This is a genomic window from Nocardioides oleivorans, assembly GCF_004137255.1.
Taxonomy (GTDB): Bacteria; Actinomycetota; Actinomycetes; order Propionibacteriales; family Nocardioidaceae; genus Nocardioides; species Nocardioides oleivorans.
On record NZ_SDWT01000002.1, the window covers coordinates 339823 to 397493 of the forward strand.

General features: G+C 72.1%; 49 protein-coding genes (2 of these 49 only partly in view). 17 read left to right on the forward strand and 32 right to left on the reverse strand.

From position 1 onward, the window contains the following. Positions 1 to 74: the 3' end of an ABC transporter ATP-binding protein gene (locus tag EUA93_RS17340; RefSeq protein ID WP_129401555.1), read on the forward strand. Its footprint begins 700 nt before the window's first position; only the last 74 of its 774 coding nucleotides appear in the window; its start codon lies off the left edge, out of view; its stop codon occupies positions 72 to 74. Between the two features lie 12 nt (positions 75 to 86). Here the strand turns inward: EUA93_RS17340 and EUA93_RS17345 are convergent, their stop codons facing one another. The 6 genes from EUA93_RS17345 to EUA93_RS17370 all read right to left on the reverse strand — a co-directional run bounded on the left by EUA93_RS17345 (position 87) and on the right by EUA93_RS17370 (position 5293). Further along, entirely contained in the window at positions 87 to 689 is a 603-nt protein-coding gene (locus EUA93_RS17345; RefSeq protein WP_129401556.1) for a TetR/AcrR family transcriptional regulator, read from the reverse strand. A gap of 19 nt (positions 690 to 708) precedes the next feature. After that, on the reverse strand, positions 709 to 2001 hold the full coding sequence (locus EUA93_RS17350) for an SGNH/GDSL hydrolase family protein (RefSeq protein WP_207208815.1): 1293 nt from the start codon (positions 1999 to 2001) through the stop codon (positions 709 to 711). A gap of 72 nt (positions 2002 to 2073) precedes the next feature. Then, a complete protein-coding gene (locus tag EUA93_RS17355) occupies positions 2074 to 2544 on the reverse strand; it encodes a BLUF domain-containing protein (RefSeq protein WP_165355208.1) in 471 nt (156 codons plus the stop codon). A 140-nt stretch (positions 2545 to 2684) separates the two neighbouring features. Beyond that, positions 2685 to 4172, reverse strand: a complete 1488-nt coding sequence (locus EUA93_RS17360) for an RNA polymerase sigma factor (RefSeq protein WP_129401558.1) — start codon at positions 4170 to 4172, stop codon at positions 2685 to 2687. Positions 4173 to 4288: 116 nt separating this feature from the next. Next, complete coding sequence (locus tag EUA93_RS17365) at positions 4289 to 4870, reverse strand: HhH-GPD-type base excision DNA repair protein (protein ID WP_129401559.1); 582 nt, start codon at positions 4868 to 4870, stop codon at positions 4289 to 4291. Positions 4871 to 4891: 21 nt separating this feature from the next. Next, the gene (locus tag EUA93_RS17370) at positions 4892 to 5293 is read right to left on the reverse strand and encodes a universal stress protein (protein ID WP_129401560.1); all 402 of its coding nucleotides are present in this window, start codon (positions 5291 to 5293) and stop codon (positions 4892 to 4894) included. 126 nt (positions 5294 to 5419) lie between these two features. Here EUA93_RS17370 and EUA93_RS17375 point away from each other — a divergent pair, with 126 nt between their 5' ends. Further along, positions 5420 to 5893: a hypothetical protein gene (locus tag EUA93_RS17375; RefSeq protein ID WP_242497482.1), complete on the forward strand. Its 474-nt coding sequence runs from the start codon at positions 5420 to 5422 to the stop codon at positions 5891 to 5893. 21 nt (positions 5894 to 5914) lie between these two features. On the opposite strand, the gene EUA93_RS17380 is transcribed toward EUA93_RS17375, so the two are convergent. Continuing rightward, positions 5915 to 7378, reverse strand: a complete 1464-nt coding sequence (locus tag EUA93_RS17380; protein WP_129401561.1) for a glutamate-cysteine ligase family protein — start codon at positions 7376 to 7378, stop codon at positions 5915 to 5917. A 72-nt stretch (positions 7379 to 7450) separates the two neighbouring features. Continuing rightward, positions 7451 to 8422, reverse strand: a complete 972-nt coding sequence (locus tag EUA93_RS17385; protein ID WP_165355209.1) for a DUF4192 domain-containing protein — start codon at positions 8420 to 8422, stop codon at positions 7451 to 7453. A gap of 163 nt (positions 8423 to 8585) precedes the next feature. On the opposite strand from EUA93_RS17385, the gene EUA93_RS17390 reads away from it, so the two are divergent. Continuing rightward, entirely contained in the window at positions 8586 to 9890 is a 1305-nt protein-coding gene (locus EUA93_RS17390; RefSeq protein WP_129401563.1) for a DNA polymerase IV, read from the forward strand. Here EUA93_RS17390 and EUA93_RS17395 read toward each other — a convergent pair whose 3' ends face one another. The 3 genes from EUA93_RS17395 to EUA93_RS17405 form a co-directional block, all read right to left on the reverse strand. Then, the gene (locus EUA93_RS17395; RefSeq protein WP_129401564.1) at positions 9891 to 10736 is read right to left on the reverse strand and encodes a 5-oxoprolinase subunit C family protein; all 846 of its coding nucleotides are present in this window, start codon (positions 10734 to 10736) and stop codon (positions 9891 to 9893) included. After that, a complete protein-coding gene (locus EUA93_RS17400) occupies positions 10733 to 11335 on the reverse strand; it encodes a 5-oxoprolinase subunit B family protein (RefSeq protein ID WP_207208816.1) in 603 nt (200 codons plus the stop codon). The genes EUA93_RS17395 and EUA93_RS17400 overlap by 4 nt, the downstream gene beginning before the upstream one ends. A gap of 377 nt (positions 11336 to 11712) precedes the next feature. Then, complete coding sequence (locus EUA93_RS17405) at positions 11713 to 12429, reverse strand: LamB/YcsF family protein (RefSeq protein ID WP_129401566.1); 717 nt, start codon at positions 12427 to 12429, stop codon at positions 11713 to 11715. Between the two features lie 186 nt (positions 12430 to 12615). Here EUA93_RS17405 and EUA93_RS17410 point away from each other — a divergent pair, with 186 nt between their 5' ends. After that, the gene (locus tag EUA93_RS17410) at positions 12616 to 13578 is read left to right on the forward strand and encodes a sigma-70 family RNA polymerase sigma factor (protein WP_129401567.1); all 963 of its coding nucleotides are present in this window, start codon (positions 12616 to 12618) and stop codon (positions 13576 to 13578) included. Positions 13579 to 13681: 103 nt separating this feature from the next. Here the strand turns inward: EUA93_RS17410 and EUA93_RS17415 are convergent, their stop codons facing one another. From EUA93_RS17415 to EUA93_RS17425, 3 genes are read right to left on the reverse strand one after another with little or no spacing between them, the layout of a single operon-like run. After that, a complete protein-coding gene (locus EUA93_RS17415; protein WP_207208817.1) occupies positions 13682 to 15004 on the reverse strand; it encodes a glycoside hydrolase family 3 protein in 1323 nt (440 codons plus the stop codon). Between the two features lie 40 nt (positions 15005 to 15044). After that, the gene (gene coaE / locus EUA93_RS17420; protein ID WP_207208851.1) at positions 15045 to 15635 is read right to left on the reverse strand and encodes a dephospho-CoA kinase; all 591 of its coding nucleotides are present in this window, start codon (positions 15633 to 15635) and stop codon (positions 15045 to 15047) included. Beyond that, positions 15635 to 16069 (reverse strand): MarR family winged helix-turn-helix transcriptional regulator, encoded by a 435-nt coding sequence (locus EUA93_RS17425; protein WP_207208818.1) that lies wholly within the window; start codon positions 16067 to 16069, stop codon positions 15635 to 15637. The genes coaE and EUA93_RS17425 overlap by 1 nt, the downstream gene beginning before the upstream one ends. Before the next feature lie 100 nt (positions 16070 to 16169). On the opposite strand from EUA93_RS17425, the gene EUA93_RS17430 reads away from it, so the two are divergent. After that, complete coding sequence (locus EUA93_RS17430) at positions 16170 to 18041, forward strand: ABC transporter ATP-binding protein (protein ID WP_129401570.1); 1872 nt, start codon at positions 16170 to 16172, stop codon at positions 18039 to 18041. 1 nt (position 18042) lies between these two features. Here the strand turns inward: EUA93_RS17430 and EUA93_RS17435 are convergent, their stop codons facing one another. Both EUA93_RS17435 and EUA93_RS17440 read right to left on the reverse strand, forming a co-directional pair. Continuing rightward, a complete protein-coding gene (locus tag EUA93_RS17435; protein WP_129401571.1) occupies positions 18043 to 19320 on the reverse strand; it encodes an aspartate aminotransferase type Ic in 1278 nt (425 codons plus the stop codon). Between the two features lie 31 nt (positions 19321 to 19351). Then, entirely contained in the window at positions 19352 to 20305 is a 954-nt protein-coding gene (locus EUA93_RS17440; RefSeq protein WP_129401572.1) for a GlxA family transcriptional regulator, read from the reverse strand. 93 nt (positions 20306 to 20398) lie between these two features. Here EUA93_RS17440 and EUA93_RS21660 point away from each other — a divergent pair, with 93 nt between their 5' ends. Next, positions 20399 to 20557, forward strand: coding sequence for a hypothetical protein (locus tag EUA93_RS21660; RefSeq protein ID WP_165355210.1), 159 nt, complete (start codon positions 20399 to 20401; stop codon positions 20555 to 20557). Between the two features lie 23 nt (positions 20558 to 20580). Here the strand turns inward: EUA93_RS21660 and EUA93_RS17445 are convergent, their stop codons facing one another. Both EUA93_RS17445 and rpsA read right to left on the reverse strand, forming a co-directional pair. Beyond that, a complete protein-coding gene (locus EUA93_RS17445; protein WP_129401573.1) occupies positions 20581 to 22536 on the reverse strand; it encodes a CASTOR/POLLUX-related putative ion channel in 1956 nt (651 codons plus the stop codon). Between the two features lie 173 nt (positions 22537 to 22709). Continuing rightward, a complete protein-coding gene (gene rpsA / locus EUA93_RS17450; protein ID WP_129401574.1) occupies positions 22710 to 24191 on the reverse strand; it encodes a 30S ribosomal protein S1 in 1482 nt (493 codons plus the stop codon). 376 nt (positions 24192 to 24567) lie between these two features. On the opposite strand from rpsA, the gene EUA93_RS22260 reads away from it, so the two are divergent. Next, positions 24568 to 28764, forward strand: a complete 4197-nt coding sequence (locus EUA93_RS22260) for an Ig-like domain-containing protein (protein ID WP_129401575.1) — start codon at positions 24568 to 24570, stop codon at positions 28762 to 28764. On the opposite strand, the gene EUA93_RS17460 is transcribed toward EUA93_RS22260, so the two are convergent. Next, positions 28761 to 29657: a phosphotransferase family protein gene (locus EUA93_RS17460; RefSeq protein WP_129401576.1), complete on the reverse strand. Its 897-nt coding sequence runs from the start codon at positions 29655 to 29657 to the stop codon at positions 28761 to 28763. The genes EUA93_RS22260 and EUA93_RS17460 overlap by 4 nt on opposite strands. Positions 29658 to 29813: 156 nt before the next feature. Between EUA93_RS17460 and EUA93_RS17465 the strand changes: the two genes are divergently transcribed. Together EUA93_RS17465 and EUA93_RS17470 are read left to right on the forward strand one after the other, a co-directional pair. Then, complete coding sequence (locus tag EUA93_RS17465; protein WP_129401577.1) at positions 29814 to 31775, forward strand: Ig-like domain-containing protein; 1962 nt, start codon at positions 29814 to 29816, stop codon at positions 31773 to 31775. 105 nt (positions 31776 to 31880) lie between these two features. After that, a complete protein-coding gene (locus EUA93_RS17470; RefSeq protein ID WP_129401578.1) occupies positions 31881 to 32699 on the forward strand; it encodes a class I SAM-dependent methyltransferase in 819 nt (272 codons plus the stop codon). Here EUA93_RS17470 and EUA93_RS17475 read toward each other — a convergent pair. Genes EUA93_RS17475 through pgfA form a run of 4 tightly spaced genes read right to left on the reverse strand, consistent with a single transcriptional unit; the run spans position 32637 to position 37928 of the window. Beyond that, positions 32637 to 34874, reverse strand: coding sequence for a transglutaminaseTgpA domain-containing protein (locus tag EUA93_RS17475; protein WP_129401579.1), 2238 nt, complete (start codon positions 34872 to 34874; stop codon positions 32637 to 32639). The two genes, EUA93_RS17470 and EUA93_RS17475, sit on opposite strands and share 63 nt — an antisense overlap. After that, positions 34871 to 36073 (reverse strand): DUF58 domain-containing protein, encoded by a 1203-nt coding sequence (locus tag EUA93_RS17480; RefSeq protein WP_129401580.1) that lies wholly within the window; start codon positions 36071 to 36073, stop codon positions 34871 to 34873. The genes EUA93_RS17475 and EUA93_RS17480 overlap by 4 nt, the downstream gene beginning before the upstream one ends. Next, the gene (locus tag EUA93_RS17485; RefSeq protein ID WP_129401581.1) at positions 36070 to 37047 is read right to left on the reverse strand and encodes an AAA family ATPase; all 978 of its coding nucleotides are present in this window, start codon (positions 37045 to 37047) and stop codon (positions 36070 to 36072) included. The genes EUA93_RS17480 and EUA93_RS17485 overlap by 4 nt, the downstream gene beginning before the upstream one ends. After that, complete coding sequence (pgfA, locus tag EUA93_RS17490) at positions 37044 to 37928, reverse strand: cell envelope lipid trafficking protein PgfA (protein WP_165355211.1); 885 nt, start codon at positions 37926 to 37928, stop codon at positions 37044 to 37046. Before pgfA ends, EUA93_RS17485 begins: the two co-directional genes overlap by 4 nt. Before the next feature lie 130 nt (positions 37929 to 38058). On the opposite strand from pgfA, the gene EUA93_RS17495 reads away from it, so the two are divergent. Continuing rightward, positions 38059 to 39267, forward strand: coding sequence for an acyltransferase family protein (locus tag EUA93_RS17495; protein ID WP_129401583.1), 1209 nt, complete (start codon positions 38059 to 38061; stop codon positions 39265 to 39267). Positions 39268 to 39285: 18 nt separating this feature from the next. Here EUA93_RS17495 and EUA93_RS17500 read toward each other — a convergent pair whose 3' ends face one another. Together EUA93_RS17500 and EUA93_RS17505 are read right to left on the reverse strand one after the other, a co-directional pair. After that, positions 39286 to 40959, reverse strand: coding sequence for a hypothetical protein (locus EUA93_RS17500; RefSeq protein ID WP_129401584.1), 1674 nt, complete (start codon positions 40957 to 40959; stop codon positions 39286 to 39288). Positions 40960 to 40985: 26 nt separating this feature from the next. Continuing rightward, a complete protein-coding gene (locus EUA93_RS17505) occupies positions 40986 to 41837 on the reverse strand; it encodes a 2OG-Fe(II) oxygenase (protein WP_165355212.1) in 852 nt (283 codons plus the stop codon). A gap of 180 nt (positions 41838 to 42017) precedes the next feature. Between EUA93_RS17505 and EUA93_RS17510 the strand changes: the two genes are divergently transcribed. The 3 genes from EUA93_RS17510 to EUA93_RS17520 are packed head-to-tail and all read left to right on the forward strand — an operon-like array spanning position 42018 to position 46619. Beyond that, on the forward strand, positions 42018 to 43490 hold the full coding sequence (locus tag EUA93_RS17510; protein WP_129401586.1) for a bifunctional glycosyltransferase/class I SAM-dependent methyltransferase: 1473 nt from the start codon (positions 42018 to 42020) through the stop codon (positions 43488 to 43490). Then, complete coding sequence (locus tag EUA93_RS17515) at positions 43487 to 45502, forward strand: DUF2339 domain-containing protein (protein ID WP_129401587.1); 2016 nt, start codon at positions 43487 to 43489, stop codon at positions 45500 to 45502. The genes EUA93_RS17510 and EUA93_RS17515 overlap by 4 nt, the downstream gene beginning before the upstream one ends. A gap of 4 nt (positions 45503 to 45506) precedes the next feature. Continuing rightward, complete coding sequence (locus EUA93_RS17520; protein ID WP_129401588.1) at positions 45507 to 46619, forward strand: glycosyltransferase family 4 protein; 1113 nt, start codon at positions 45507 to 45509, stop codon at positions 46617 to 46619. Here the strand turns inward: EUA93_RS17520 and EUA93_RS17525 are convergent. Together EUA93_RS17525 and EUA93_RS17530 are read right to left on the reverse strand one after the other, a co-directional pair. Next, the gene (locus tag EUA93_RS17525) at positions 46607 to 46786 is read right to left on the reverse strand and encodes a hypothetical protein (protein ID WP_129401589.1); all 180 of its coding nucleotides are present in this window, start codon (positions 46784 to 46786) and stop codon (positions 46607 to 46609) included. The genes EUA93_RS17520 and EUA93_RS17525 overlap by 13 nt on opposite strands. A 37-nt stretch (positions 46787 to 46823) precedes the next feature. Then, positions 46824 to 48575: an MmpA family trehalose lipid delivery protein gene (locus tag EUA93_RS17530; protein WP_129401590.1), complete on the reverse strand. Its 1752-nt coding sequence runs from the start codon at positions 48573 to 48575 to the stop codon at positions 46824 to 46826. A gap of 23 nt (positions 48576 to 48598) precedes the next feature. Here EUA93_RS17530 and EUA93_RS17535 point away from each other — a divergent pair, with 23 nt between their 5' ends. The 3 genes from EUA93_RS17535 to EUA93_RS17545 are packed head-to-tail and all read left to right on the forward strand — an operon-like array spanning position 48599 to position 51869. After that, positions 48599 to 49306, forward strand: coding sequence for an O-methyltransferase (locus tag EUA93_RS17535; protein WP_207208819.1), 708 nt, complete (start codon positions 48599 to 48601; stop codon positions 49304 to 49306). Positions 49307 to 49350: 44 nt separating this feature from the next. After that, on the forward strand, positions 49351 to 50595 hold the full coding sequence (locus EUA93_RS17540) for an oligosaccharide flippase family protein (RefSeq protein WP_242497483.1): 1245 nt from the start codon (positions 49351 to 49353) through the stop codon (positions 50593 to 50595). After that, a complete protein-coding gene (locus tag EUA93_RS17545) occupies positions 50592 to 51869 on the forward strand; it encodes a lipopolysaccharide biosynthesis protein (protein ID WP_129401591.1) in 1278 nt (425 codons plus the stop codon). The genes EUA93_RS17540 and EUA93_RS17545 overlap by 4 nt, the downstream gene beginning before the upstream one ends. Here EUA93_RS17545 and polA read toward each other — a convergent pair. After that, entirely contained in the window at positions 51828 to 54530 is a 2703-nt protein-coding gene (gene polA / locus EUA93_RS17550; protein WP_129401592.1) for a DNA polymerase I, read from the reverse strand. The two genes, EUA93_RS17545 and polA, sit on opposite strands and share 42 nt — an antisense overlap. 41 nt (positions 54531 to 54571) lie before the next feature. Between polA and EUA93_RS17555 the strand changes: the two genes are divergently transcribed. After that, positions 54572 to 55012 carry a hotdog fold thioesterase gene (locus EUA93_RS17555; RefSeq protein WP_129401593.1) on the forward strand — a complete coding sequence of 147 codons (441 nt, stop codon included), beginning with the start codon at positions 54572 to 54574 and terminating at the stop codon, positions 55010 to 55012. Between the two features lie 21 nt (positions 55013 to 55033). On the opposite strand, the gene EUA93_RS17560 is transcribed toward EUA93_RS17555, so the two are convergent. From EUA93_RS17560 to EUA93_RS17575, 4 genes are all read right to left on the reverse strand, one after another. Next, the gene (locus tag EUA93_RS17560) at positions 55034 to 55588 is read right to left on the reverse strand and encodes a GNAT family N-acetyltransferase (protein ID WP_165355213.1); all 555 of its coding nucleotides are present in this window, start codon (positions 55586 to 55588) and stop codon (positions 55034 to 55036) included. Between the two features lie 119 nt (positions 55589 to 55707). Then, positions 55708 to 56406 carry an ABC transporter ATP-binding protein gene (locus EUA93_RS17565; protein WP_242497484.1) on the reverse strand — a complete coding sequence of 233 codons (699 nt, stop codon included), beginning with the start codon at positions 56404 to 56406 and terminating at the stop codon, positions 55708 to 55710. A 1-nt stretch (position 56407) separates the two neighbouring features. Then, the gene (locus EUA93_RS17570; RefSeq protein WP_129401596.1) at positions 56408 to 57355 is read right to left on the reverse strand and encodes an ABC transporter ATP-binding protein; all 948 of its coding nucleotides are present in this window, start codon (positions 57353 to 57355) and stop codon (positions 56408 to 56410) included. Further along, positions 57348 to 57671, reverse strand: partial view of a branched-chain amino acid ABC transporter permease gene (locus tag EUA93_RS17575; RefSeq protein ID WP_129401597.1) — the 3' portion only. 816 nt of this gene lie beyond the right edge of the window; 324 of the gene's 1140 nt are visible here — the last part of the coding sequence; its start codon lies off the right edge, out of view; it ends in the stop codon at positions 57348 to 57350. The genes EUA93_RS17570 and EUA93_RS17575 overlap by 8 nt, the downstream gene beginning before the upstream one ends.

Genomic DNA, 57671 nt, shown 5'->3' on the forward strand with positions numbered 1-57671 from the left:
GCGACGTCTTCGGGCTCGACTGCCTGGTCGTGCCCGACCCGGTCGCCGGCACGCCGCTCGTCGTCCCGCTCTGACCGCCCGACTGCTCAGGCCAGCCGGGTGGCGAGGTAGGCCCCCAGCATGACCTCGACCTCGGCGAGCGTCGCCTGCCGTGCCGGATCACCGGCCGGGTGCCGGGCGAGCGTGTGGCGCACCGTCTCGATGCAGAGGTCGACGGCGCGGCGCAGGTCGTCGTCCGGAGTGCGTACGCCGGCCCGGCGCAGCGCGTCGGCGAACAGCACGATCAGGTGCTCGCGCACGGCGTGCGCCGGGGAGTCGCGCCGCTCGGGCGCGAGCTCCTCGGTGAGCCGGTAGTAGCCGGGGTGCCGCTCCTGGAGGTCGGCGGCCCGCCGCACGAGCTCGGCGAGCACGCCGTCCAGGTCGGCCACCGACGTGACGGCGCCCAGCGCGTCGGCGTACGCCGGGGTCACCGCGTCGAGGTAGCGCACCGCGAGCGCGTCGGCGATCGCCTCCTTGTCACCGAAGAACCGGTAGAGGGCGCCGACCGACAGCCCGGCGCGCGCCGCGATGCGGGTGGTGCTCGCCCCGGCCAGGCCCCGCTCGCCGATCTCGTGGTCGGCGGCGAGCAGGATCCGGTCGACCGTCTCCTGGGAGCGCACCTGCTGCGGGTCGCGCCGGGCGAGGCTCACGTCAGGGTCCGGTGTCGGCTCATGACGTGCTGATCGTCCCGTCCGGCCCGCGCGTGCACCGCACCGTGGGCGCGCCGGCGGCCCACGCCCCGGAGAGGCACCGACCGAGGGCCTGGTGGCCCGCCGTGTTCGGGTGCCACGACTCCTGGCACGTCTGGTAGTAGTCCGAGCAGGTGTCGGTGACGCGCTTGATGTCGAACTTGTCGTAGGGCCCGAAGCTCGTCACGTGCACCCCGCTCGGGCCGTCCATCACGCGCAGCGGCGTGGCGAGCGCGTTGGCGGGACTGCCCGGGCTCTCGCAGAGCCGGGCACCGTCGAAGGCGTGCTGCACGTCGAGGTAGGTGATCTGCGCATCGGGACGCTCGGCCTGCAGCGTGGCGGCCGCACCGCCGACGATGGTCCCGAGGTTCTCGCTGAACCGGTGGGCCGGGGCGAGCGAGTCGATGTCGGCGGGGCAGCCTGCGGCGTAGCGCTCGTCGACGAGCGCGCGGTACTTGTCGCGGGTGTCGCGGCGGCCGTCCTCCTCCACGTACTGCTCCGCGTAGGCCTCGGGCAGCGGGTTGGTGTAGTCCTGCAGCACGATCCGGTGCTCGCCGTCGGCGTCGACCTCGTCGAGGACGTCGAGCACCTGGCGCACGGCGGCGGTCGTCTCGGCGCGCGCGGCGTCGATCTGCGCGCCCGTGGCGAAGTCTGCGTCGGAGCAGGCCTGCTCGTTGAGCTCGGCGCCGGTCACCCAGTTGATGAAGTGGATCCAGACCTCCCACCAGCCGGTGTAGCCGTCGGCGACGAAGCGGCCGGCGCACTCCGCGGCCACGCCGCCGAAGGTGAACTGGCTGTTGTTGGACCCGAGCCCGAGCAGGACCAGGTCGACGTCGGAGGTCTGCGCGACCGCACGGAGCTGGTCGATCTGCGCGGCGACCGTACGCCCGGCCGGGCGCGCGCTCGAGGCGTTGGCCATGTCGGCCGGCTGGGCGCCGGAGCAGGCGAGGTTGACGCGCTGCGTGATGCCCGGCAGGTCGGCCACCTGGATCGAGGCGTTCGCCGAGCGGTGGCAGAAGTAGGGGTTGCTGTTGTCGGCGGCCCATCCCGGGAAGCCCTGCGACACCCCCGACTGGTCGGTGACCGGGACGTAGCCGCCGGCCCCCTCGCCACTGATGAAGCTGTCACCCATCGCCACGGCGGTCGGCGGCAGCGGATCGGCCTGCGCCGGTGCGGCGAGGGTGAGGGCCGCAGTCGCGGCCGTGGTGAGCAGCAGGGTGCCAGCGAGTGCCGCCGGCGTGCGCATGGGTCGTCCGAACCTGGTTCCGAGCATGTGAGGAGCCTCCCGAGAAGGAAACGCGAAGGATTCTTCGCGTCTCGATCCTGCGCCCGCCCGGGCCCGGCGTCAAGGACGGACGTCGGAGATGTGCGAGCGGAAGACCCGGTGGAAGGTCAGCGCGGCCGACCTGCGCTCGGACGCCCGCTCGATGTCGCCGGTGCGGAGGTAGTCGGTGAAGCCCGGGATCCGGGAAGCCTCCTCGGTCGAGGCCGACCGGAAGCCCATCGACCAGCCCGCGAACAGGCGCTCGTCGACCTCCTCGCGTCGCACGACGAGCACGCCGGTGTGGCGAGGGTCGTCCAGCACCCGTGCCATCACCCCGTCGACCGCCTCCTGCGAGCCCTCGAGCGTCTGGATGAAGTTGCCGCCGGCGTGGAGCAGCATCCCGGTCACGCCGCGCGTCTCGTTGGTCGCACGGGCCGCGACCAGGAGGTCCTCGAGCTCGGCGTCGGACCAGGGGTCGACGGCCGAGCTCAGGTAGGTGACGGAGATCAGCGCTTCATCGGCGTCGGTCGATCCGGTCGGTGGGCAGCTCACCACGGGAGGGTACGAAGCACGGCCCCACACCACGCCCACCGGGGAGCCACGGCCGTCGTACGCCTCCTCGACGCACGAACCACCCGGCGCCTGGTGGCTCTCCGGGTGGTTCGTGGTGGTGCGGGTCGATCGAGGCGCGATCAGTCCAGGTAGTCGCGCAGGACCTGCGAGCGGCTCGGGTGGCGCAGCTTCGACATCGTCTTCGACTCGATCTGCCGGATGCGCTCGCGCGTGACGCCGTAGACCTTGCCGATCTCGTCGAGCGTCTTCGGCTGGCCGTCGGTCAGGCCGAAGCGCATCGAGACGACGCCCGCCTCGCGCTCGGAGAGCGTGTCGAGGACCGCGTGCAGCTGCTCCTGGAGCAGGGTGAACGAGACGGCGTCGGCCGGGACGATCGCCTCGGAGTCCTCGATCAGGTCACCGAACTCCGAGTCGCCGTCCTCACCGAGGGGCGTGTGGAGCGAGATCGGCTCGCGGCCGTACTTCTGGACCTCGATGACCTTCTCCGGGGTCATGTCGAGCTCCTTGGCCAGCTCCTCCGGCGTGGGCTCGCGGCCCAGGTCCTGGAGCATCTGGCGCTGGACGCGGGCGAGCTTGTTGATGACCTCGACCATGTGGACCGGGATGCGGATCGTGCGCGCCTGGTCGGCCATGGCGCGGGTGATGGCCTGCCGGATCCACCACGTCGCGTAGGTCGAGAACTTGTAGCCCTTGGTGTAGTCGAACTTCTCGACCGCACGGATGAGGCCGAGGTTGCCCTCCTGGATCAGGTCGAGGAAGAGCATGCCGCGGCCGGTGTAGCGCTTGGCCAGCGAGACGACGAGACGGAGGTTGGCCTCGAGGAGGTGGTTCTTGGCGCGACGGCCGTCCTCCGCGATCCACTCGTACTCCTCGAGCATCTTCGGGCTGATCCGGCCACCCTTGGCGAGCTTCTCCTCGGAGAAGAGGCCGGCCTCGATCCGCTTGGCGAGCTCGACCTCCATCTCGGCGTTGAGGAGCGGGACCTTGCCGATCTGCTTCAGGTAGTCCTTGACGGGGTCGGCGGTGGCGCCGGCCACCATGACCTGCTGCTCGGGCTCGTCGGTCTCGTCGGCCGCGGAGACGGTGAAGGCCTGCTTCTCGTCCTCCTTGATGGTCGGGTCGGCCGCGACGTCCTTCTCGAACTCGTCGTCCGGGATGTCGGGCAGGACCTTCTTGCCGTCCGGGCCGACGGCCGGGGCAGCGACCTCGCCGAGGTCGACGGGCGCCTCGGCGGCCTTCGCAGCGGCCGCCTTCTTGGCAGGAGCGGCCTTCTTCGCGGCCGCCTTCTTGGCCGGAGCCTCGGTGGACGCGGCCGCCTTCTTGGCCGGGGCCTTCTTGGCAGCCGACGACGTCGTGGTGCGCTTCGTCGTCGCAGCGACGGCGCGCAGCGCCGTGGCGTCGATCTGCACCGAGATGCCGAGCTCGCTCAGGTGGCCGAGGAGCGCCTTCAGGTGCTTCGGCTCGACACCGGCCTCGTCACTGGCACGACGTACGTCCTCGGGGGACACGGTGCCGGTGGGGGTGGCGCTGGCGACCAGGGCGGTGATGGAGGGGTGCGTGAGCACCTCTGCGGGGAGCAACTTGCGTGCGTGTGAGGACACGAACACCTCTCGTCAAGCAACTTCGGGCGCGGCAAGGCCCGGTGTCGTCAAGAGCCGCACCGTCATTCTGCCACGGTGTCCCCCACGTCTCGACATCCGGTGGGGGAAGTACCCCGTGTCGACTACGCCGGGTCCGTCGGCGCCGAGGCCTTGGCCGCGGCCTTCTTCGCCTTCTTGAAGTCGCGCACCTTCTGCAGCGAGTCGGCGTCGACGACGTCGGCCACCGAGCGGTGCCCCTCGAGGGCGTAGTCGCCGACGACCGCCTCCCAGCCGTCGGGACGTACGTCGAGCCGCTTGGCCAGCAGGGCCACGAAGATCTGGGCCTTCTGCTTGCCGAACCCCGGCAGCGCCATCACGCGCTTGAGCAGGTCCTTGCCGTCGGCGGCCTCGGTCCACAGCCGCGAGGCGTCACCGCCGTAGGTCTCCTCGACGATCCGGGCGACCTCCTGCACGCGGGTGGCCATCGAGCCCGGGAACCGGTGGATGGCCGGCGGCGTGGACGCCATGGCGGCGAACTCCTCGGGGTCCGCCGACGCGATCGCACCGGGCTCGAACGTCCCCATCCGGTCGAGCACCTTCGCCGGCCCACGGAACGCGTGCTCCATGGGGTACTGCTGGTCGAGCATCATGCCGATCAGCAGTGCGAAGGCGGAGTCGTCGAGGACCTTGTCGGCGGCCGGGTCGCCGGTGATCTGGAAGCCCATGGGGACATCCTCCCCGATGGCCTACTGGGCCTTGACCGCGAGGACCGGGCAGGGGGCGTCGAGGAGGACGCGCTGGGCGTTGCTGCCGAGGATGAGCTTGCCGACGGGCGAGCGACGGCGCAGGCCGATGACGAGGAGCTCGGCGTTGTTGGCCTCGGCGATGCTGATCAGGTCCTCGGCGGGCTCGAAGCCGCGCACGAGCTGGCGGATGTCGTGCTCGACCCCGGACTCCGCGAGCGTCGTGCGGATCGTCGCCATCTCGTCCTCGGCCGCGCGCGCGGCCGGGCCATCGAACTCCTGTCCACCGCGGTGGGAGTTGACCACCACGAGCTTGCTGCCCCGCAGCTTCGCCTCGTTGATGCCGGCGGCGAGGGCGGCTTCGCCCTCGGGCTTGGGGACGTATCCGACGACGACGGTGCCCATGGTGTCTCCTCTCGTGGCCGCAGGCGGATCGCCGCGCAGCCTGCTGGAACCGTAACGGAAACGCGCGGGCTTGGGCAGCCTGTGGAGACGCGTGCCGGACGGCGTGGCCTGCGGCAGGGTGGTCGGGTGCCTGCGCCCGCGACGACCCGGACGTCGCTTCACCCTGCCCTGCAGGCACCCATCGACCGGCACACCCACGTGGTGCTGCGCCACGCGGTGCTCGACCTCCTCGAGACCGACTCCCGGCGCTGCTTCCCGAGCGTGCTGCACGCGGGGGTCCCCGGACGCTGCACCTGGCACGTCGACGAGTCGGCGGCCCCGGGCGCCGAGGCCGGTGCCGACCCCGGCGCAGGGATGCGCGCCGACGTCGTCCTGGCCCTGCTCCGACGTGCGTCCGTGCTGACGCCGAGGCCCTGCCTCTGGCTCACCCGTCCGGGCGAGCTGACCCCCCACGACACCGACCTCCGGTGGCTCGGCCCGTCGGCCTGGGCCGCCTCGGCCCTCGGCATGCCGGTCGGCCTCGTGGTGGTGACCAGGCGGGGCTGGTTCGACCCGGTCAGCGGCGTACGACGCGAGTGGCGCCGGCTGCGGCGCCGCTGAGCCCCGGGTCCGACGTGCCGGTCAGTCCCAGAGGTGGACGGGCTCGTTGCTGTGCATCCGCTCGCGGTAGTCGAGGAGCGTCCTGCGCAGGGCGTCGAAGCGGTCCGCTCCCCCGCGCTGGCGCACGCGCTCGACGAACCAGGCCGCGCCGCTGGTCTCCTGCAGGCAGCGCTGCTCGATGATGCCGAGGTAGCGGTCGCTCTCCTCCGCCGGCACCCCCCACGAGTCGAGGCCCGCGCGGGCCATCGGCAGGAGGCGGCGTACGACGAGCTCGGTGGCACGCACCTGGCCGATGCCGGGCCAGTAGACCTGGGCGTCGACCCCCGTCTGCGCGGCGACGTGGAAGTTCTCCTCGGCCGCGGAGAACGACATCTGCGACCACAGCGGACGCTCGCTCTCGGCGAGGTAGCGGACCAGGCCGAACCACAGCGCGGCGTTGGCGATCGTGTCGGCGACCGTGGGGCCGGCGGCGAGCAGCCGGTTCTCGACGCGGAGGTGGGGCACGCCCTGGGAGATGTCGTAGACGGGCCGGTTCCACCGGTAGACGGTGCCGTTGTGCAGGCGGAGCTCGTGGAGCTCGGGGGTGCCGCCGGACTCGAGCACCTCGAGCGGGTCCTCGTCGTCGGTGACGGGCAGCAGCGCCGGGAAGTAGCGGACGTTCTCCTCGAAGAGGTCGAACACCGAGGTGATCCACCGCTCGCCGAACCACACGCGCGGTCGGACCCCCTGCGCCTTGAGCTCCTCGCTGCGGGTGTCGGTCGCCTGCTCGAACAGCGGGATCCGGGTCTCGCGCCACAGCTCCTTGCCGAGCAGGTAGGGCGAGTTGGCCGAGACCGCGACCTGGATGCCGGCGATCGCCTGCGCGGCGTTCCAGTAGGCGGCGAACTGGTCGGGCGAGGTCTGGACGTGGAACTGGGTGCTGGTGCAGGCGGCCTCGGGGACGATCGAGTCGGCGGTGGTGGTGAGCCGCTCCCGCCCGGAGATCGAGATCGTGATGTCCTCGCCGCGGGCGGCCAGGATCTGCTCCGACAGGAGCTTGTAGCGCGGGTTCGCGCTCAGCGAGTCGAGGGTCATGTGCCCCTCGGCCAGCGTGGGCAGGATGCCGATCATCACCTGGTGGGCGCCGACCTTGGCGGCCTTGTCCTCGGCGTCGTTGAGCGAGCGCCGCAGGCTGTCCTCGAAGGTCGAGAGCCCCCCTTCGCGCAGCCTGGCCGGGGCGAGGTTGATCTCGATGTTGAACTGGCCGAGCTCGGTCTGGAAGTCGGGGTCGGCGATGGCCTCGAGCACCTCGGCGTTCTTCAGCGCCGGGTCGCCGACCTCGTCGATGAGGTTGAGCTCCATCTCCAGGCCCGTCATCGGGTCGTCGGTGTCGAAGACCGCCTCGCGCAGCATCCGCGCGAAGACGTCGAGGTTGCGGCGCACCTTCTCGCGGTGGTGCGTCCGGTCGGCCCGGCTGAACTCCTGCTGCGCGACCTCTTCTCCCATGTCGGCACCCTAGCCACGTCGACGTTCGGCGCGGAACATCCCCGAGGGGGCGTCTCACGCGCCGCACCGACCTCATGCCGCCGGGTCACCGCTCGCCGTGAGCCGGGGGCGCAGCACCTCCCACTGCGCGGGGCTCGTCGCCGAGTCGAGCAGCTGGGCGACCAGCCCTCCCAGCGAGTGGGTCGGCTCGACCTCGTGGCACCGGTCCACCGCGCACCACGCCAGGGCGCCGTCCCCGGCCAGCCAGGCGCAGAAGCCGAGCACCGCCGCCGCGCCGGCGACGTGCGTCGCCGGCAGCCTGCGCACCGCGTCGGACCACAGCTCGACCGCCGCCCTGGCCTGCTCCCTGCCGAGCCACACCCAGGCCTCGTCGCGCAGCTGCCCCGTGCGCAGGGAGACGGAGACCGCGGCGAGCTCGGCGCCGGAGAAGCGCGTGCCGAGCTCGAGGTGGCGGCGGACCAGGGCGCACAGCGCGCCCGCAGGAAGCTCCGCGGCACCGTCGAGCGTCGGTGCCAGCAGGGACGCCGCCCGGTCGTCGGTCGCGATCGTGGCGCGGAGCGCCTCCCGGCTGGGGTGCGTGACCCGACCCTCGAGCACGCCCTGCGCGGTGAACCGGTGGGAGTCGAGCGAGAACGGCACCCCTTGGTAGGCCGCCAGCGGTGCACCGGGGAGGACGGCGTACCAGTGCTGGTCGTGGACGCGGAGCACCTCGTGCACCCGGATCCCCGCCGCCGTGAACTCCTCGTGGATCGACCAGGCCGCCTCGTCGGCGACCGTGGTGTCGTCGTCGTAGACCAGCACCACCACCTCGCTGACCTGGTTGAGCCGGGCGGGACGCAGCAGCGCCTCGACGAGGTCGTCGACGTCGTCGGGGTCGTGCGGGAGGGTGACGCGGGCATTCATCGGGCCGGGTGCGCCGACGCTGACCATCACCACCGACCGCTCGGGCACGAAGCCGAGGGCGAGGGGCACGAAGGCCGCGAGGTCGTCGGGGGTGCGGGCGCTGAGCCGCGCGCTGGTCAGGGTGCGTTCGATGTCGTCCATGACCGGGACGCTTCCCGCGCCCACCCACGTCCCACGCCTCCGGGTCGACGACCCTGTGGACGAGGGTGGTCCGGCGGCACCTGTGGACGGAAAGTGGCCCACGATCCGTCGTGCGCCGGTGGGGCGTTCCGCGGTTGTCGGTGCCTCCTGATTGAGTGGGTCGGTGCGCACCACCGCGTCGATCCTGCACCTGGACCTGGACGCCTTCTTCGCCGCCGTCGAGCAGCGCGACAAGCCGTCGCTGCGCGGCAAGCCGGTCATCGTCGGCGGCACGGGCGGCCGGGGCGTGGTGTCGACGGCGTCCTACGAGGCACGCAAGTACGGCGTGGGCTCGGCGATGTCGGGTCGCGAGGCACGGGCCCGGTGCCCGCACGCGGCCTTCCTCAGCGGGAGGTTCCACGCCTACCGCGCGACCAGCAAGGCGGTCATGCAGGTGCTGCGCGACCTGTCGCCCCTGGTCGAGCCGCTGTCGCTCGACGAGGCGTTCGTCGACCTCGCCGCCGCCGGGCTGCCGGACCTCGACGTCGCCACCGTGACCGAGGTCGGCGAGCAGCTGCGTGCGCGTGTGCACGACGTCACCGGCGGCCTCACCGCCACGGTCGGGATCGCCTCGTCCAAGTTCCTCGCGAAGGTCGCCAGCGAGCTCGACAAGCCCGACGGCATGACGGTCGTGCCGCCCGGCACCGAGCTCGACCTGCTGCGCCCGATGAACGTCACCGTCATCCCCGGAGTGGGCCCGGCCACCACCGAGCGGCTGCGTCGCGCGGGCATCCACACGATCGCCGACCTCGAGCTGGTCAGCGAGGACGAGCTCGTCCGGCTGCTCGGCCAGGCCCACGGCTCCGGCCTCTGGCAGCTCGCCCGCGCGCAGGACCACCGACCGGTCCTCGCCGAGCGCGAGACCAAGTCGGTCAGCGTCGAGGGCACCTACGACAACGACCTCACCGACCGGCGCCTGATGGAGGGGCTGCTCACCCGGCAGGCGCGGGAGGTCGGCGCGCGGATGCGCAAGAACGGCTACTCCGGCCGCACCGTCACGATCAAGGTGCGCCTCTACGACTTCACCACCCTCAGCCGGTCGAGCACCCTGCCCAGCCCGACCGACGACGGCGGCACGATCGGCCGGGTGGCCCGGTCGCTCCTCGGCGACCTCGACACCACGGGCGGCGTGCGTCTCCTCGGGGTCGGCGTCTCGGGGCTCGCCGACTGGGTGCAGGAGGACCTGTTCGGCGACGAGCCGGACGCCGACGAGGCCGACGAGGTCGTGCTCCCCGAGCCCCCACGCCGCACCTGGCCGCCCGGTGCCGACGTCGTCCACGACGAGATGGGCGCCGGCTGGGTGTGGGGCTCGGGATCCGGCGTGGTCACCGTCCGCTTCGAGACCGCCGACACCCCGCCCGGACCGGTCCGCAGCTATCGCGCCGACGATCCGGCGCTCCACCGCTACGAGCCCCCCGCCGAGGACTGACTAGACGACGCGCAGCTCGACCTCGTCGCCCGGGCGCAGCTGGGCGCACAGGTCGAGGTCGTCGTCCTCGACGACCGCCACCACCGGGTAGCCGCCGGTCGTCGGGTGGTCGGCGAGGAACACGACCGGCTGCCCCGACGGCGGCAGCTGCACCGCTCCGAGCACGATGCCCTCGCTCGGCAGCTCGCCGGCGCGTCGTGGCACCCGAGGGCCGTCGAGCCGCAGGCCGATCCGGTCGCTGTCGGCGGCGACGGCGTACGTCGCTCCGTCGAGCGCGGCCCACGCCTCCGCGTCCATCCAGTCGGCCCGCGGACCGCGGGCGAGGCGCACCACCCGCCCCGGCCGCCGTACGACGACCACGTCCGGCGGCTCCGGCAGCACACCGGGCATCCCGAGGGCCAGCGCCTGCCCGGCGGCCAGCCGGGGTGGGCCCACCCAGGCGAGGGTGTCGGTGGAGCGCGAGCCCAGGACGGGCGGCACGTCGACGCCACCGGCGAACGCGACGTAGGACCGCACCCCCGAGGTGGCGGGCCCGACGACGACGAGGGTGCCGGCGGGCACCGTGACGGGGGCGCCGTGGGCGACGGCGCGCCCACCCGCGCGGACCTCGCACGGCGCTCCGGTGACGGCGAGCGTCACCGCGCGCCGGGTCCGCACCGTGATGCCGCCCATGGTGGTCTCGATGACCGCGTCGTCGGGCGCTCCCCCGACCAGGCGGCGCGCGAGCGCCGCAGCGCCACGGTCGAGCGCGCCGGCCCGGGGCACGCCCAGGTGCGCCCAGCCCCGGCGCCCGCGGTCCTGGAGGGTCGAGAGCGGGCCGGGGTCCACGACCTCGACACCGCTCACCCGGCCACCTCGAAACGCACCCGGGTGCCCGGCGCGAGGAGCGCGGGCTGCGGGAGGTCGGCGTCCCACAGCACGACGTCGGTCGTGCCGACGACCAGCCAGCCGCCGGGCGAGGCGGACGGGTAGATGCCGCACCAGGTGTCGGCCAGGGCGACCGAGCCCGGCGCCACCCGGGCCCGCGGCGACTCCAGCCGCGGGACGGAGCGCTCGGCGGGCAGGCCGGACAGGTAGGAGAACCCGGGGGCGAACCCGCTGAAGAGCGCGACGAGCTCGAGGGAGGTGTGCAGCGCCACCACCTCGTCGGCCGAGCAGCCCCAGTGCGCGGCGACCGCCTCCAGGTCGGGGCCGTCGTAGGTCACCGGGACCCGCACGACCGGCCCGCGTGCCGGCGGGGCGTCCCGGGACCAGTGCGGCAGCGCCGCCGCGACCTCGGCCGGGTCGACGCCGTCGAACAGCACGGTGGTCGCGGCCGGCACGATCTCGTCCGCCGCCGGGCCGCTCTCGCGCGCCCACGTCGCGAGCGACGCCGCCGTGACCGCGTCCTCGACCTCCACCAGGCACGCACGGGCACCGACGCGGACGAGGTTCACGACGACCATTGTTCACCTGCGCGCGGTTGCGGGCGCCGGGGCGGTCTTGGCATGGTCGTGGGCGAAATGGGTGAGGGGCTCCCGACGGTATGAGCGTCAGGAGCCCCTCGTTTCGGTCGGGATGGTGACGTCCGACCCATCTCACCGGCCTTCCGGTCCCCGCCGACCCCGTCACCGGGCCTGCGCGGCGAGCAAGCTCGCCGGGTGGAACTGGTCGTCCGATTCGATCCCCGATCCCGCCGAAGCGGTTCCGGTAGGGAGAGTTCTATGTGGCGCGGGCCACAGCGCGCAAGGGGTCCGGACGACAAACCGCGGGTCCCACAGGGTTCCCCACAGAAGTCGTCACGTTGTCCACCGACCGGCCCCCGCCCTCCACAGCGCGCGGGTCAGCCTGTGGACGACCAACAGGTCTCGACGGTGAGCCCCGCGGCCGCCAGCGACCGTCGTACTGCGCGCGCCGCGTCGACCGCCCCCGGCGAGTCGCCGTGCACGCACACGGAATCGACCGACGCGCTGAGCTCGACGGCCCGGCGGGCCACCTGCGCCGGGTCGGAGACGAGCGCTCCGGGCTGGTCGCGCGGCAGCAGCCCACCGCTCGCTGCGTAGCCGCGGTCGGGGAACCCCTCGAGCCGCACGCCGCGACCGCGGCCTGCGGCGAGCCGGAGCAGCAGCGAGCCGGGCATGCCGAGCACCGGCAGGTCGCCGGAGCCGTCGAGCACGGCCTGCGCCTGGACCTCGTCGACCGCGACCCGGTGGTAGAGCGCGCCGTGCGGCTTCAGGTAGACCACCGCCCCGCCCTCGGACGCAGCGATCTCCGACAGCACCCCCACCTGCTCGGCGACCTGCTCGCGGAGCACGTCGGCGGCGACGTCGAGGGCGACCCGGCCGAAGCCCGCCCGGTCGTCGTAGGACACCTGCGCGCCGAGCGCCACCCCGCGCCGTACCGCCTCGGCGCAGACCGCCCGCATCACCGCCTCGTTGCCGGCGTGGAAGCCGCACGCCACGTTGGCGCTGGTGACCACCTCGAGCAGTCCGGCGTCGTCCGTGACCTCCTCCCCCAGGTCGGCGTTGAGGTCCACGTGACGGGGATCCGAGGAATGCATGTCCCCAGTGTTCCCGGGCACCCCCTGAGAAGTCCCTGAGAGTTCGCGATTCGTGCAACTCACGGGACCACTGGCTCGTCAGTGGAAGTGAAGGCACCGAACATCCGATCGGGAACACCGCATCGAACACTGGTGTTGGACAAGGTGTGCGACACGGGGTGGTCGCACGAGACGCAGGAGGACCAGATGAGCACCGCACAGGCCAAGCGCACCACCACCACTCGTGAGATCGAGGGCCGCGACAGCGTCGGCCTCTACCTCGACGAGATCGCTCGCACCCCGCTCCTCGACGCCGAGACCGAGGTCGAGCTCTCCAAGACCATCGAGGCAGGACTGCTCGCGCAGCACCTGCTCGACACCGGCCGGGTCGGCCGCAAGAAGGGCGGCGCCCCGATGAGCGCCAGCGAGGCCGAGCTCGAGTGGCTCGCCGAGCAGGGCCAGCTGGCCGTCGACCGCTTCATCGAGGCCAACCTGCGCCTCGTCGTGTCGATCGCCCGCAAGTACGGCCGCTCGCAGATGCCGATGCTCGACCTGATCCAGGAGGGCAACACCGGCCTGATCCGTGCCGTCGAGAAGTTCGACTACACCAAGGGCTACAAGTTCTCGACCTACGCCACCTGGTGGGTCCGGCAGGCCATCACGCGCGGCATCGCGCAGCAGGCCCGCGTCGTGCGGCTCCCCGTCCACGTGGTCGAGGAGCTCAACCAGGTCGGCAGCGCCCGTCGCACGCTCGAGCGCCAGCTAGGCCGTGACCCGGAGCCGCAGGAGATCGCCACCGAGCTCGGCATGGACATCGACCGCGTCCTCGACCTGATGAGCTGGGGACGCGACCACGTCTCGCTGGACACCCCGGTCGACGAGGACGGTGACACCTCGCTCGGTGACCTGATGGCGCAGGAGACCTCCCCGGGTCCCGACCTCAACGTCCTCGACGCCGAGGCCAAGCAGCGCCTCGAGGACCTCGTCGGGATCCTCGACGACCGGTCGGCCGACATCGTCCGGGCCCGCTACGGCCTGGCCGACGGTCGCCAGCACAAGCTCGCCGACATCGGTGCCCGCCACGGCATCTCCGCCGAGCGGGTCCGCCAGCTCGAGCGGGAGGCCCTCCAGAAGCTCCGCCGCGCCGGCGACCCCGACCTCGCCGCCTGACGACACCTCCACAGCCGCCGGTCCCCTCGTGGGGCCGGCGGTTGTGTCATGTCCGGTCGCTGGACGGGCAGCCGGGGGCGTGACGTCCCGGACCGGTGACGGATCAGTACGCCGCGGACTCCAGGTCCGCGCTCGCAGCCTGCGCCCGCTCGACCACGTCGTCGGGCACCGGCCGTCGCGCTGCCACCCTGGCCTGCCACATCTGCACCGCGACCACGCGGGCGGCGGCCTCCTCGACGCGCTCGCGCGAGATCTCGCCCGAGGTGATGGCGTCGACGATGATCTGGTGGGTCGTGGCGTTGTCGACCGGCATCAGCAGCAGGTCGGCTCCGGCCTGGAGGGCCTGGAGCGCGGGCGTGGGACGACCGGCGACGGCACCCATGCCGAGTGAGTCGGTGATCGTGACGCCCTCGAAGCCGAGGTCGTCGCGCAGCATCGAGTAGACGGGTGGCGCCATGCTCGCGGGCACGTCGGGCGCGATCGCGGTGAGGTCGAGGTGGCTGAGCATCACCGCGGGTGCGGCGTGCTTGATCGCCGACTCGAACGGCGGCAGGTCGTGCTCCTCGATCTCGGCGAGCGTCGAGTCGACGAGCGGCAGCGTGTCGTGGCTGTCCTGGGTCGCGGTCCCGTGGCCCGGGAAGTGCTTGACCGTCGACACGACGCCGGCGTCGTCGTAGCCCTTGATCGCGGCCCCGACCGCCTGCGAGGCGACCTTCGGGTCCATCGACGGCGAGCGCGCACCGATCGTGGGGTCGGCGGCGCCGATGGTGACGTCGGCGACCGGGGCGAAGACCCACGTGAAGCCGAGGTCGCGCAGCTCGAGCCCGGTCGCGAGCGCAGCCGCGCGGGTCACCCGCCGCCCGAGGCGTGCGTCGGCCTGGACGGCGAGCCCCGCGGACTGGAAGTGCGGGAAGTCGGTGGCGATGCCGCGCAGGTGCGAGACGTAGCCACCCTCCTGGTCGACGCCGATCACCGGCGGGAAGTCGCGGCCGTCGGCGGCCGAGGCGTCGGTGATGGCCTGCGTCGTCGCGAGGACCTGGTCGCGGTCGGTCACGTTGTCGGCGGTGACCGACACCCCGGCGAGGTGGAGGTCCTTCACCATCTGGGCCGGGACCGAGGGGTCCGTACCGTGGTAGCGGCCCACGATGACCTGTCCGGCGAGGCGGTCCGGCGTCCAGGTGCTGACCAGCGCCTGCGCCTGCTCGAGCTCCCCGACGGTCGGGCCCCACGACGTCGGGGTGTCCGGGTCCACAGGCGTCTCGGTGGCGCTCGCCGTGCTGCTCGGAGCGCCGGGCGACGCACTGTCCGACGAGCCCGCGGGCGTCGTGCCCGGGCTCGAGCCGAGGCTCGCGCAACCCCCCGCCAGGAGGACCGCTGCCGCCGCCACGGCCAGGCGAGGGGCCAGGCGGGGACGCAACGTGAGCACGCCCGGAGGCTACCCGCCGGGACCCGACGAACCAGAAACGTCAGGCGCGCGCCGCGAGCTCGGCGTGGATCTCCGCGACCCGGGCCCGGAGCTCGTCCAGCGTGCCCGTGTTGTCGATCACGTGGGTCGCGATGGCCCGTCGCTGCTCGCGGGTCGCCTGGGCGGCGATCCGGCTCTCCGCGTCGGCCAGCGACCAGCCCCGGTCGCCGACCATGCGGGCGACCTGCACGTCCTGCGGCACGTCCACGACGACCACGGCGTCGAAGGAGCCCGCTCGAGCGCCCTCGGCCAGCAGCGGTATGTCGTGCACCACGACCGCGTCCGCGGGAGCCTCGGCCTCGAGCTGCGCACTGCGCCGGTGGACGAGCGGGTGGATGATCGCCTCGAGCCGCTTGCGCGCGTCGGGGTCGGCGAAGACCAGTCGTCCCATCGCCGGCCGGTCGAGGTCGCCCTCGTCGGTCAGCAGCTCCGCGCCGAACTCCGACACCACGTCCGCCAGACCGGGCGTGCCGCGCGCGACCACCTCGCGGGCGATCAGGTCGGCGTCGACGACGACCGCTCCGAGCTCGGCGAACAACGCCGACACGGTGCTCTTCCCCGAGGCGACGCCCCCGGTCAGGCCGACACGGATCACAGTTCCTCCCCCACGACGACGGTCAGGATCTCGTGGAGCGTACGACGCTGGTCGGGCGTCAGCACGTCGAGGACGTCCGCGGACGCCCGGCGTCGTACGACGTCGACCCGGGCGACCAGGTCGCGACCGGCCTCGGTGAGCGCGAGGATCGTCGCTCGACGGTCGGTCGGGTCAGGGGCCCGTCGGGCCCAGCCGCGCTCCTCCAGCGCGTCGGCCACCTCGGTCGCCGACCGCGGCGCGATGTGGAGCTCGTCGGCGAGGGCCGACGGACGCATGCCGTCGGGCCGCGACGCGAGCACCCGCAGCGCCCGGGACTGCGACGGCGTCACCTGCCAGTGCGAGAGCGCCTCGAGATGGGCGCGACGCACACGGCGGGCCACGGCCATGACCAGGTCGCCGGTCTGCGCCTGCGCGGGGTCGGGAGAGTCCACGGGAATACATCCTGCCATGGTGTAGTTGTTACCTCATGGTGAGGTTACCTCACCTCAACCGATCTTCACGTCCGATCTTCCACAGAGAGGAGCTGGTCGCATGGCAGACCACGCACACTCCCCCACCGAGGCCCGGCAGGAGGGCCGCGGACCCCGCGGCTCCCGCGCGGGCCGTCCCGACCCGGCCGACCTCCGCCAGCTCGAGGACTCCCCCGTCTCCCTCGCGCGGATCGCCCGGCTGTTCGCGCCCCACAAGGCCGCGCTCGGCGTCGTCGTCGCACTCATCGTGGTGAGCTCGGCCGTCGGCCTGGCCCAGCCCTTCCTCGTGCGCCACGTCATCGACGACGCGCTGCCGCGCCAGGACGTGGGCCTGCTCCTGGCGCTCGTCGGCGCCATGCTCGGTGTCGCCGTCGTGACCGCCGTGATCGGCGTCGTGCAGACCTGGCTGTCCACCGCGGTCGGCCAGCGCGTCATGCACCGCCTGCGCAGCGACCTCTTCGCGCACCTGCAGCAGCAGTCGCTCGGCTTCTTCACCCGCACGCGCGGCGGCGAGGTGCAGTCGCGCCTGGTCAACGACATCGGCAGCATGCAGGGCGTCGTGACCCAGACCGCCACCTCGATCGCGGCCAACCTCACCGTCGTCGTGGGCACCGCCGTCGCGATGGTCGCCCTCAGCTGGCGCCTCGCGCTGCTCTCCCTCGTCGTGCTGCCGCCGGCCGTGCTGCTGACGCGCCAGGTCGCCCGGATGCGCCACCGGGTCACCGGCGAGCGCCAGCGCCGCCTGGCCGACCTCCACGTCCAGATCGAGGAGGGCCTCTCCGTCAGCGGCGTCCTGCTCACCAAGACCCTCGGCGCCTCACCCCGGCTGACGGCGAGGTTCGAGGAGACCTCCGCCGACCTCGTCGGCCTCGAGATCCGCTCGCGGCTCGCCGGTCGCTGGCGGATGGCCACGATGAACGTCGTCTTCGCCGCCGTCCCGGCCGCGATCTACCTCGCGGCCGGCTTCCCCGTCACGTCCGGCGGGATGACCATCGGCACCCTGGTCGCCTTCATCGCCCTCCAGGGCAACCTGTTCCGCCCGCTCATGGGCCTGCTCAACGTCGGTGTCGACGTGACCGCCTCGATGGCGCTCTTCAGCCGGATCTTCGAGTACTCCGACCTCCCCGTCGAGATCGCCGAGCCCGACTCCCCCACCCGTCTGGACCGGGCGAGCGTGCGCGGCGACGTCCGCTTCGAGGCCGTCGGCTTCGCCTACGACGCCGACCGGCCGGTGCTGACCGACATCGACCTGCACGTCCCGGCGGGCACCACGCTGGCCCTCGTCGGCGAGACCGGCAGCGGCAAGTCGACGCTCGCCTCCCTGGTCCCCCGCCTGCACGACGTGACCGCAGGACGCGTCAGCATCGACGGCGTCGACGTACGCCAGCTGGCCTCCACCGACCTGGCCGACCTCGTGGGCGTGGTCACCCAGGAGACCTACCTGATGCACGCCAGCGTCCGCGACAACCTGCGTCACGCACGGCCGGACGCCACCGACGCCGAGATCGAGCAGGCGTGCCGCGAGGCCAGGATCCACGACCTCGTCGCCTCGCTGCCCGCCGGCTACGACACCCTCGTCGGGTCCCGCGGCCACCGCTTCTCCGGCGGCGAGCAGCAGCGGCTCGCGATCGCCCGCACCCTGCTGCGCGACCCGGCCGTGCTCGTGCTCGACGAGGCCACCAGCGCACTCGACAACGAGACGGAGCGCTCGATCCTCGCCACCTTCGACGACATCGCCCGCAGCCGGACGACGATCACGATCGCGCACCGGCTCTCGACCGTGCGCAACGCCGACCAGATCGCCGTGCTCAGCCAACGACGGGTCGTCGAGCTCGGCACCCACGAGGAGCTGCTGCTCCTCGGCGGCCGCTACGCCGACCTGGTCCGCGGCGGGCTCGGCGCCGAGCCCGCCCCCGCCATGTCGGCCGCGTGAGTCAGGCGGTCGCCTGCTCCGCTGCCGCCAGCAGCACGCACGTCGCCACGGCCTCCATCGCCGCGGTGACCTCGGCCACCGGGGGCATCGTCGGCGCGAGCCGGATGTTGGTGTCGTCCGGGTCCTGCTTGTAGGGGTACGACGACCCGGCCGGGGTCAGCGCGACGCCGACCGCCTTGGCCAGCTCGACCACCCGCGCCGCCGTCCCGGGCACGACGTCGAGGTTGACGAAGTAGCCCCCTGCCGGGGTGTTCCAGGTCGCGACCCCACGACCGCCGAGCCGCTCGGTGAGCACCCGGTCGACCTCGGCGAACTTCGGCGCGATGATCTCGCGGTGCTTCGCCATGTGGTCGCGCACCCCCTGGGCCGAGCCGAAGAACTCGGCGTGGCGCAGGTGGTTGACCTTGTCGGGGCCGATCGAGCCGTTGCCGAGGTGCCCGAGGTACCACCCGACGTTGGCGGTGGACGCCGCGAGGAACGCGACGCCGGCGCCGGCGTAGGAGATCTTCGACGTCGAGGCGAACATCAGCGGCCGGTGGGGGTGGCCCGCGGCGGAGGCCAGGGTGAGGATGTCGGCGCTCTTGGCCTCCTCCTCCGTGAGGTGGTGCAGCGCGTAGGCGTTGTCCCAGAAGATCTTGAAGTCGGGTGCGGCCGTCGGCATCGCGGCGAGCCGGGCGGCGACGTCCTGGCTGACGATCGAGCCCGACGGGTTGGCGTAGGTCGGGACGATCCAGATGCCCTTGAAGCTCGGGTCGTCGGCGACCAGGGCGGCCACGGCGTCCACGTCGGGTCCGTCGTCGTTCATCGGCACGGTGACCATCTCGATGCCGAGGCTCTCGAGCAGGGTGAAGTGGCGGTCGTAGCCCGGGACCGGGCACACGAAGCGGACCGTCTCCTCCTGGCCCCACGGGCGCTCGGAGTCCACGCCACCGAAGAGGGTCAGGTAGAAGAGGCAGTCGCGCATCATCGTGAGGCTCGAGCTGCCACCCGCCACGACCTGCTCGGGCTCGACCCACAGCAGCTCGGCGAACATCTCGCGCAGGTCGGCCAGGCCCTCGAGGCCGCCGTAGTTGCGGACGTCGACGCCCCGGGAGTCCTTCGTCGTGGTCGGCAGCCGCAGGAGGTCGTCAGCGAGGTCGAGCTGCTGGGCCGACGGCTTGCCGCGCGTGAGGTCGAGCTCGAGACCGCGCGTCCTCAGCTCCTCGTAGGCCGCGCGCTGCTCGTCGAGCAGGGTGGCGAGGTCGTCGGCGGACAGGTCGGCCAGCGGGGTCGCGTTCACGTCCCCAAGGCTACCGAGCGCCGGCCCCGGCTCAGGCGGGTGTCCGGAACGTGCGCCGGTACTCCTGGGGGCTGACGCCGCGCGAGCGCCCGAAGTGGTGGCGCAGGGTCGCGGCGTTGCCGAAGCCGACCTCGCCGGCGACCCAGTCGATGGAGTGGTCGGTCTGCTCGAGCAGCTCCTGCGCGGCCCGCACCCGCTCACCGAGGATCCAGCTGTAGGGAGTGGTGCCGGTCTCCTCCTTGAAGCGCCGCGCGAACGTGCGTCCCGACATGTGCACCTGGCGCGCGAGCGTCTCGACGTCGAGCTCCTCGGCGAGGTTGGCGCCGATCCAGGCCAGCAGCGGGGCCAGCGCCTCGGACTCGCACACCGGCACCGCCCGCGCGATGAACTGGGCCTGTCCGCCGTCGCGGTGGGGAGGAACGACCATGCGACGCGCCGTGGTCGCGGCGACCTTCGCGCCGAACTGCTGGCGCACCACGTGGAGAGCAGCGTCGAGGACGGCCGCCGACCCGGCGCCGGTCACGATCGACCCGTCCTGCACGTAGAGCACGTCGCGGTCGACGATCGCCTCGGGGAACCGCTCGGCGAGCTCGGTGGCGTAGCGCCAGTGCGTCGTGCAGCGGCGACCGTCGAGCAGCCCGGCCTCGCCCAGCATGAAGGTCGCCGAGCAGTGGGCGAACAGCATCGCGCCGCGCTCGTGGGTGGCGCGCAGCAGCTCCGAGACCTCCGGGGACCAGCCGCTGCGGTGGTCGAACTTCGGCGCCAGGCACACCAGGTCGGCGTCGGCAGCCTCCTCGAGGCCGTGCTCGACGACCAGGTCGAAGCCGGCGCGGCCCTTGAGGCGACCGGGCGTCGGCGTGACGACCACGAAGTCGAAGACCGGGTTGTCGTCCTCGGGGTGGTAGGGCTCGGCCCACACCTCGCACAGTGCGCCGAGCCCGAACGGCTCGGGCTGGTCCTGGACGACGACCGCCACCTTCTTCATGGCGCCAGCCTGCACCACCGGTGGCAGTAAATCAATGGAGACTGTCATTCCTGCCACTGGTGGCAGGAACTGAATGAGCGAATGATTACTGCCATGACCACCATCATCGCCATCCTCGCCCTGACCGCCCTCGTCACGCTGCTGGTCAGCTACGCCCGTCACGACCGGTTCGCCGGCCCCGCCTCGACCAGCCACCCGCTCGACGACCTCGGCCCCGTCGAGGAGCGTCGCCACCTCGTCCCCCGCGGCTGACGCCACCCGCCCGCCGTCGCGCGTCAGCTGTCGGAGAGCACCACGACCCGGTCGCCCGGACGCACGGCGAAGACGTGCGACTTGGCCGGGTTGACGACCACTCCCGCACCGGTGACGTCGTCGTCGGCCATGGCCGCGGACTTGTAGCCCAGCGCCGTCTCGCCCCGCGCAGCCGCGCCGGCGACGACCGTGGCGTAGGTGACCTCGCGCCCGGGCTGGACGTACCACTCGGCGGGCCGCAGGTAGATCTCGCTGCCCTCGTCGCCGAGCAGCTGCTCGAAGACCGCCTCGAGCCTCCGGTCCTCCGAGAGCTGGGTGATGAGCAGGCTGACGATCTCGCCGCTCACGACGACGTCGTCGACGTGAGCCACCTGGGCGAGCACCCGGTTGCGGTCGTCGAGCATCTCGCTGACCACCGGGGTGGCCGAGTCGAGGTTCTTGAGGATGTCGCGCACGTGCAGCAGGGTCACGAGCGTGCGGGCATCGGCCGCCTGGACGCCGAGGTGGTCGGAGTAGCAGAGCACGATCACCTGGTCGAGGCCGTCGACGACGTACGTCTCCAGGGTGGCGCGATCGGTGGTCGAGGCCGACACCACCGTCACCTCGATGTTGTCGAGCGCCGGGACGTCGGGGGCGCCGAAGGACGTCAGGACCGTGAGGGTCGAGCCGGGCGCCGCGTAGTGGTCGAGCTCGCGCACCACGATCGGGGCGCGCTCGTTCCAGCCGACCAGCACGGCCTGGGTGGCGCTCTCCTCGACGCCGACCACGGTGCCGAGCGCCTCGAGGTCCGGCCGGGTGGCGGAGCGGGCCTCGGTCTCGAGCGAGGAGTCGTCCTCGGCGACGACCACCAGGGTGCGGTTGCCGACCCGCGTGTCCCCGGCCGGGTTCAGGGTCGGCACACCGTCGTCGACCATCCCGATGACCGTCGCCCTCTCGAAGGCGAGCAGGCTCTCGGCGTACGTCAGGGCGCCGAGGTCGTGGTGCTCGAGGAAGTAGATCTCGTCCCCGTCGTAGTCGAAGAGCTCGGTGTAGACCGCTGCGGCACCCGACTGGCGCGACGTCTGCACCACCAGCTTGGCCACCGTCTCGCGGATGTCGAGCAGGACCGTGCGGTCGGTGCCCACCAGCCGGGCGACCTCGAGGTTGGAGGGGTTGCGGATCTCGGCCACGATCGTGGGGCCGTCGACACCGCCGTGGGTGAGCGCGAGGAGCGTCTTGATGACCTCGCTGTCCGGGTCCTCGGAGTCCGGCGCGAGCAGGACGACCGATCGCGCGGTCGCGTGGCTGCTCAGCGCGAGGTCGTCGATGTCCATCGGCGAGCCCGACCGGCAGATGACGCGGGTCCCGCGGAGGTCGGGCACCTTGGCCTTGACGTCGTCCTCCATCTCGACCTTGTCGCGGTCGGCAAGGATCACGATCACCGGCCTGTGCCGGCTCTCGTTGGCCAGCGTCAGCTCGGAGATGATCGTGTAGATCGAGTCCGACCACCCGAGGATCACGCTGTGGTCGCGCTCGAGCACGATCGAGCGGCCGCGACGCAGGTCGGCCAGCTTGGTGTCGATGCCCGCGGCGATGACGCCGATCAGCGCGCTGACGATGAACAGGCCGGCGACGGTGAGCGCGAGCATCGTGAGCACGAAGCGCCACGAGGTCGGGTCGTCGCCCCCGATCGTGCCGGGGTCCAGGGCGTGGAGCAGGCTGTAGAACATCTCGTGGAGGAAGTCGTCCGGGACGCCGTCGGCCGGGGGCCGCAGGCCCAGGAGCGTCACGAACAGCGAGAAGACCACGATCAGCACGAGCGTCGCGACGCTCAGCCACGCGATCAGCGCCGGCGTCCCCCGCGACATGCTGTTGTCGAACCGGTAGCGCAGGCGGTCGCCCCATCGCGAGCCCGCGCCGCCGGCCGGGCGCGTGCCCGTCCCGTCCCGGGCTATCGCCTTTGCCGTACGCATCCGCATCTGCTGGCCCGTGCGCGCCATGACAGCCTCTCGTCGTGCCGGCTCGTCCCGGCTGCTGAATGCTCCCGCACCGACAGGGCTCCGCGGGCCGGAATGCGCGCTCTGCCCCCGACCGAGGACGCAGCACCTACGACGACGGCCCGCCGGGAGATCCCGGCGGGCCGTCGTGCTGGTGCTACTGGTGGATCAGCGGATCAGCTGGCGCCGCCGGTCAGCTTCTCGCGAAGCGCCTGGAGCGCCTCGTCGGAGGCCAGCGAGCCGCCGGTGTCGCCACCGGTCTCGGCCGCGTCGTCGCCACCGGAGGAGTAGGACGTGGCCTCGCCGGCCTCGACCTCGGCCTGCTTGGCCTCCTCCTGCTGCTTGACGTGCGCCTCCCAGCGGGCGTGCGCCTTGGCGTACTGGTCCTCCCAGACCGCACGCTGCTCGTCGAAGCCCTCGAGCCACTCGCCCGTCTCGGGGTCGAAGCCCTCGGGGTAGACGTAGTTGCCCTGCTCGTCGTAGGTCGCGGTCATGCCGTAGAGGGTCGGGTCGAACTCCTCCACGTCGGCGGCCGCGGCCGTCTCGTTGGCCTGCTTGAGCGACAGCGAGATCCGGCGACGCTCGAGGTCGATGTCGATGATCTTGACCATGACGTCGTCGTTGACCTGGACGACCTGCTCCGGGATCTCCACGTGGCGCTCGGCCAGCTCGGAGATGTGCACGAGGCCCTCGATGCCCTCCTCGACACGGACGAACGAACCGAAGGGCACCAGCTTGGTGACCTTGCCCGGGACGATCTGGCCGATCTGGTGGGTGCGGGCGAAGTGCTGCCACGGGTCCTCCTGCGTCGCCTTCAGCGACAGGGAGACACGCTCGCGGTCCATGTCCACGTCGAGGACCTCGACGGTGACCTCGTCGCCCACGGCGACGACCTCGGACGGGTGGTCGATGTGCTTCCACGACAGCTCGGAGACGTGCACGAGGCCGTCGACGCCGCCGAGGTCCACGAACGCACCGAAGTTGACGATCGAGGACACGACACCCTTGCGGATCTGGCCCTTCTGGAGCTGGGTCAGGAAGCCGTGGCGAACCTCGGACTGGGTCTGCTCGAGCCAGGCACGGCGCGAGAGGACCACGTTGTTGCGGTTCTTGTCGAGCTCGATGATCTTCGCCTCGAGCGTCTGGCCGACGTAGGGCTGCAGGTCGCGGACGCGACGCATCTCCACGAGGGAGGCCGGCAGGAAGCCGCGGAGGCCGATGTCGAGGATGAGGCCGCCCTTGACGACCTCGATGACGGTGCCCTCGACGACGCCGTCCTCCTCCTTGACCTGCTCGATGGTGCCCCAGGCGCGCTCGTACTGGGCGCGCTTCTTGGACAGGATCAGGCGACCTTCCTTGTCCTCCTTCTGGAGGACCAGGGCCTCGACCTTGTCGCCCACGGTAACGACCTCGTTGGGGTCGACGTCGTGCTTGATGGACAGCTCGCGCGAGGGGATGACGCCCTCGGTCTTGTAGCCGATGTCGAGGAGGACCTCGTCGCGGTCCACCTTGACGATGGTGCCGTCGACGATGTCGCCGTCGTTGAAGTACTTGATCGTCGCGTCGATAGCCGCGAGGAAGTCCTCTTCGGACCCGATGTCGTTGACGGCCACCTGGGGCGCGTCGTAGTCCGGAAGAGTGGAGAGGGTGCTCGTCATATGGAAGGAATTTCCTTGGATGGATGGAGTCGTGCGGACGCACGCAGAGATCCGTTTCACTGGTCGTCGGTGGTGACTGGTCACCGCCGCTGACACGGCGAGCCCGGGTTCGCTCGGTATGGAAGCCGGGCAGACATCTGGCGCAACAAGGAAGTTTACGCGCCTTCGCGCGCCGACGTCCAACCGGCGTCGCACGCTCACGACCGGGCGGCCCCACGCTCGCGAGCCGTGGTCCGCAAGGCGCTGCCAGGATCCTTCCTCGAGGAACAGGCGTTGAGTTCTCGTTACTCATTTGTTGGTATGTCGTTAATGGGTACAGAGGGGCTGCGCGATCCGCGTGAACACCCTGACCTGCCGTGTTCCGAGGGGGAACCACATGCCGCACCGTCCGACCCGTCGGCTGCTGTCCGCAGTCACGACCCTTGCCCTCGTGCCAGGCCTGGCGCTGGCGACGACCTCGACCCCGGCATCGGCCGCCCCGCTGCCGGCCGCCTACTCGGCGAACGCCCACGGTGACATCGTCGGCCTCGACGTCGACCTGCTGACCCTCGACCTCGCCGGGGTGGCCGTCGGGCACAGCCGGAGCACCACGAGCAGCACGGCGACCACGGGCGCGAGCACGGCCACCTCCGCGAACCTCGACGGCAACCTGGCCGGCACCGGTCTCGCCCTCGGCCAGCAGGTGTCGAACGCCCCGCCCAGCGTCAACCCGGGCGAGCAGCAGCTGCTGGCGGTCAACCTCGCCCCGGTGATCAGCGTCGGCACGGTCCGCGGCGACACCGAGGCGTCGTTCTCGGACAACCCCGCCACGTGCGTTCCCGCGGACGCCAACGGCGACCGCATCCTCTCCGACGCGCACACCAGGCTGGCAGGGCTCACCCTCGCGTCCCTGCCGGTCCTCGGCACCCTGGCCGACGTCGGCGCCTCGCAGTCGCGGACCCGGACGTTCCTCGACGACAACGGTGCCGGCGCCTCCGAGGTCGTCTCACGCACCACCTCGAACATCGGCGACATCAGCCTGCTCGGCGGCGCCGTGACCGTCCGGGTCACCAACCCGGTCGTCCTCGAGGCCAGGTCGAACGGCACCACCGGCACCGCGTCGTACACGAACCCGCCGTCGGTCTCCGTCACGGCCGCCGGCACGACGGTCAACATCCTTCCCGGCAGCACCCGGCAGATCAACCTCGGTCTCCTCGACGCGCTGGCCGACCTCAGCATCTCGGTCCGTGCTGCCCAGAACACGTCCTCGGGCGCCACCGGTGCGGCCTCCACCTCCGCCTTCCTCAGCATCGACCTCGACGTCCTCGGCGGCATCGGCCGGCCCGCCGCCAGCGTGGGGCTCGACCTCGCGCCCATGTCGGTGCAGGCCACCGCTCCGCAGGGCGGCGTCGAGTGTCCCGTCGTCGACACGACGGCTCCCGGCGCCCCGGTGATCGCGACCCCCGGCAACGGCTCCAGCACGAACGACAACACCCCGACCTTCTCCGGCACCGCCGAGCCCGGCTCGACGATCGAGGTCGAGGACTCCGACGGCAACCAGGTCTGCACGACCACCACCACCTCCGGCGGCAGCTGGACCTGCACGCCCACCACACCGCTGCCCGACGGCCAGGACACCTACACCGCCACCGCCACCGACGCGGCCGGCAACACCTCACCGGGCGCCGTGGTCACCTTCACCGTCGACACCTCCACGACGCTCGACCTCGTCGAGCCGGCCAACGGCTCCACCACGAACGACCTCACCCCGCTGGTCGCCGGGACGGGCGAGCCCGGTGCCAGCGTCACCGTCAGGGAGGGCGCCACCCAGGTCTGCACCGCGACCGTCGCGGCCAACGGCAACTGGTCGTGCACCCCGGGCAGCGCACTGGGAGCGGGCCCGCACTCGTTCACCGCGACAGCCGTGGACACGGCCGGCAACACCGCCACCGACACGACCACCTTCACCATCGACCCGCAGGGTCCCGACACCACTCCCCCCGACGCCCCGACCATCACCGCACCGGCCAACGGCTCCACCACCGACGACAACACCCCGACCTTCTCCGGCACCGCCGAGGCCGGCTCCACGGTCGTGGTCGAGGACTCCGACGGCAACCAGGTCTGCACCACCACCGCTGCCGGTGGGAGCTGGACCTGCACGCCCACCACACCGCTGCCCGACGGCCAGGACACCTACACCGCCACCGCCACCGACGCGGCCGGCAACACCTCACCCGAGGCGGACGTCACCTTCACCATCGACACCGACGCCCCGGACGCACCCGTCATCGAGACCCCGGCTGACCTGTCCAGCACCAACGACAGCACGCCGGAGCTCTCCGGCACGGCCGAGCCCGGCTCGACGGTCGTGGTCGAGGACTCTGACGGCAACCAGGTCTGCACCGCGACCACCGGCTCCGGTGGCAGGTGGACCTGCACGCCCACCACACCGCTGCCCGACGGCCAGGACACCTACACCGCCACCGCCACCGACGCGGCCGGCAACACCTCACCCGAGGCGGACGTCACCTTCACCATCGACACCGACGTGCCCGATGCCCCGGTGATCTCGGCGCCGGCCGCCGGCACGACCGTGGCCGACTCGACCCCCGGGTTCTCAGGCACGGCCGAGGGTGGCTCGACGGTCGTGGTCGAGGACTCCGACGGCAACCAGGTCTGCACCGCGACCACCGGCTCCGGCGGCGGCTGGTCCTGCACCCCCACGGCGCCGCTTGCGGACGGTCAGGACACCTACACCGCGACGGCCACGGACAAGGCCGGCAACACCTCGCCCGGGGCGGACGTCACCTTCACCATCGACACGTTCACCACCATCGACCTGACCGCCCCCTCCAGCGGCTCCACCACGAACGACACCACGCCGGCGTTCTCCGGCACCGCCGAGCCCGGCTCGACGGTGGTGGTCGAGGACTCCGACGGCAACCAGGTCTGCACCACCACCGCGACCGGTGGGAGCTGGACCTGCACGCCCACCACACCGCTGCCCGACGGCCAGGACACCTACACGGCCACGGCCACCGACGGCGTCGGCAACACCGACACCGACACGACCACCTTCACGATCGACCCGGACGCGGACGACACCACTCCCCCCACCGCCCCGGCCATCACCGCACCGGCCAACGGCTCCACCACCAACGACAGCACCCCGACCTTCTCCGGCACCGCCGAGGCCGGCTCGACGGTCGTGGTCGAGGACTCCGACGGCAACCAGGTCTGTACCACCACGGCGACCGGTGGGAGCTGGACCTGCACGCCCACCACACCGCTGCCCGACGGCCAGGACACCTACACGGCGACGGCCACAGACGCGGCCGGCAACACCTCTCCGGGCACCGACGTGACGTTCACGGTCGACACCGCCACGACGATCGACCTGCTGGTGCCCGCCAACGGCTCCACCACGAACGACCTCACGCCGGACATCTCGGGCACCGCCGAGGCAGGCGCCAGCATCACGGTCACGCAGGGCGGCGCCGTGGTGTGCACCACGCAGGCCGGCGCCGGTGGGGCCTGGAGCTGCACGCCCACCAGCCCGCTGGCGGACGGTCCCACCACCCTGACGGCCACCGCCACCGACGGGGCCGGCAACACCGCCACCGACACGACCAGCTTCACCATCACCCCGGCAGGTGGATCGGTCGCCCCGCCGGCCATCAGCTCACCGGCTGCGGGCGCGACCGTGCAGGACACCACGCCCGCCATCTCCGGCACGGGCCAGCCCGGGCTGACGGTCACGGTCCGGGAGGGATCGACCGTCCTCTGCACCGCCACGGTCGCCGCCAACGGCCAGTGGTCGTGCTCCTCGGACGTGGTCCTCCAGCCGGGTGCCCACACGGTCTCGGCGACCCAGAGCGGCCCCGGGGGCTCGAGCGAGGCGTCGACGGTCACCTTCACCGTTGCCGGCGCTCCGACGCCGAACCCCACGCCCAACCCGACGCCGAACCCGACGCCGACCGACACGGACGGCGACGGCCTCACCAACACCCAGGAGACCCAGCTGGGCACCGACCCGAACAAGGCCGACACCGACGGCGACGGTCTCACCGACGGCGCCGAGGTCAACGTGCACAGGACGGACCCGCTCGACCGCGACACCGACCGCGACCGGATCACCGACGGCCGCGAGGTCAGCGGCATCCGGATCCGCCAGCGCTTCGAGGTCTGCGGTCGCAAGACCCGCACCGCCATCCTGGTCAAGACGGATCCGCTCAGGAGCGACACCGACGGCGACGGTCTCAAGGACGGCGCCGAGGTCCGCGGCACCAAGATCAAGCAGAAGGTCAGGACCGGCACGGGCACCTACGTGATCGGCAGGGTCCGGACCGACCCGACGAAGAAGGACTCCGACCGCGACCGGCTCAGCGACAAGGCCGAGATCACGGGGTCGAAGAACAAGAAGTTCGGGAAGGCCAGGACAAACCCGGCCGCCTGCGACACCGACCGTGGCGGGGTCTCCGACGGCGCCGAGGTCAAGGCCGGGGCGAACCCCGCGGACTCGAGGTCGACGCCGAAGCGACCCGGTCGGCGCACGACCGCCTCCGACCTCCCGAGGAGGGGGCAGGCCTAGAAGGGCCAGGCGTGGAGGTCACCCGTGTCGGCGACAGCCCTGAGCAGGACCGCAGCACGGTCCGCCACTGGGTTGTCGCCGGCGCGGGCAGCCAGGTCGACCAGCGCCCAGAGGTCGGCCGCCCGGGCGCCGTCGCGGAGGTCCTCGTCGGTGCCGCCGTGCCTCGCTGTCCATGCTGCCAGGACGGCGTCGACGTAGGCCGGGTGGCGATCGAGGCGCAGCAGGTTCCCGACGTCCGTCCACGGGTGGCCGCTGTGCGCGAACTCCCAGTCCAGCACGGCCGTCACGGCCAGGGACTGCGGGTCCACGAGCACGTTCTTGGGGTTGAGGTCGCTGTGCACCAGGCAGGCGCGACCCACGGTGTCGAGGTGGTCCTGGGCGTCGCGGGCCACCTCCGCCAGCGCGTCACGCTCGGCGGACGGCCAGGCCGCCAGCCGACCGTCCACCCACTGCGTCAGGTCGAGGTCGGGGAGCTCGCGGAGCGTCAGCTCCGCGTCGACGAACGTGCCGGTCCGCCGGACCGGCATCCCGGCGAGCGTCGCGGCGACCGACCCCATCGCCGTACCCAGCCGAGCGAGGCCGTCGTCGTCGCCGGCGTCGGAGAGCTCGCTGACGACGACGTCGCCCCGCTCCCCCGGCAGCCACTGCGTGACCAGCAGTCCCGGCTGCCCGCTGTCGGGCTGCGGGCGTCGTACCTCCAGCACGTCGGGCACGGGCAGCAGCCCGCGCACGAGGCGGAGGACCGCCTGGTCGACCTCGGGCGCCTCGGGCCCGCGCGCGTCGTCGGGCGGGTAGAGGCGTACGACGACGCGCTCCCCGCCGGCCTCGCCGAGGAACGTGCGACCCGACCAGCCGCCGGCCAGCGGGGTCAGCGAGGAGCCGGAGTCGTCCACCCGCAGATCGTGGCACAGCGCACGTCTCGGAACTTCGGGAGAAACTCGCGTTACCTTCACGTGGCTCGTTCGTTTGTTGTATTTGTTCTGTTGTAACCGTTGTGTAGATATCTCGTGGATCTACCGACCGACTTCACATCGAGGGGGAGCTTCGAGATGCACACTGTCCACACGAGCCGATTCGGGAACCGGCTCACCAAGGCGGCGGTCGCCCTGACCGTCGTCGTCCCGGGCACCGTCCTGGGACTGGCTCAGTCGCCGGCCTCGGCCGCGGCCCTGCCCGCCACCTACTCCGCGGACGCCCACTCCGACATCCTCAGCCTCGGCGCGACCGTGGCCGGGCAGTCGCTCGCGACGCTCGCGGTCGGCCACAGCCAGGGCACGGTGGCCAGCTCGGCCGCCGGCGCGGGCGGCACGAGCGCCAGCTCGTCGAACCTCGACGCCACCCTGGGCGGGACCCCGGTGCCCGTCGACTCCGCCACGGCCTCGGTCTCCACCAATGCCGGCGTCGACGACCCGCCCGGACGGGTCCTCGTGCCGGTCCCCGCCGCTCCGGTCGCCACCATCGGTGCCATCACCGGTGACGTGGAGGCCCGCTGGGGCGGGGCCAACGCCTGCGCCACCCCGGTCGTCGGGGGAACCCGCACCCTGTCCGCGGCCACGACGACGCTCGCCGGCGCCTCCGTCGGCCAGCTCCCCCTCCCCGCGCCGCTGAACGTGACGCTCGCGCAGGTGGGAGCGTCGTCCTCCACCAGCGGGACCTACCTCGTCGACGACGGCGTCGGCGGGTCCGACGTCGTCTCACGCACCACGACCCAGGTCGGCCAGGTCAGCCTCCTGGGCGGAGCGGCCGTCATCGACGTGTCCAACCCGGTCGTGCTCCAGGCCCGCTCCGACGGCACCACCGGCAACGCCGGCTTCGCCTCCACGCCGACGATCGTCGCCACCATCGGGGGCAACCAGATCCCGATCCCGATCAACAACCAGCCCCAGTCGCTGGTCCTGCCGGGTGCACTGGCACCCCTCGTGAGCCTCACGGTCACGGCGTTCACGCCCACCGCCACCAGCTCGGGTGCGACCGGCGCGGCGTCGATGGACGCGCTCCTCAGCATCGACCTCAAGGTGCTCAGCCTCCCGGCACCGGTGGGCGTCACCGTCGCCGACGTCTCGCTCGACGTCGCCCCGATGTCGGCGAACGCCACCGCACCCGCGGGCGGCGTCGACTGCAACGGCACCCAGCAGGGCTCGCTGGCCCCGCCGGACATCACCTCGCCGGCGCAGAACGCCAGCGTCACGGACGCGACCCCGCCGATCTCCGGCACCGGCGCCCCCGGCGCCACGGTCACCGTCCGCGAGGGCTCGCGCGTCCTCTGCACCGCGGTCGTCGCGTCCAACGGCCGCTGGAGCTGCTCCTCGACGGTGGTGCTCGCCAACGGCCCGCACACCGTGACCGCCACGCAGTCCGCCAACGGCACCACGAGCGCGGCCGACTCGGTCACCTTCACCGTCGCGGCCGACCCGAACGACGTCGACGGCGACGGCCTGCCCAACGGCGACGAGACCACGCACGGCACCGACCCCAACAACCCGGACACCGACGGCGACGGCCTCACCGACGGCGAGGAGGTCAACCGCTACGGCACCGACCCGCTGAAGGCCGACACCGACAAGGACGGGCTGACCGACGGCCAGGAGGTCAAGGGCGTCACGATCAAGCAGCGCATCTACGTCTGCGGCAAGAAGAAGGTGCCCTCGTCGATCACCGTGCGGACCAACCCGCTCAAGAAGGACTCCGACAAGGACGGCATCGCGGACGGCAAGGAGGTCAAGGGCGTCAAGATCAAGCAGAAGGTCCGGATCCCCAAGAACAAGACCGTCAAGATCGGCCGGGTCCGCACCAACCCGACGCGCAAGGACTCCGACCGTGACGGCCTCGCCGACAAGGTCGAGATCACCGGCAAGGCGAACAAGAAGTACGGCAAGGCCAAGAGCGACCCGACCCGGTGCGACACCGACCGGGGAGGCGTCTCCGACGGCGCCGAGGTGAAGGCGGGCTCGAACCCGTCCGACATCCGGTCCACCCCCAAGAAGCCCCGCGGCGGTCGCGGGAAGGGCTGATCGACAGGCCCACCAGGCAGGTTCCCCCCTGAAAGAGGTGCCGACGCGCCGGACCACCCACCCGGCGCGTCGGCACCGCCACGTCGCGACGACTACGCTCCCGACGTGGAGGATCACCTGCCCCAGTCGGTGCGCGTCGAGCGACGGGCCGTCTCCGAGCGGGAGTCGCGCGAGGCGAACGGCCCCGACTGGGACCGCTACGCCGACGAGTACCAGGCGACCCACGGTGCGTTCCTAGGTGACTCCGGGTTCGTGTGGGGGCCCGAGGGCCACACCGAGGACGAGCTCGCGATCCTGGGTGAGGTCACCGGGCTCGACGTGCTCGAGGTGGGCAGCGGTGCCGGGCAGTGCTCCCGGTGGGTGCGCACCCACGGCGGTCGCGGGTTCGGCCTCGACCTCTCGCACCGCCAGCTCCAGCACTCGCGGCGCCTCGACGAGGAGACCGGCATCGCGGTGCCCTCCGTGCGCGGCACGGCGACCCACCTTCCGTTCGCGCCGGCGAGCTTCGACGTCGTCTTCTGCTCCTTCGGCGCGTTGCAGTTCATCCGCGACATCGACGACGCGCTGGCCGACGTGCGACGGGTGCTGCGGCCCGGCGGACGCTTCGCGTTCTCGATCACCCACCCGACCCGGTGGATGTTCCCCGACGACCCCGGCGAGGCCGGCCTGACCGCCACCCAGTCCTACTGGGACCGCACGCCCTACGTCGAGGTCGACGACGCGACCGGCGTGGTGTCGTACGTCGAGCACCACCGCACGCTCGGCGACTGGGTCCGGCTCCTTGCCCGGCACGGCTTCGTGCTGGCCGACCTGGTCGAGCCGGAGTGGCCCGAGGACCACGACCGCGTGTGGGGCGGGTGGTCACGCACCCGTGGGCTGCTGACGCCGGGCACGGCGATCTTCGTGGCGCACCTGGCGGCCTGACCTGCCGTCAAGGTGCCGACGCCCGCGCGCCCACCCCGCGAGCAGGGAGGCCGGGTTGACCAGGGCCCACGCACGGTGCCGGACGTCTGCCTCCGCCAGCACCTGCCTGCGCAGTGCCTGGCACGCCTGCCAGTAGTCCAGCCCGTCCTCCGCCGGACCGGCAGCCGGGGCGAAGACCGCCGCGTCCGCGCGTCGCGCGAGGCCGGGATCGACGCCCAGGCCACCGGCCTGCGCGACGCGGCTCCACCCCTCGGGGACGGGCGTGCCGCGGTCGCGCGCGGCGTCGAGCACCTCCTGCCAGCCGTTGACGTAGAGCCCGGACCACGACGTCGTACGCCGCCGACGCACGCGCCGTACCCGCTTGGCGAGCGGCACCAGGGCCAGCAGGGCGAGCAGGGCCCCCGCGATCGCGGCCGCGGCGAGGCCGACGTAGCGCCAGGGGTTCGTCTGCTCCTCGATCACCGCGTCGGGCGACAGCTCGATGTCGGCGCCCTTGGGGATCTTCACCTGGTCGTCGTCGAGGTCCAGCTCCTCCTCGACGAACTCGGGGGCACCGATCGTGACCTCCTCGTCGGAGCCGGAGTGGACGCCGGTGTAGCGCGCAGGGTCGAGCGTGCGCCAGGTGCCGTCCGCGAGCTGGAGCTCCACCCACGACACGATGTCGCTGCGCGTGACGATGCCGCGTCGTCCCGGCGTGGCTCCCAGGACCACACGAGCGGGCACCCCGAGCCGGGAGGCGCCCAGCGCGGTGACGGCCGAGTACTGGAACGGGGTCGCCGACATCCGATCGGCGCCGACGAGCCGCAGCCCGAGGTCGACCGGCGACTGGGACGAGGATCCCGAGAGCCGGACCTCGCCGTTGAGCCGGAGGTAGCGGGCGAGGAGCAGGACGCGCTGCAGCGGCGAGACCTCGGGGCGGTCGAAGGGCACCAGGAACCGGTCGAGGAACGCCCCCTCGGGCTGACGCTGCTCCTCGGTCGCGGTCATCGTGGCGTCGGACGGGCGCAGGCCCGCGGACGGGACGACCGAGGTGAAGGTGTAGTCGTCGCGCGGGTCGACGCCACCCACCACCACCGCGCTGGAGGTCGCCTGGTTGTAGCGCACGTCCTCGATCTGGGTCCGACCGTCGCGGTAGTCGAGCTCGAGGCCGGTCAGCTCTCCGAGCATCGGGAGCCAGTCGCCGGTGTACGCCGGTGCGATCCGGACCCGCACCTCGACCTCCGGGCCCGGGTGCAGGGGCTCGACCACTCGTCCCAGCCGCCGGAAGGTCCCCGCCGGGCCGGCGCCCGGCGACTCGTCCGCCGGTCGCCAGGACTCGCCGTCGTAGAGGTCGAGGGTGCCGAGCCTCATCCGGGCGCCGTCCGGCACCCCGACGGCGCGGAACAGCTGCTGGCGGCCCTCCCCGGGTGGGATCAGCGTCTCCGACGCACTGGACGCGACGGCCCGGTCACCGGCGGGGTCCAGCCGGACGCGGTCCGTCTGGTCGTTGTCGGGCACCAGCACGCTGACCACGCCGGAGACGGCGCCCACGACGAGGGCCGCCACGAGGGTGGCCGCCAGTCCCGTGCGCCGGCGACCGACGAGCGCCTCGGCCCGACGCGCACGCGCGGCGACCCACGTGACCAGCACGACGGTCAGCACGGCACCGCGCAGGACGTAGTAGTCGGGGATCAGCACGGCCACGGTGATCGTCGCGGCGAGCCCCGCGACCAGCGGCACCATCGGGGCGATCGCCCGTCGGGTGCCGAGCGCCAGCCAGGCCGCCGGGAACGCCGTGCCGAAGCCGATGGCGTACGGCAGCAGCATGAGGGTGCCGGCCGCCTCGACCGGTGGGAGGGTGCTGACGAACAGGCGTGGCGCGGTGTAGGTGTCGCCGAGCACCCGGTTCATGGTCTCGACCGTCGGCACGATCCACGGGCCGGGACGCTGCAGGGCGGCCAGGGCGCCGAGGGGCGCGTAGGCGAGGAGGGAGACGAGGGCGTAGACCCAGACGCCGTCCTCGGTGGAGCGGACGAGCCACGCGAGCGCGAGGAGGAACACGACCGGCACGAGCCCGGCGACGAGGTAGCCGCGCGACCAGAAGCTCTCGTCGAGCATGGTGAGCACGAGAGCGACGGTGCCCAGGACGACGACGCAGTCGACCAGTGTGCCCGCCCAGCGCGGGGCCTCCCTCATCGCAGCCCCCGGGCCATAAGGTCGCGCAGGTCGGACAGCTGCTGCACCGTCAGCTCGCGCACGCGGGGCGAGTCGGTGAGCGTGGCCCGACCCTCGGTCTCGGCACGCACCACCATCCAGTCGGGCCCCTGGCCGAAGCTGCGAGCCGCCGCGTCGAGCTGCACCACGTCGCGCCGCGCCCCGGTGACCTGCACGACGAGGCCGGTCCCGCCCACCGCGCTCGCCGCGTCGGCTGCCTGCTGGAGGTGGTCGTCGTCCCGGTGCACCTCGAACCGGCAGGCCACGTCGATCATGGCCTCGGCGCTGCGCCCGCTCGCCGTGCGGGCGCCGCAGCGCAGGTAGGTGTCGAAGTCGTCGCGCACCGCGCGCAGGGCGATCGACGACGCGACCGAGACCGCGAGCTCGAAGTCGCGCAGGCGCGCGTAGGACCCGGCGCACCCGTCCACGAGGATCGTCACGTGCCCTCGCCTCGTCTCGAGGTACTGCCGGACGAGCAGCTCCCCGGCCTTCGCCGACGACCGCCAGTGCACGTGCCGGAGGTCGTCACCGGGCGCGTACTCCCGCAGCGCGTGGAAGGCCAGGTCACTCATCGACAGCTGCTGGCTGGTGGCGCCGTCAAGGTCGTTGGTGAGGCCGCCGGCGAACACCGACAGGTCGGTCACCCGGGGTGCCACCATGAGCTCGAGCCCACCACCGACCGGGTGCTGTCCCACGACCAGGCCCAGCGGGTCCGTCTTCTCGTAGACGGTCGGCCCCACGCGGTGGACGCCCCGCGGCAGGTCGGGCAGCCGGACCTCCTCGGTGCGGTGGGCGAAGGGCAGGAGGAAGGGCAGCCGCAGGCGGACGGAGTGCCGGCCGACCTGCACCGCGAGTCGCGGCGACAGCATCGCGGCCGCACCCGCCTGCACGCGGAGCGTGAGGGTGGGCGGGGCGCCGCCCTCGACGACGCGGTGCGGCCGCAGGGTCAGCTCGACCTCGGGCGCTCCCGGGAGGGCCTGCCAGGTCAGCCCCACCAGCACCAGCCCGAGCGCGACCACCCCGAGCTGGGTGAACTCCTGCCAGTGCAGCCACCACGAGACACCCGTCACCGCCAGCCCGAGCACCAAGACGCTTCGGCCGAGCGGGGTCAGCGCGCGCCACGGGAGCATCGCTCGCGTGCGCCACCCGGGGGTGGCGGCAGGTGTCGTCGGCTGGCTCACGCGCGATCGCGCGGCACCGACACCTGCGCCAGCAGCGAGTCGATGACCTCGTCGGGGCTCACTCCGCCGAACGCGGCGCCGGAGGCCATCAGGAGGCGGTGGCCCAGGACCGGGTGGGCCAGCGTGGCGATGTCCTCGGGCACGACGTGGCCGCGGCCCTCGGCCAGCGCCCAGGCCTTGGCCGCCCGGATCCACGCCAGCGCGCCCCGGGTGGACAGGCCGATCCGGACGTCGGGAACCTCGCGACTGGCCTCGGCGAGCCGGCGGACGTAGCTGATGATCGCCCGGTCGACGTGGACCATGTCGGCGACCTTCGCCATCTGGGAGATCTCGGTGGCTCCGACGACCGGGGTCAACCCGGCGGCGCGGTCGCGGACGCGTGACTCCGCGAGCAGTGCCTCGGTCGACTCCGCGTCCGGGTGGCCGAGGCTCGTGCGCATGAGGAACCGGTCGAGCTGGGCCTCGGGCAGCTGGTAGGTGCCGGCCTGCTCGATCGGGTTCTGCGTCGCGATGACCATGAAGGGACTGCCCACCCCGTGGGTCTGCCCGTCGACGGTGACGTGTCCCTCCTCCATGACCTCGAGCAGGGCCGACTGCGTCTTCGGCGACGCGCGGTTGATCTCGTCGGCCAGCACCACCGTGTGGAATATCGGACCGGGGTGGAACGAGAACTCCCCGTGCGACTGGTCGTAGACCGTGACGCCGGTGACGTCCGACGGCAGCAGGTCAGGGGTGAACTGGATCCGCGCGAAGGAGCAGTCGAGCGACTTGGCCAGGGCGCGCGCCAGCATCGTCTTCCCGGTGCCCGGCAGGTCCTCGAGCAGCAGGTGCCCGCCGGAGACCAGGCAGGTCAGCGCCAGCCGGACGACGTGGCGCTTGCCGAGCACCGCCGACTCGACGTTGTGCCCCACGCGTTCGAACGTGTCGGCGTACCACCGCACGTCGTCGGCGTGGACGGTGACGGGCTCGCTCACGCCGAGCGGCGGCGCATCAGCTGCAGTGCGATGCCGATGAGCAGCGCCGGGATCCCGACGATCCAGCCGATGAGCGGCACGGTGCCGGTGACCAGGTTGAGCTTGTCGGCGTTGGCGCTGGCGTCGTCGGCGTTGGCCTTGACCTGCTCGTCGGTGAAGCCGAAGTTGAGGGCGAGGAACGTGTTGCCGTCCTCGTCGAGGCGCTGCTGGTCCTCGAACTGGTTGATGATCGAGCCGGTGGTCGGGTCGATCCACAGGGTCTTGTCGGTCGAGTAGGTGCCCGGGACGCCCGAGGAGACCTCGATCGGGACGTCGCTGACGACCGTCTTGTAGACGTAGAGCTCGAGGCCGTCGTAGTCCTGGGTGCCCTCGTAGGTGGCGTCGACCGCCTCGCCCGCGTAGCCGTCCCAGTACTGGTAGGTCTTCTTCTCCGCGTCGAAGGGCCACTTGTTGACCAGGCCCGACTTGTCCTCCGCGCTCGGCGGGAGGTACTTCGGGTCGTCGACGGCCTCGGCCGTGCGGCGGTTCGTGGCGAACGCGTCGGTGCTCGCCGAGATCAGCCGCTCCTCGGGGTCGTCGGCGCTGACGCACTCGTCGATGTCGCCCTCGTCCTTGACCAGGCAGCTGGAGTTCTGGAAGACGACCACGTCGGAGTCCGAGCGCTCGGAGTCGGCGTGCGTGATGCTGAACGCCTTGACCGCGAACTGGTCCGTGCTGCCGGTGCCGTTGGCGAGCTCGGCGTCACCGCTGAGGAGGGTGGTGCTGTCGACGTCGAGCGGCGTCTTCATCAGCTGCCCGGGGGCCCAGAACTGGGCGAGGATCGCCAAGGTGATGAGGAATCCACCCAGCATCGTGAGACCGATGCCGAAACCCTTGCGCATGTGACGTACCTCCCAGTTGGCCCTGATTCGGGAGGACTGTAGCAGCGAAGTGACTCGCAAGTAGCCAATTGCCCGGGTGAAGTTCCGGGTCGCACGACGAGGGCCACCGACGCGGGCTAGAGTCCGCGACATGCCGCCCGAGAACCCGACGCCGGTCCGCCGTCGGCTGGCCGCGATGGACAGCCTGCGCGGCGTCGCGATCATCGTCGTGGTGCTGTCCCACGGCTGGATCCTGTGGCCCATCGAGGGCATCGACGCCAACCCGTGGGTGCGACCGGTCTTCCGCAGCGGCAACTTCGCGGTGACGATCTTCTTCGTCGTCACCGGCTTCCTGGTGCACCGCTCGCTGTCCGCGCGCGGCATGGCCGACATGTCGGTGGGCGTGAGCATCGTCCGGCGTGTCGTCCGGGTCGCGCCGGTGGTGCTGGTGGCCGTGCCCCTGGTCGTGCTCGCCTCGGCGTTCGTCGACGACCCGACCTCGAGCCGCACCAACAGCAGGTCGATGCTCCACGTCTTCACCTACACGTGGAACTGGTACGTGCAGACCGACGCCGTCGACTCGCGGTGGGACCTCGGGCACCTCTGGTACCTCTCGGTCGACATGCAGGCCTTCGTCGCGCTCACCGTCCTCCTCGCCTTCGTACGACGACGCCCCGTCGCGCAGCTGGCCGTCCTGGGCGGGCTGCTGCTCCTGCTCACGTGGTGGCGCATGCACGTCGCGGAGCTGGAGCCGGTCATCAACGTCCTCCTGCGCACCACGGCCCGGATGGACGCGGTGGTCGTGGGGATGCTGCTGGGTGTCGTGCTCACCTTCGTGCCGCGCGACGCGGTGACACCGCGCGCCCTGCGCTGGAGCGGCGCGGTCTCGCTCGTCGCGCTGGTCCCCCTGTTCTGGTACTGCTCGGACGACGAGCGGTTCCTCCACTGGGGCGTCACCCTCCTCGAGCTCGACCTGGCGGTCCTGCTGGGCGTGACGGCCCTCGGCGGCTCCGCGCTCACCCGCGTCAGCCACCCGGCCCTGAGCTTCCTCGGCCGCAACTCCCTCGTCATCTACGTCTGGCACTACCCGGCCTTCGCCGCGGTCGAGGCCCGCACCCGCGACTGGGCCTGGCCCCCGCGTGCCCTGGTGGCGTTCGTCGTCGTGGGCGTCCTGTGCGTCGCGACCCACTACCTCCTCGAGCGGCACGTCTCCCGCCTGCTGACCCACCCGCTGTGGCTGCGCCTGAGGCGGGAGCCCGCTGCGGACCCGCGGCGCGACGAGCTCGGTCCCGAGCCGAGCCCCGGGCGCAGCGACGAGCTCAGCCCCGAGGACCTGACGGTGCCGGTCAGCCGGACCTGAGCCGCCGACCGGACCGGGTCAGTCGCCGAAGCAGAACGTGTAGGTGCCGCCGGCGTCGAAGGTGACCGACAGCTCGGCGAGCTGCGCGGTCGTGGCGACGTAGGTCCAGGCACCCGGTGTCGTGCGCCACTCGACCGGGTCGGCCCGCACGTCCTCGTCGGGCCGCGAGAGCCTGGTCAGCACGGAGCCGGCGTCGCCGCGGAAGCGCAGGCCGGTGCCGAGGTAGCTCGTGAGGACGAGGGTGGGCGTGGCGTTGGTCGCGGTGTAGCTCCGGCACCCCGCACGCTCGAGGAGCGACGGCGCGAACGAGTCCGAGGCGACCCCGGCGGGAGGTGCGAGCTCCAGCTCGTCGCCGGTGACGGCGACGAAGTAGTTGTTCTCGGCCTCGATGCGGTCGCGCTCGGTCGGGTCCAGGTCGGGCAGCTCCTCGCGCAGCGCCGGGTCGGCGAGGCGCTCGAGGTCCTCCCCGCTGATGTAGGAGCCACGGACGGCGTCCGTGAGCAGCTTCTCCCCCGCCGCCACGGCGAGCGTGGTGCCGGCGAGGTGCTGGCGCGTGAGGTCGCCGATGCTCAGCACGCTCTGGCCCACGCGGTACTGACCGAGGGCGGCATGAGTGGTCAGGAGCGCCACGACTACCAGGCCCAGCGCAACGGCCGGGCGTCGCTCGGCCCGGCCGAACCGTCGCGCGGCCACGGTGACCAGCGTGTCGAGGACGAGCGCCAGGCCGGGCAGCAGCAGGAGCAGCACGACGTAGCGGTAGCGGCTGGTGGTGACCTGCTCGATCCCGTAGGGCAGCTGGGCGACCGCGCTGACCACGGCGTGGAAGGTGGCGCCCGCGATGCCGGCGATCGTCACCTGCACCAGCAGCGGCCGGCGACGGCTGCCGTAGGCGACGGCCACGAGCACGGCCAGCACGAGGACGGGACCGGCGCCCCAGCCCCCGGTCACGTTGTCGAACGGCAGGGACAGGAGCGTGGCTGCCGACTCCGGCACCTGGAGCGTCTCCTCCCGCGACAGCAGGATGCGGGTCGATCCCCTGCCCCACACGGCGTACCACCCCAGGAAGGCCACCGCCGGCAGGGCCACGACCTGCAGCATGTGCCAGACGCCGCGGGTGAGGGCGAAGACCCCCACCCACACGGCCGCCACCACGCCGCCCAGCGAGATCGTGCAGCCGACCAGCAGCAGGACGCTGGCCAGCACGGTGCTGCGCCGGTCGTGGTCGTTGCGGACGAGGAGCAGCACGGCGATCGCGCCGAGGAGCATCGACGACGTCAGCGCCACCGGGGCCTCGACGAGGAACGCCTCCGAGCCCGCGCCGTACGTCAGCAGCACCAGGGCCGACGCGAGTGCCGCCAGCGGGTGCGCACCCAGGCGCAGCAGCAACCGGTGGGCGACCACCACGAGCGCGAGGTGCACGAGCACCGTCACGGCGAGGTAGGGCAGGTAGCTGGACAGCCCGATGAGCTTGAACAGCACGACGTAGAACAGCACGAGGGTGAGCTGCCAGTGGGCCGCGTGCGGCTCCATCAGGCTCTCGGTCGCGCCGGGCGCACCCCCGCGCGCGACGAAGTAGTGCAGCAGGTCCCCGCTGAACCAGCCACGGCCGCCGAGCCACATCGCGACGCCGCCCTGCACCAGGAGCGCGACGTAGAGCACGCGCAGGTCCCAGCCCGGCAGTCGCAGGGCCACGCGGCGCCAGGCTGCGCGGAGGTCGGTCACTTCCGCTTGCGGAGCCGGGACAGGCTCCCGAGGACCTTGTGCGCCGCCTCGTCGGAGATGCCCAGCCGGCGCTTGACGCGGTCGTAGACGTCCAGGACGGTCCGGTCCGCGGCGATCGCGGCCTTGCGGGTCCGGGTCTCCTCCGGGCGGGCCTGGTAGTTGGTGGCCTTGCGCACCGCGGACTCCTCCTCGGTGAAGTAGTACATCGCCAGCGAGCGACGCGCCATGTCCGGCGGGCAGGTGAGCCCGTCGGGGTGGCCGTGGAAGGAGTCACCGGAGGTGGTGAACACGAGCATCCGGTTGCCGGCAGGCGTGACTGTGCCCTGGCACGCCGTCATCTGCTGGTCCCACAGCTCGAGCTTGCCGCCCCAGTCGTCGTGCCACTCCTCGTTGAGGTAGAGCAGGATGTTGATCCGGCGCGCCCAGTTCTCGTGGGTGTGGTGGGTGGAGAAGTCCGCGTGGATGTTGAGGTGGCCGCCGCGCTTGGTCATGTGCAGGCCGCCCCCGTCCATCGTGTAGTCGGGGATCAGGTCCGAGATCCCGGTCAGCTCCTCGAGGTAGGCGACGAACTCCGGGGAGCAGAACTCCCGGGCCACGGCCTGCAGCGAGTCGGCCCACGTGTCGGGCTGGGTGTTGGAGTACTTGGTCTCGTTGACGTGCGCGTAGGCCTTCCAGAACGCGTCGTCGATCCCGGGGAAGCCGGCGACCGCCGACGCGAACGCCGGCTGGTGCAGCACGTCGTCGAGGACGATGTGCGGGAAGGGCTGGGCACTGCCGTAGGCCTCCGCGGCGCGGGGCAGGTCGGCGGTCAGGCGCGTCATGTCGACGAGCTGCAGGGCGGTCTCCATGGCGCGCATCATGCCATCTGGGACGACCCCCACGAGCGACTCCTCGACAACCGGTCGGGCGTGCCCACCGACTCCTCGGCGAACTGTGCGCGCGGATGCTACTGGCGGGTTACACTCGGCCGGTTCATGAGGCGTCCGTCACGTGCCGGGGTGGTTCCCGGCGCTCTGGAGGAGAGATCGATGTCAGCAGCCGAGGTGCTCAGCGACGCTCAGCCGGCGCACGACCGCGCGCCACGGGTCGGCGTCCTGGTCGTCGCCTACAACGCGGCCTCGACGCTGGAGCGCACGCTCTCCCGGCTCCCGGAGTCCTTCGCCCGCTCGGTCGACCACGTGATGGTCTGCGACGACGCGAGCCAGGACGACACCTACGAGATCGGCCTGCGCTTCCGCGACACCGCGTCGTTCCCGATCACCGTCGTCAAGCACGCGCGCAACCTCGGCTACGGCGGCAACCAGAAGGCCGGCTACCGGTGGGCCGTCGAGCACGGCCTCGACGTGGTCGTCCTCCTGCACGGTGACGGGCAGTACGCCCCCGAGTGCATCGAGGACCTGGTCACCCCGCTGGTCAGGGGGGAGGCCGACGCGGTCTTCGGCTCGCGCATGCTCGAGAAGGGCGGGGCGATGGCCGGCGGGATGCCGGCCTACAAGTACGCCGGCAACAAGATCCTCACCGGCTTCCAGAACGCCCTCACCGGCCAGCACCTCTCCGAGTGGCACTCGGGCTACCGCGCCTACCGCACCGACGCCCTCACCGACCTCGACCTCGCGTCGTACTCCGACGACTTCGACTTCGACACCGAGATCATCCTGGGACTGGTGCGAGCCGGCAAGCGGATCGCCGAGGTGCCGATCCCCACCTACTACGGCGACGAGATCTGCTACGTCAACGGCATGAAGTACGCCCGCGACGTGACCGCGGACGTCGTGCGGCACTGGGCCAGCGAGCGCGGCTTCGGCGGGGGCGTCGCCTCCACCGAGACCGACCTCTACGCGCTCAAGGCGACGGGCTCCCACGGGGTGCTGATCGAGTGGCTGCAGGGACGCGAGCCCTCCCGCGTCCTCGACGCCGGGTGCTTCGACGGCCGCTTCGCCGACCTCGCGCGCCGCGCCGGTCACCACGTGACCGGCCTCGACCGGCTCAAGCACGACGGCGTCGCGGACCGCGTCGACTCGTTCATCGAGGCCGACCTCAACCAGCCCCTCCCCGCGACCATCGGCGCGGAGTACGACGTCGTGGTCGCCGGCGACATCCTCGAGCACGTCGTGGAGCCGCAGCAGCTCCTCGAGGACCTGGTCTCCAAGCTCGTGCCCGGCGGCGAGATCCTCGTCTCGGTCCCGAACTTCGGTCACTGGTACCCCCGCGGCCGCATCGCCGTCGGCAAGTTCGACTACGACCAGCGCGGGCCGCTCGACCGTGGCCACGTGCGGTTCTTCACCCGCACCACCATCGAGCGGCTCTTCGCCGACTGCGGCCTCCGGGTCCTCGAGCACCAGACCGTCGGCACGCCGTTCGAGTCCGTCGTCGACGGCCCCGAGGCGCCGCCCACCCGCAAGCAGCTGGTGCGGGGCGTCACCCGCGTGGACCGGGCGATGGTGAGGGCGTGGCCGCGACTCTTCGGCTACCAGTTCCTCTACCGCCTGGAGGTGGCGTGACCGATCCCGACCATCGGCGCCGGGTCATCAGCACGTCCGCAGGGCTCACCCTCGGTGGCATCGTCCACCTCCTCATCCTCTTCAACGTCTCGCGCGACCTCGGGCGCACGGCCACGTCCGGGTTCTTCTCCGGCGTCTACGAGCTGCAGGCACGCGCCTTCCTCGACGGACGGATCGCGGTTCCCGACGGCAGCATGGCCATCGAGGGCTTCATCCGCCACGGCGTGACCTACATGTACTTCCCGCCCTGGCCGGCGCTGCTCCGCCTGCCGGTGCTGATGACGACCCACGAGTTCGACGGCCGCCTGACGCTCCTGTCGATGGGCCTGGCCTGGATCGTGTTCGTCGTCTTCGCCGCCAAGCTCGTGTGGTGGCTGCACGCGCGCATCACGGCGCGCACCTCGGTCAGCCGCGGCGAGGCCGTCCTGGTCGCGTCCTTCCTGGCCGCGGCGAGCGGCGGCACCTTCATGACGTACGACGCCTCGCTGCCGTGGGTCTACCACGAGGTCTACGCGTGGGCGATCGCGGCGGCGCTCGGCGTCCTCTACTGGCTCCTGCGCGTGCTGACCGCTCCCGACTGGCACTCGGCGCGGTGGCTGGGAGTCTTCTGCTTCATGGCCATCGGCACCCGCGCCACGGCCGGCTGGGCCCTCTGCCTCACGGTGATCGCGGTCGCGGCCTGGTTCGGCATCCGGCGGTCGACGCCCGCGCGGCGGCAGGTGTGGTGGGCGATCCTCCTGGCCGGGCTCGTCCCCCTGGCCCTGTCGATCGCCTACAACCTGCACAAGTTCGACCACGTCTACATGTTCCCGCTCCAGGACCAGGTCTGGACGCAGGTCAACGCGCACCGGCGCGAGGCCCTCGCCGCCAACGGCGGGTCCATCACCGGGCTGCAGTTCTTCCCGACGGCGTTCCACGCCTACCTCTGGCCGAGCGGCATCCGCTTCGTCGACTACTTCCCGTGGATCACCCTGCCGGCCCGGCCGCCGGAGGCCCTCGCCGGCGCGTTCGTCGACCAGGCCTACCGCACCGGGAGCGCGACGGCCTTCATGCCGCTGTTCATGCTGCTCCAGGTCGTCTCCACGGTCGTGGTGTTCCGCCCCGGGGCGTCGGCTCGGCTCCGGGTGCTGCGGGTCCCGATGATCGCGGCCGTGCTGATCACCGGTGGCGTGATGGCCTACGGCTACTTCGCCGCGCGCTACGCCAGCGAGTTCGTCCCCGCGCTCGTGCTGGGTGGCGCCATCGGGACGGTGCTGGTCGCCGACCGGCTCCGCGGCCGTCGGGTGTTCCCGGCGGTCGCCGTGGGCATGGCCGTGCTCGCCACCTTCTCGATCGTCGCGCAGCTCTCGATCGGGCTGAGCGCGGCCGCGACCAGCGCCCGCGGCGCCGACCTCGAGCGCTACGTCCGCTGGCAGCAGAGCCTGTCGCCCGACGCCCAGGCGCGGCTCGTCACGTTCTCCGACTCCCTCGCCGACGACGGCGAGACCGACGAGCTCCGGATCGCCGGCGACTGCGACGCGCTCTACCTCAACACCGGCGACGCCTACGAGCCGTGGACCACGATCCAGTCGCGCGGCGAGGCCGCGAGGATCCGCCCGGACGGTCGGCTGCGTCCCGGACGGGTCCCCCTGTTCCGCATCGCCGGCACGGGTGACACCGCCGTCCTCGAGGTCACCGATGAGCGCCAGCTGCGGTTCGTCCTGACCGGGGAGGACGGCGAGTACGGCGCCAACACGTTCGACTTCCCGCCCAACGGCTACGCCGACCTCAACCTGCGCAACCTCACCCAGTTCGGCTTCTACGAGATCACGGCCGTGCCGTCAGGCCCGGTCGGCTTCCTGCGCTCGACCCGCACCGACGACGACTGGCACACCTGGCCGGCGCGACTGGAGTGGCTGGGCAACGATTCCGCGGCCCGCAGGGTCGGCGTGAGCCTCGAGCACCTGACCGGTCTCGACATGCCACTGTGCAGCGAGCTCGCGCAACAGGCCGGCGCGGGCGACGGAGCCTGATCCCGTGCGCATCGCCTTCTTGACGTGGCGCGACACCACGCACCCCGACGGCGGCGGGTCGGAGGTCTTCGTCGAGTCCGTCGGGCGCGAGCTGGCCCGGCGCGGGCACCACGTGACGCTGCTCTGCGCACGTCACCCCGGCGCAGCTGCGCGGGAGGAGCGCGACGGCGTACACCTGCTGCGCGTGGGCGGTCGGCTCACCGTCTACCTGCGGGGCCTCGCGTGGCTGGTGCGCCACCGCGGCGAGGTCGACGTCGTGGTCGACGTCGTCAACGGTCTCCCGTTCGCCTCACCGCTCGTGCGCCGGCGTGGGGTGGTCGCGCTGGTCCACCACGTGCACGCCGAGCAGTGGCGCATCATCTACCCGGGCCCGGCCGGCCGGGTCGGGTGGTTCGTCGAGAGCCGGCTCGTCCCGGTCCTCTACCGCGGTCGCCCGTTCCTCACCGTGTCGGACGCCTCAGCCCGTGACCTGGCCGCGATCGGCGTCGATCCCGGCTCGATCACCGTGGTGCGCAACGGACTGGCCGCGGTGCCGACGGAGGTGGCAGGTCCGCGCTCCGAGAGGCCCCACCTGGTCGTGCTCTCGCGCCTGGTGCCGCACAAGCAGATCGAGCACGCCTTCGAGGTCGTGCGTCGCCTGTCCGACGAGATCCCCGACCTCCACCTCGACGTGGTCGGCGACGGCTGGTGGCGCGAGCACCTCGTGGCCGCGGCCGCCGAGCACGGCGTGACCGGGCGGGTGACCTTCCACGGCCACACCGACGACGTCCGTCGCGACGAGCTCCTCGCCGGTGCCCGTCTGATGCTGATGCCCTCGGTCAAGGAGGGATGGTGCCTGGCGATCACCGAGGCCGGGGCGCAGGGGACGCCGAGCATCGCCTACCGGTCGGCCGGCGGCGTCACCGAGTCGATCCACGACGGGCGCACGGGCAGGTTGGTCGACGACCTCGACGAGATGGTCGCGGTCGTCCGCGAGCTGCTGGGTGACCCGGGCACGACTGCGGAGCTGGGTGCCGAGGCACACCAACTAGCCTCGACCCTCACGTGGGCGTCGTGCGCCGAGCGGGTCGAGGAGGTGCTCCGGACCAACGGAGCGCGGGGACCTCAGTCGCCGTAGACCAGGATCTCCTGGCTGGCCGGGTTGGTCTCCGGGGCCTGGGTCTGGCTGAAGACGAGGCCGCCGAGGGCGCCACCGGCCACGATGGCCCCGACAGCGGTGGGGAGCAGGATCGAGGTGACGATGCCACCGATACCGCTTGCTGCACTGCCGCCGATCACACTCACGTGCTGTCTCCCTCTGACGAAGTTACCGAGCGTTAGGTTACATGACCCGGAGGTCCGCGTCCCGTTCTCGACGGGCCGACTTTCGTGTCGCGACCCGGGCCCCGACCGCGGCTGTCGCCACCAGCAGCGCGAGCAGGTGCGCGGCCCACACCGCGAGCGCCCGGGAGCCCTGTTCGCCCGACGGGGACACGACCGCATCCGGCACGCGGTAGAGCGCGGCGTGCTCCCCCTCGACGACCGGCTCGAGGCCGGTCAGGTCCAGCTGTCCGGCCTCGCGGTCGTCGGGGTAGACGACCACCCAGGCCACGCCCAGCCCGGGCAGCACCTCGGCCGGCGGGCCGGCCTCCAGTGCCTGGCCGATCTGGGCGGCGAGGGTGCTCTCCCCCGGCACCAGCACCTGGCCGACCTGCAGCGAGTCGCTGGTGACCACGTCGGCGTCGAACATCCGGACCGCCGGGTCGGAGGCCGTCTGGCCCGGTCGGGTCCAGTCGTAGGCGCGGTAGGCCCGCCAGGGCAGCGTCACCACCACGCCCGGCTCCCCCGCGAGCCGGTCGGCCACCCGGGTGAGGTCCGCGGGGAAGCGCACCGGTGACACGGTCGGCCAGGTCTGGAGGGTGGCGTCGGGCAGCACGACGACGGGGAGGGCCGCGAGGACGAGTGCCGCGACGGGTCGTGCGTCGCCCACCGGCACGGCGCGCCACAGCCGGGCTGCAGCCGCGCCGAAGGCCACGGAGACGAGCACGACGGCCGGCGCGAGGAGCTTCTGGGTGTCCCGGAGCAGCCCCGCCCCGGGGACGGTGTCGACGAGGTCCACGAGGAGGTCCTGTCCCCCGCCGGTCGCAGCGGCGAACGCGACCGCTGCCGGCGCTGCGGCGAGGACCACCCAGCGCACGGTGTCGCCGCTCCCCCAGTGCCAGCGCAGGCCGCGGAGCCCGGCGACCAGCGCGAGCACGACGACCGCGGCGGCGACGAGGGCCAGCCCGGTCGTCCGGGACGCGGGCTCGGAGTACCCGTCCCATATCCCGCCCAGGCCGAGCATCGCCACGAGCGGGCCGAAGCGGGAGCCCGTGTCAGGGGCGAAGGCCGCCACACCGGCACCGTCGGACACGTGGCCACCGGGCCCCGTGAGGGCAGCGGCCACCCACGGCGCCTGGAGAGCCAGTCCTGCCAGCACCGCGGGAGCGAGACGGGTCGTCCGGGGTGCCGTGGCCACGACGAGCGCCCCCACCGCCAGCAGGCCGCCCGTCGGGGTGAGGGACGCCAGCGCCGACCAGCCGACAGCGGCGGCCAGGTCGACCGCGCGTCCCTCGCGCCGCCAGCGCATCGCCGCCGCGACCAGCCACGGGAGCGCGGTGCACGCCAGCAGCAGCGCCCACTGCCCCAGCGCGAGCCGCTCGACGACGTACGCGTTCCAGACGGCGAAGCCCGACCCTGCCAGCTGGGCCAGCCGACCCAGCGGCGCGAGCAGGCGGGCGACGCCCCAGCCCAGCAGCGCGAGCAGGAGCGGCAGCACGATCCGGGCGAGCACTCCCCCGTCGACGACGTGCGTGAGCGCTGCCACGACGGAGTCGAGCGGCACCGCCCGCGGAGCCACCTCGCCCAGGCCCCAGGTCGCGTCGTTGAACGGCTGGCGCGGGACGAAGACGAGGTCTCGGGCCAGCGGGTGCCCCGGGCGGACCAGCAGCGGCGCCACCAGGACCACGGCCAGCGCGGCCGGCCACAGCAGGACGAGCCAGTCCTGCCAGTCACGACCTCCGCGACGACGCTGCGGGATCGGCGTCGGCACCACCGCGCCAGCCTATGCTGTGCCGCGTGCCAGACCCGGGCGAACCGCACCTCTCCTTCGACGACGCGTGGCGGGTGGCCGGAACGGTCGACGGCTGGCTCACCGAGGCGCAGGCCCGGGCGCTGTACGACGCCGCCCGCCGCGTCGCCCCGGCGACGGTCGTCGAGCTCGGCAGCCACCTCGGCCGCTCGACCATCGTCCTCGCCGCCGCCGGAGCGTCGGTCACCGCGATCGACCCCTTCCCCGACGACTGGCGCTACGGCCGGCCGGACACCGAGGAGCGCTTCCGGTCGCACCTGGCGCGGGCCGGCGTGGCGGACCGCGTCGACCTCCACGTCGCGATCAGCCGGGAGGTCCGCGACGGCTGGAGCGCACCGGTCCGGCTCGTCTACGTCGACGCGAAGCACGACATGTGGTCGTGCCTCGACGACATGCGCTGGAGCCGGTTCCTCACGGCGGGCGACGCCTTCTTCGTCCACGACGCCTTCTCCTCCCTGGGTGTCACGCTGGCCGTGCTGCGCGACACGCTGACCACCGGGCGGCACACCTACATCGGGCGCACCGGGTCGCTCGCGCGCTTCGTGGTGGGTCGTCCCACCGCGGCGCAGCGGGCTCGGGTGCTCCGCGAGGTGCCGTGGTTCGTGCGCAACCTGGTCGTCAAGGTGCTGCTCCGCCTCCGGCTCCGCCCGGTCGCGCGCGTGCTCGGCCACCACGACACGGCCGACCCGTACTGACTCCCCGTCCCGACGCCGTCCCGTCGGCACCTAGGATCACGCAGGTGACGGGCCCGAGCAGCGTGCGCAGCAGGCGCACCTTCGACGGCAGCGCCGTCGCGGTCGCCACGAGCGTCATGAACGTCGCGACCTACGGCTTCACGATCCTGGCCGCCCGCATCATCGGGCCCAGCCAGTACGGCGCGTTCGCCGCCTGCCTGAGCCTGCTCATCGTCGTCCAGACCGTCGCGCTCGGGCTCCAGGCCACGGCCGCACGACGGATCGCCGTCGACCGCGACCACGTCGGCACCATCGAGCGGGCGATCCTCGCCCTGGCCCTCAAGGTCTCCCTCGTCGTCGGCGCCGTGATGCTCCTGCTGGTCCCGGCGATCAACGCGCTGCTCAACCTCGACAGCATCCTCACCGCCGGCGTCGTCGCGCTCGCCTGCGTGCCGCTGACCCTGGCCGGTGGCCAGGCGGGGATCCTTCAGGGCGAACGGCGGTGGGGTGCCCTCGCCGTGTTCTACCTCGCGAGCGGTGTGCCGCGGCTCCTCGTCGGCACCGCGATCATCCTCTGGCGGCCCGACGCGACGAGCGCCATCCTCGGCGTCGGTCTCGGCTTCCTCTTCCCGCTCCTCGTCGGGTGGTGGGTGCTGCGCCACCGTCGTACGCCCGACGTGGCCGCGGCCGGCCACAGCGCCCGATCGATGCTGGCCGAGAGCGCCGGCAACACCCAGGCCCTGTTCGCCTACTTCGCGCTGTCCAGCGTCGACATCATCCTTGCCCGCCGGGTCCTCGACGGGCACGACGCCGGGCTCTACGCAGCGGGGCTGATCATGGCCAAGGTCATGCTCTTCCTGCCCCAGTTCGTCGTGGTCATCGCCTTCCCCGACATGGCGACGCCGGACAACCGCACGCGCGCGCTCGTCCGCAGCCTCGCCGCCGTCGCCGTGATCGGCGCGGTCGCGGTGGTGGCCGCCAAGCTGCTCTCGGGCATCGCGATGTTCTTCGTCGGAGGCGCCGACTTCGGCGAGGTCGAGGACCTGCTCTGGCTCTTCGCGCTGCTCGGCACCGTGCTGGCCATGCTCCAGCTCCAGGTGTACGCCGTGCTCGCGCGCCAGTCGCGGCGGGCCGTCGTCCTGCTCTGGGCCGCGCTCGCCGTCGTCGTGGCTGTCGGGCTGCAGGCCGACTCGGTCGCCCGGCTCGTCACCTCCGTCCTGGTGGTCGACGTGGTCCTGCTGGTCGTCCTCACGATCGCGAGCCTGCGGATGTCCGACCAGCCGGCGGCCGGGACGCAGCTCCCGGGATGAGCACGTCACGCACCCAGGTGTCGTCCCTGCGCCGGTTCCTCGGCGGGAGCGGCGGCATCATCGTCGGCACGGCGGTCATGAACGTGTGCACCTTCGGCTTCACCATCGTCGCCGCAGGCATCCTCGACACGGCCGACTACGGCGCGTTCTTCGCCCTGCTCAACCTGCTCATGGTCGTCTCCGTGGTCAACATGGGGCTCCAGGCCACGGCCGCCCGGCGCATCGTCGAGGCCCCGGCCTCCGTCGCCTCGATCGAGCACTCGATCCTGCGCGTCGGCTACGGGACGGCGCTCGCGGTCGGCGGCGGCCTGGCCGTGCTCTCCCCCGCGGTCACGTGGCTGCTCCAGCTCGACTCCGTCGTCCCCGCCCTCGTGCTCGCCGCGCTCGCCGTGCCGACGACGGTGATGGGCGCCCACGTCGGCATCCTCCAGGGCGAGAAGCGCTGGGCCGCGCTGTCGTGGGTCTACGTGCTCGCCGGGATCCCGCGGGTCGCCGGCCTGGTGCTGCTGTGGCTGCGACCCGACGAGAGCATCGCCCTGTTCGGCAGCGGGCTCGGCTACATCGCACCGGTCGTCCTGGGCTGGTGGATCCTGCGCCGCCCGCGCGCCGGCACCGGGCGCCAGGACGCAGCCGCTGTCGCGACGCCGGACGCCACCTCGCTCGTGCGCGAGACGCTGCACAGCGCGCAGGCGCTGCTCGCCTTCTTCGCGCTGGCCAACGTCGACATCGTGGTGGCCCGCCACGTGCTGTCCGACCACGCCTCCGGCCTCTACGCCGTCGGCCTCCTGGTCGCCAAGATCATGCTCTACCTGCCGCAGTTCGTGGTGATCGTGATGTTCCCGTCGCTGGCGACCGCCCACGAGCGCCGCCGTGCGGTCGTGCGCGGCACCGCGGCCATCCTCGCGCTCGGCGTCGCGTGCACCCTGGGTGTGGTGCTGCTCGCGGGAGTGGCCGCCGACCTGCTCGACAGCGAGAAGCTGCGGGCGGTCGAGGGGCACCTGTGGCTGTTCGCGGTGCTCGGGACGCTGCTGTCGATCACGCAGCTGCTCGTGTACGCCACCCTGGCGCGGCAAGGCCGACGCTCCATCCTGCTGGTGTGGGTGGCGCTCGTCGTCTGCGTCGTCGCGGGAGCGATGACGAGCACGCCGACCGAGCTGCTGACCGTGATGATCACCGTGAGCGTCGTGCTCACCGGCACCCTGGTCGCCGCGAGCCTGCGAGCGGACTCCGGGTCAGTGGGCGGCGTCGTGCCAGCTGCGCCCGGTGCCGATTGACACGTCGAGGGGCACGGTCAGGTCGGCCGCTCCACCCATCTCGGTGCGGACCAGCTCGGCGAGCGCCTCGCCCTCGCCCGGGGCGACCTCGAACACGAGCTCGTCGTGGACCTGGAGCAGCATCCGCGACGCGAGGCCCTGCTCGGCCAGCGCCCGCTCCACGCCGAGCATCGCGACCTTGACCAGGTCGGCGGCCGAGCCCTGGATGGGTGCGTTGAGCGCCATCCGCTCGGCGGTCTCGCGGCGCTGGCGGTTGTCGCTGGTGAGGTCGGGCAGGTAGCGGCGACGCCCGAGGATCGTCTCGGTGAAGCTGGAACGACGAGCCTCGTCGACGATGCCGCCGAGGTAGTCGCGCACCCCGCCGAAGGTCTCGAAGTACTCCTGCATCAGGCCGGCCGCCTCGCTCGTGCTGATGCGCAGCTGCTGGGACAGCCCGAAGGCGGACAGGCCGTAGGCGAGGCCGTAGTTCATCGCCTTGATCTTCGCGCGCTGCTCGATGCTCACGTCGGCGGCGTCGACGCCGAAGACGCGCGCGGCCGTGATCGAGTGGAAGTCCTGCCCGGAGCGGAACGCCTCGATCAGCAGGGCGTCCTCGGAGAGGTGGGCCATGATCCGCATCTCGACCTGGCTGTAGTCGGCCGTCATCAGCGACTCGTTGCCCTCGCCCACGACGAAGCCCTCGCGGATCCGACGGCCCGCCTCGGTGCGGATCGGGATGTTCTGGAGGTTCGGGTCGGTGCTCGAGAGGCGGCCGGTCGCGGCGATGATCTGGTTGTAGGTCGTGTGGATGCGGCCGTCGGAGGCGACGGTCTTGAGCAGTCCCTCGACCGTCTGCCGCAGCCGGATGACGTCGCGGTGGCGCAGGAGGTGCTGGAGGAACGGGTGCTCGGTCTTCTCGAAGAGCTGCTGGAGCGCGTCGGCGTCGGTGGTCCAGCCGGTCTTGGTGCGCTTGGTCTTCGGCATGTCGAGCTCCTCGAAGAGCACGACCTGGAGCTGCTTCGGCGAGCCGAGGTTGATCTCCTTGCCGATGACGTCGTAGGCGTCGTCGGCCGCAGCGCGGACCTGCTCGCCGAACTCGGACTCGAGCCCCTCGAGGTAGTCGGTGTCGACCGCGATGCCGACCTGCTCCATCCGCACCAGGGTGCCGATGAGCGGCAGCTCGACGTCGCGGAGCAGCTGGGTGCCGCCGTGCTCCTCGACTGCGACGTCCAGCGCGTCGGCGAGGTCGAGCACGGCGCGGGCGGTGAGCATCGCGGTGTCGCTGGCCGTGGTGTCGTCGAGCGCGTCGAGGGTCAGCTGGTCGGCGTCGCCGGTGTCCTGGCGCAGCTCGCGCTTGAGGTAGCGCAGGGTGAGGTCGGCCAGCGCGTAGGAGCGCTGGTCGGGCTGGACGAGGTAGGCGGCGAGCGCCGTGTCGACCTCGAGCCCCGCGAGCTCCCACCCGCGGGCCGCGAGCGCGAGGCTCGGACCGTTGGCGTCGTGGAGGGCCTTCGGCCGCGACGGGTCGGCCAGCCAGCCGGCCACCGCGGCGTCGTCCTCCGGACCGACGTCGGGGACGTCGATCCAGGCGGCCTGCCCCTCGCGGGTCGCCACGGCCAGCGAGAGCACCTCACCGGTGCCGGCGCGCCACGTGCCCTGCACGGCCACACCGACGCGGACGCCGGCAGGTGCGTGCTCCTCGAGCCATGCGGCCGCCTCGCCGGGCGACAGGCGCCGACCGTCGAGCTCGAAGCCCGACTCGGCCTCGACGACCTCGACGGGATCCGGGTCGATCGTGTCCATCAGCCGGGTCCGCAGCTCGCCGCGGAACTCGAGCTCGTCGAGGAGCTCCAGGCCCGCGGTGCGGTCCCACGGCTGGCGGCCGAGGTCGGCGGGGGCCAGCGGCAGCGTCAGGTCGCGCACGAGCGCGTTGAGCTGGCGGTTGCGGATGACGTCACCGAGGTGCTCGCGCAGCGCCTCGCCCTTCTTGCCGGTGATCTCGTCGGCGCGGGCGATGACGTTGTCCAGTCCGTCGTACTGGTTGATCCACCGCGCCGCGAAGCCGGGGCCGACGCCCGGGACTCCGGGCAGGTTGTCGGAGGTCTCGCCGACGATCGCTGCGAGCTCTGGATAGCGGTGGGGCGGGACGCCGTACTTCTCCTCGACCGCGGCGGGCGTCAGGCGGGCGAGGTTGCTCACGCCCTGCATCGGGTAGAGCACGGTGGAGCTGTCGGTGACCAGCTGGATCGAGTCGCGGTCGCCGGTGAGGATCAGCACCTCCATCCCCGCGGCGAGGCCCTCGGTGACGAGCGTGGCGATGATGTCATCGGCCTCGTAGCCCTCGAGGTCGAGGTGCTTGATGGACAGTGCGTCGAGCACGCGGCGGATCAGCGGGAGCTGGCTGCCGAACTCGTCGGGCGTCTTGTTGCGCTTGGCCTTGTAGTCGGAGTACTGCTCCAGGCGGAAGGTCTGGCGCGAGCGGTCGAACGCGACGGCGACATGGGTCGGGACCTCGTCGCGCAGGACGTTGACCAGCATCGAGGTGAAGCCGTAGACCGCGTTGGTGTGCTGCCCCGTGGCGGTCGCGAAGTTCTCCACCGGGAGGGCGAAGAACGCGCGGTAGGCCAGCGAATGGCCGTCCAGCAGCAGGAGGCGGGGCCGGGTGGTCTCACTCGTCTCGGGCACCCGCCGACTCTATCCGTCGCCACCGACAGCAGAATGGCGGCATGAGCACACCCGAGAGCCTCGCCGACCTCAGCATCGAGGAGTTCCTCGCCTACATGCCGCAGGGCATGGGACGGCTCAACGAGAAGATGGGCATCGAGCTCGTGGAGCTCTCCGCCGAGCGACTCGTCGCCACCATGCCGGTCGAGGGGAACACGCAGCCGTTCGGCCTGCTCCACGGGGGCGCCTCGGTCGTGCTGGCCGAGACCCTCGGGTCCGTCGGCTCGGCGATCCACGCCTACCCCGACAAGGTCGCCGTCGGGGTCGACATCAACGCCACCCACCACCGCTCGGCCACGAGCGGCACGGTCACCGCGACGGCCACGGCCGTGCACCTGGGCCGGTCGTCGACGTCGTACGAGATCGTCATCACCGACGAGCGCGGCAAGCGGGTCTGCACCTCGCGCATCACCTGCGCGCTGGTGCCGATGCCCCCGAAGTAGGAGGCGGGCGAGCGGTCGGGCTCAGCCCGGCACGCGCTCGCGCCGGATCCGCCTGGCCGCCAGCACCCGGTCGATGCGCTGCTTGCTGGTCGCGGCCGGGTTGACCTGGCGGGACTGGGGCAGCCGGGCTCGTACGGCGCTCGTCGTCGCCGCCCGCAGCGTGGCCTGGGGCGCGAACGACAGGCGAGCCATGAACCTGTTCGCGTCACGCGCCTCGGCGGCCGCAGCCGTCTGCACGTGGCTGATGCCGTGCTGCTCGGCGAAGCGGCACGCCACCTCCATCAGCGCGCTGCCGACGCCCTTGCGGCGGAACCGCTGGAACACGTGCGGCGACACCGCCAGCACGGCGGGCTCGAGGTTGAGCGGGGTGAAGGTCGAGGCCTCGAGGTAGACCGCGCCGGCCACCTCGCCGTCGATCTCGGCCACCGCGACGCACTGGTCCTCGCGGGCGGCCGCCGTCGTGACCACACGGGCCACGTCGGCGAGCTGCTCGTCGAGACTTCCCTTGCGCAGGATGTCGCACCACAGGTCACGCAGCTGCGCGACGTCGGTCGGCTCTGCTGCGCGTACGCTCACCGGCGTCCGACTCATCGACCCACCACTTCCTCGAGCACCCACAGTGGCCCCCTGCCGCCTCGTTGCGGCACCACCACCGGGTGAGACTATCGCCCGGCTCCTCCACTCACCATGCCGGATCAGGCTACGCCGAGATAGGCCTCTCGCACCGACGGATCGTCGAGGAGCTCGGCACCGGTGCCGGTCTTCACGATGTTGCCGGTCTCCAGGACGTAGGCGCGGTCGCTGCGCGAGAGTGCCTGCTTGGCGTTCTGCTCGACGACCAGGATCGTCGTCCCCTGCTGGGAGATCTCGGTGATGATGTCGAAGATCTGCTGGATCAGCATCGGGGCGAGACCCATCGAGGGCTCGTCGAGCATCAGGAGCTTGGGTCGCGACATCAGAGCGCGGCCGATGGCGAGCATCTGCTGCTCACCGCCCGACATCGTGCCCGCGATCTGCTTCTTGCGCTCGAGGAGACGCGGGAACAGGCCGAAGACGCGGTCGTAGTCCTCGTCGATGGCCGCCTTGTCCTTGCGGGTGTAGGCGCCCATGTTGAGGTTCTCGGTCACCGACATGCCCGGGAAGATCCCGCGGCCCTCGGGGCACAGGACGAGGCCCTTGCGCAGCCGCTGGTCGGCCCGCAGCTTCGTCACGTCCTCGCCGTCGAAGAACACCGCGCCGGTCGCCAGGCCACGCACCCCGGACAGGGCCCGCATGGTGGAGGTCTTGCCGGCGCCGTTGGCGCCGATCAGGGAGACGACCTCACCCTCGTTGACCTCGACGGAGATCCCGTGGAGGGCCTCGATCTTGCCGTAGTTGAGAACGGCGTCCTTCATCTCAAGCAGCATCGTCGGGCTCTCCCAGGTAGGCGGCGATGACCTTCGGGTTGCGGGCGACCTCGTCGGGCGTGCCCTCCGCGATCTTCTGGCCGAACTCGAGGACGACGATCCGGTCGGTGACACCGAGGACCAGCTTCATGTCGTGCTCGATGACCAGGACCGTGTGTCCCAGGTCGCGGATCCGGCGGATGAGGCCCATGAGGTCCTCCTTCTCCGCCGGGTTGAAGCCGGCAGCCGGCTCGTCGAGGCAGATCAGCTCCGGCTCGGTGGCCAGGGCACGAGCGATCTCCAGGCGGCGCTGGTAGCCGTACGGCAGGTTGCGCGCCAGCTCGTGGGCGCGGTCGGCGATGCCGACGAAGCGCAGCAGCTCCATCGAGCGACGGCGACCGGCACGCTCCTCCAGGGTGTGGCGGCTGATGCCGAGCACCTTGGCGAAGCTGCGCCGGATGCCGCTCTCGGGCAGCTCCTCCTCCGACGGGCGCACCCGGTACATCCGGAACAGCACGCCGGGCACGCTCGTCTTGTGGCGGGCGTCGCAGCCCACCATGACGTTCTCCATGGCCGACATCTCCGGGAAGAGCCGGATGTTCTGGAACGTGCGCGCGATCCCGAGGTGGTTGATCTTGTGGGGCTTGGTGCCCGCGATCTCCTTGCCCTTGAACCGGATCTTGCCCTCGGTCGGGGTGTAGACGCCCGTCATCGCGTTGAAGCAGGTCGTCTTGCCCGCGCCGTTGGGCCCGATCAGGCCGAGGATCTCGCCGCGACGGATCTCGAAGTTGACGTCGTTGAGCGCCACGACACCGCCGAAGCGGAGGGTGACGTGGTCGACCTCGAGCAGCACGCTGCCGTCGGGGCCGGACGTCTCGATCTCGATGGCGTCGTGGTTCGAGGTGTCCTTGAGCACGACCTGCTCCTCGACGGCACCTTCAGTCTTCTGCTCAGGCATCTGCTGCCGCCTCCTCCGCCTCGTGGCGTCGATCCTCGAACTCCCTGGCCCTTCTCCTGCTGGGGGCGAGACCCTGCGGTCGCAGGATCATCACGGCCACCAGCGCGACGCCGAAGGCGAACGGGCGCCAGTCGACGAACTCGCGGAAGCGCTCGGGCAGGTAGGTGAGCAGGAACGCACCGAGGAGCGCACCGAAGATGTTGCCCGACCCACCGATGACGACCATGGCCACGAAGAGGAACGACAGCTGGACCATGAACGCGTTGGGCTCGACGTACTGCTGCTTCGAGCCGAACAGCAGACCGGCGAGACCACC

Bases quoted from the DNA above. Each gene is read 5' to 3' on its own strand.
- EUA93_RS17545 (WP_129401591.1), top strand. From the start codon at position 50,592: ATGAGCACGTCACGCACCCAGGTGTCGTCCCTGCGCCGGTTCCTCGGC.
- EUA93_RS17510 (WP_129401586.1), top strand. From the start codon at position 42,018: ATGTCAGCAGCCGAGGTGCTCAGCGACGCTCAGCCGGCGCACGACCGC.
- EUA93_RS17495 (WP_129401583.1), top strand. From the start codon at position 38,059: ATGCCGCCCGAGAACCCGACGCCGGTCCGCCGTCGGCTGGCCGCGATG.
- EUA93_RS17410 (WP_129401567.1), top strand. From the start codon at position 12,616: ATGAGCACCGCACAGGCCAAGCGCACCACCACCACTCGTGAGATCGAG.
- EUA93_RS17350 (WP_207208815.1), bottom strand. From the start codon at position 2,001: ATGCTCGGAACCAGGTTCGGACGACCCATGCGCACGCCGGCGGCACTC.
- EUA93_RS17440 (WP_129401572.1), bottom strand. From the start codon at position 20,305: ATGAAGAAGGTGGCGGTCGTCGTCCAGGACCAGCCCGAGCCGTTCGGG.
- EUA93_RS17465 (WP_129401577.1), top strand. From the start codon at position 29,814: ATGCACACTGTCCACACGAGCCGATTCGGGAACCGGCTCACCAAGGCG.
- EUA93_RS17365 (WP_129401559.1), bottom strand. From the start codon at position 4,870: ATGGGCTTCCAGATCACCGGCGACCCGGCCGCCGACAAGGTCCTCGAC.
- EUA93_RS17385 (WP_165355209.1), bottom strand. From the start codon at position 8,422: ATGGACGACATCGAACGCACCCTGACCAGCGCGCGGCTCAGCGCCCGC.
- EUA93_RS17430 (WP_129401570.1), top strand. From the start codon at position 16,170: ATGGCAGACCACGCACACTCCCCCACCGAGGCCCGGCAGGAGGGCCGC.
- EUA93_RS17565 (WP_242497484.1), bottom strand. From the start codon at position 56,406: ATGAAGGACGCCGTTCTCAACTACGGCAAGATCGAGGCCCTCCACGGG.
- EUA93_RS17570 (WP_129401596.1), bottom strand. From the start codon at position 57,355: ATGCCTGAGCAGAAGACTGAAGGTGCCGTCGAGGAGCAGGTCGTGCTC.
- EUA93_RS17555 (WP_129401593.1), top strand. From the start codon at position 54,572: ATGAGCACACCCGAGAGCCTCGCCGACCTCAGCATCGAGGAGTTCCTC.
- EUA93_RS17400 (WP_207208816.1), bottom strand. From the start codon at position 11,335: ATGGTCGTCGTGAACCTCGTCCGCGTCGGTGCCCGTGCGTGCCTGGTG.
- EUA93_RS21660 (WP_165355210.1), top strand. From the start codon at position 20,399: ATGACCACCATCATCGCCATCCTCGCCCTGACCGCCCTCGTCACGCTG.
- rpsA (WP_129401574.1), bottom strand. From the start codon at position 24,191: ATGACGAGCACCCTCTCCACTCTTCCGGACTACGACGCGCCCCAGGTG.
- pgfA (WP_165355211.1), bottom strand. From the start codon at position 37,928: ATGCGCAAGGGTTTCGGCATCGGTCTCACGATGCTGGGTGGATTCCTC.
- EUA93_RS22260 (WP_129401575.1), top strand. From the start codon at position 24,568: ATGCCGCACCGTCCGACCCGTCGGCTGCTGTCCGCAGTCACGACCCTT.
- EUA93_RS17370 (WP_129401560.1), bottom strand. From the start codon at position 5,293: ATGGGCACCGTCGTCGTCGGATACGTCCCCAAGCCCGAGGGCGAAGCC.
- EUA93_RS17505 (WP_165355212.1), bottom strand. From the start codon at position 41,837: ATGGAGACCGCCCTGCAGCTCGTCGACATGACGCGCCTGACCGCCGAC.
- EUA93_RS17380 (WP_129401561.1), bottom strand. From the start codon at position 7,378: ATGGGAGAAGAGGTCGCGCAGCAGGAGTTCAGCCGGGCCGACCGGACG.
- EUA93_RS17405 (WP_129401566.1), bottom strand. From the start codon at position 12,429: ATGCATTCCTCGGATCCCCGTCACGTGGACCTCAACGCCGACCTGGGG.
- EUA93_RS17475 (WP_129401579.1), bottom strand. From the start codon at position 34,874: ATGAGGGAGGCCCCGCGCTGGGCGGGCACACTGGTCGACTGCGTCGTC.
- EUA93_RS17445 (WP_129401573.1), bottom strand. From the start codon at position 22,536: ATGGCGCGCACGGGCCAGCAGATGCGGATGCGTACGGCAAAGGCGATA.